The organism is Brevibacillus fluminis, from assembly GCF_003710825.1.
GTDB lineage: Bacteria > Bacillota > Bacilli > Brevibacillales > Brevibacillaceae > Brevibacillus_D > Brevibacillus_D fluminis.
In genome coordinates, this window is record NZ_RHHQ01000007.1 from 346,029 (window position 1) to 403,699 (window position 57,671).

The following is a 57,671-nucleotide window of genomic DNA, read 5'->3' on the forward strand; positions in this document are numbered from 1 at the left end:
TTCTGTTCATTTGCGGCGGAGCGTTTGACGGCATCGAGCAAATCATCAAGCGCCGTATCGGTAAAAAGGTAATTGGCTTCGGTGCAGACCTGGCTGCCGACGGTGTAAAAGGCGATTTGAAAGCAGGGGAATACTTGAAGCACGTGCTTCCAGAAGACCTGCTCAAATTCGGCTTGATTCCAGAGTTCGTCGGCCGTCTGCCGGTGATGTCCACTCTGGAGCCGCTTGATGAAGAGACCTTGATCCGCATTTTGACCGAGCCAAAAAATGCGCTGATCAAACAGTATCAAAAGCTGCTGCTGCTTGATGGTGTTGAGCTTGAATTCGAAAATGAGGCGCTGCATCAGATTTCGAAGGAAGCAATCAAGCGCAACACAGGTGCGCGCGGCTTGCGTGCGATCATTGAACAAATCATGCTCGATATGATGTATGAGCTGCCATCCCGTGAGGATGTAGGCAAATGCGTTATTACCGAAGCAGTTGTCAAAGACAAAGTGAAGCCGATGCTTACCAATAAAGAAGGCCGCGCCGTACACGGCGAAATTGCCTAACATGTCGATCGACCACCCCAAACATGGGGTGGTTTTTCGTTTACTCTCTCGCAGCATAGGCAATACTACTTTATATAGTTGAGAGGATGCGTAAGCTGGGAGGGAAAGGCTCATGGATTATACAACGTTGATTATTGCATGTATCGAAGTTGTCGTAGGGATCATTATCGGAACCTATTTTTGGAATCTGTTGCGTGCGCAGCGTACGACGAAGCAATCGACGGATAAAGAAACGCGCAAGGACATGGATCAGCTGCGCAAATTGCGCATGATCGCCCTGACAGAACCGTTGTCGGAAAAAACACGGCCAAGCGAGCTCGCGGAGATCGTCGGTCAGGAAGACGGGCTAAAGGCGCTGCGTGCAGCGCTATGCGGACCGAATCCGCAGCACGTCATCATTTATGGACCGCCGGGCGTCGGAAAAACAGCAGCCGCGCGCGTCGTACTAGAAGCGGCGAAGAAAAATGCGCTTTCGCCGTTTAAGAGCGACGCCAAGTTCGTGGAGGTAGATGCGACGATTGCTCGTTTTGATGAACGAGGTATCGCGGATCCACTCATTGGTTCCGTGCATGATCCGATTTACCAAGGTGCGGGCGCGATGGGGCAAGCGGGCATCCCGCAGCCGAAGCCGGGCGCCGTTACCAAAGCGCACGGGGGCATCCTGTTCCTCGATGAAATCGGCGAATTGCACCCGGTGCAAATGAACAAGCTCTTAAAAGTGCTGGAAGACCGCAAAGTGATGCTCGAGAGTGCTTATTACAGTGAGGAAAATACCCAGATCCCGGCACATATACATGATGTATTCCGCTATGGACTGCCGGCGGATTTCCGACTGGTCGGCGCGACGACGCGTTCGCCGGAAGAATTGCCTCCAGCACTGCGCTCCCGCTGCTTGGAGATTTTCTTCCGTCCGCTGATGCCGGCAGAGGTCGGCAGCATCATCCGTACGGCTTCGCAAAAGCTGGATATGATTTTGACGGAAGAGGCAGTGGCGGTCGTCGAGCGCTATGCAACCAACGGCCGGGAAGCCATCAACACACTGCAGATTGCCGCAGGGATCGCCATGACGGAAGAGCGGAAATCGATCGAGCCAGCCGACGTGGAATGGGTTGTCCACAGTAGCCAGAAGTCGCCACGCCACGAAAAGAAAGTGCACCAGACACCGCAAATCGGGTTGATCAACGGATTGGCGGTTTACGGCCCGAACATGGGAAGCGTCATGGAGCTGGAGGTCACAGCTACGCTCGCGACGATCCCGGGTAACGGACGCGTGACAATGACGGGTATGGTGGAAGAAGAGGAGCTGGGCAACCGCAATCGGACCATCCGCCGCAAATCGACGGCGAAAGGCTCGATTGAAAACGTGTTGACCGTCTTGCATCGATTAGGAGTGGCTCCTTACGATTATGATTTGCACATCAACTTTCCAGGCGGTATTCCGGTAGACGGACCATCAGCAGGGCTTACGATCGCGATCGCCATCTTCTCGGCGATTCAAAAGAAGCGAATCGACAACCTGCTGGCAGTCAGTGGTGAAATCAGCATCCACGGCAAAGTGAAGCCGGTAGGCGGCATTGTCGCCAAGGTTGAGGCAGCACGACAGGCAGGTGCGACCCGCGTCTTGATTCCGGAGGAAAACTGGCAATCGATCTTCACGGAGATGGAAGGCATTCAAGTGATTCCCGTCAGTATGGTGCAGGAAGGACTGAAGCTGGCGCTCCTAGATGAAGAGGTCGAGCTGGAGACGCCAGCGAGCGAGCGGGCGCCGCTGACGCTGCCGGTTCAGACGGATGAGCTGGGGACGACCTTGCCGATTTAAACAAAAAGGAAAGAAAGTGCGTTTCCGGCTTGGGCAAATTAGACATTGTTCCCGCTTTGCGCTAAAATGATACGAAAACGCCTCATTTACTACAGAAAAAAGAAAACGACGGTGATTTCATAAAGGTCATGGAGGTGCTTACTTATGAGTGAACGTACCGGCACACGGGACATTCCGCTTTTGCCTTTGCGCGGGCTGCTCGTGTATCCAAGCATGGTACTTCACTTGGATGTGGGTAGGGAGAAATCTATTAAGGCCCTTGAACGAGCCATGGTGGATGACAACAAAATTCTCTTAGCCACCCAGGAGGAAGTTCAGATTGAAGAGCCGGATGCCGAGCAAATTTACAGCATCGGTACCGTTGCTCGCGTCAAGCAGATGCTGAAGCTCCCAAATGGTACGATTCGCGTCCTGGTTGAGGGATTGCAACGGGCCAAAATTGAGGAGTTTAAGAGCAAGGACGAGTATTTTATCGTCAGCATCAGCTATTTGGAAGAAGAAGTAACGGACGAAAACGAACTGGAAGCGCTAATGCGGGCCGTTCTTGCCCATTTTGAGCAATATATCAAGCTTTCCAAAAAGGTTTCACCGGAGACCCTGACATCGGTTACTGACATTGAGGAACCGGGGCGCCTGGCAGACGTAATCGCTTCGCACTTGCCGATCAAAATAGATGACAAGCAGGAGATTTTGGAGACGACCAACATTAAGGAACGTCTTGAGCTGTTGCTTGGAATCTTGAACAATGAACGCGAAGTGCTCGAGCTGGAACGCAAGATCAACCAGCGCGTGAAAAAGCAGATGGAAAAAACGCAGAAAGAGTACTACCTGCGCGAGCAAATGAAGGCAATCCAAAAAGAGCTTGGCGATAAGGAAGGCCGCGCTGGCGAGGTGGAAGAGCTGCGTTCCCAATTGGATAAGTCGGATGTGCCTGAGAACATCCGCACCAAAATCGAGAAAGAGCTCGAGCGATTGGAAAAAATGCCGTCCACCTCTGCTGAGGGCAGTGTCATTCGTACATATATCGATACGCTTCTTGCTCTTCCATGGACCAAGAAGACAACGGATAATCTGGACATCAAGCATGCGGAAGATGTGCTGAATGAAGACCACTACGGCTTGGAAAAGCCGAAAGAGCGCGTGCTGGAATACTTGGCCGTGCAAAAGCTGGTCAACAAAATGCGCGGCCCGATTTTGTGCTTGGTTGGACCGCCGGGTGTGGGGAAAACCTCACTGGCACGTTCCATCGCCAGAGCGCTAGAGCGCGAATTCGTGCGCATCTCGCTGGGAGGCGTGCGGGATGAAGCCGAAATTCGCGGTCACCGCCGTACGTATGTTGGTGCCATGCCGGGCCGGATCATTCAAGGAATGAAGCAGGCGGGCACGATCAATCCGGTCTTTTTGCTGGATGAAATCGACAAGCTGGCATCCGATTTCCGCGGCGATCCGTCATCGGCGCTTTTGGAAGTGCTGGACCCGAACCAAAATGACAAGTTCAGCGACCACTATGTGGAAGAGACGTACGATTTGACCAACGTGATGTTCATAACGACAGCCAACTCACTGCACACCATACCGCGTCCGTTGCTTGACCGGATGGAGACGATTCGCATTTCCGGCTACACGGAACTGGAGAAGCTGAACATCCTGAAGGGCTATTTGCTACCGAAGCAGATGGAAGACCATGGATTGGGCAAAGATAAGCTGTCGATGAACGAAGAGGCGCAAATGAAGGTTATCCGCCAATATACGCGGGAATCGGGCGTGCGCAACCTGAATCGCGAGGTGGCCAACATTTGTCGCAAAGCCGCGAAATTAATCGTGAGCGGTGACAAGAAAAAAGTCGTGGTCACGCCGAAAACGGTAGAGGCACTCTTGGGCAAACCGCGTTACCGTTACGGACTGGCGGAGAAGGAAGATCAGATCGGATCGGTGACTGGTCTGGCTTGGACCGAAACGGGCGGCGACACGCTGAACGTGGAAGTCAGCATCCTTCCTGGCAAAGGAAAGCTTACGCTGACCGGCCAGCTGGGCGATGTCATGAAGGAATCGGCACAAGCGGCATTCAGCTACATTCGCTCGCGCGCCGAAGAGCTCGATATCGATCCGGATTTTTATGAGAAAAACGACATCCACATCCATGTGCCGGAGGGAGCCATTCCAAAGGATGGACCATCCGCAGGGATTACGATGGCGACCGCGTTGGTTTCCGCTCTGACAGGTAAGCCGGTGCGTAAAGAAGTGGGCATGACCGGAGAAATTACGCTACGCGGGCGCGTGCTGCCGATCGGTGGCTTGAAGGAAAAATCGCTTTCTGCGCACCGTGCCGGATTGACCACTGTGATTTTACCGAAAGACAATGAAAAGGATATTGAGGACATCCCGGAAAGCGTGCGCAAAGAAATGAAGTTCTTGCCAGTTGCGCATTTGGACGAGGTTTTGAAACACGCTCTTTCGAGATGAATGGGGATACGAAATGAAAATTACATCAGCTGAATTTATTACAAGTGCTGTTGCAGCCAACCAATATCCCACAGACGGCCTACCGGAGATTGCTCTGGTAGGTCGCTCCAATGTGGGCAAATCTTCGCTCTTGAACAAAATGATGAACCGCAAAGCATTGGCGCGGACGAGCTCTAAGCCGGGAAAAACTCAAACGTTGAACTATTTTTTGGTCAATAAAAGCATTTATTTGGTTGACTTTCCTGGTTACGGCTATGCTAAGGTAGCCAAATCGATCAAAGAAACTTGGGGCAAAATGATCCAGACTTATTTGGCAAAGCGAGAAGAGCTGCGCTTCATGGTGCAGCTCGTGGACATTCGCCACGCGCCGAGCAAGGATGACGTGGCGATGTACGCCTGGTCCAAGGAAATCGGTATTCCGGTTGTGGTCGTGGCAACGAAAGCGGACAAAATCGCCCGCGGCCGTTGGCAGCAGCATACCAAAATCATCCGTGAGACCATGAACGTTCGTGGTGGTGACCCGATTCTCGTATTCTCGTCGGAGACGGGACAGGGGCGAGATGAGCTGTGGCAAGAGATCATCAACCGAATCAAGGAGCAGGACGCTATGGTAGCGGCCGCAGCCAAGGAAGCGAAAGAAGAAAAGAAGAAAGCGGAAAGCGTCGAGTAGGGCCGATTGAACAAAGGAGAGGAGCAGATGAGCCAAGCGGATTTCTTTGCGATCAGAGGCGTCATTGAGGGATTTTACGGCAAACCGTGGACGCATGAGGAACGGGTCGATATGCTCGCCTTTCTTGGCCGTCATCGGTTCAACGCCTATTTTTACGCCCCCAAGGATGATTTGTATTTGCGAGAGGATTGGCAAAAGCCACATACGGAGGCTTCTCTTGCCAAGATATCCGCGCTGATCGCCCATGCGAGGCAGGCAGGGCTCGCCTTTTATTATTGCTTAAGCCCGGGCTTGTCGATGCAGTATGCGAGCAACGCGCACTTTGACAAGCTCCTCGGCAAATATCATCAGCTGTTTTCCATCGGAGTACGGCGGTTCGCCCTCCTGTTTGATGATATTCCCGCCGTCCTGATGCATGCGGAAGACAAGCAAACGTTCAGCTCTTTGGCCCAGGCCCATGCTGCTGTGACGAATAAGCTCCAAACCGAGCTCGCTTCCTGGTCGGAAGAAAACCAGCTTATTGTCTGCCCTACGCTGTATCATGGCACGGGAGATGAGCGGTATGTCCGCGAGCTTGGTGAGCTTGTGCCAGCACAGCTCCCGCTCTTTTGGACAGGAAGGTTCGTCTGTTCGCCGATGCTGACAGAAGCGGACGCACGACATTTCCTCGAGTCAACGGGACATTTGCCGTTTTATTGGGACAATTACCCAGTGAATGATTTGGCAATGGCGCATGAGATGCACATTGGCCCGATCCGTCATCGCGATCCTAGTTTGCATCGCTATGCGGCAGGCTATATGGCCAATGCGATGGAGTATGCGGAAGCGTCCAAAATCGCGCTCGCTACCATCGGAGAGTATTTGGAGGATCCGTATGGCTATGATCCGGAATCCGCCTGGCGCAGAGCAATTCAAGAACGGGTGGGCGACGAGGGTGCTGAGCGCTTTCTCGCGTTCGCTGACAATGTGCAAAGCTCGTGCTTGACCGACGTGGAGTCGCCGCGATTGCTCGAAACGTTTCAGCAATTCCGTTTCAATTTTTTATACGGTGCAAATCCCGGGCAGGCAGTTGGGGAGCTGACCCGGTTATTTACCGAGATGGAAGAGTCGGCCGACTGGTTGCTCACGCAGTTAAAGAATGACAAGCTGAAGCAAGAGGTTCGACCGTGGCTGGTGAAATACTGGCACTGGGCAAGGGCCGGTAAGCTAACCGCCCAGCTGATCGCAGCTGGGATGGAAAATAAGATGCTGCAGGCGGCGTCGCTTTATTTGCAGCTTCATCGCTGGCTGAAACGGACCGAGCGCCTGCCGCATCGCGTCTGCGGCAGTGTCATGAATCTGCTGATCGATGCGGTTTTACAGGAAGTCGCGAAGCGAAGATAGAAGTGCGTGGTGCAAAGGAAAAGGGACCGCCTTCCAGTCTGTGACTGGGAAGCAGTCCCTTTTTTCAGCCAACGTTATTTTTCGGCAGTGGGCATGGATTTTTTGCGCGCAAACAAAAATTGAAACCATGTTTTGAACGGAAGCTCGGTGATAAGCATGCCGGACAGGATGAGAATGCAGCCGAACATTTGGCGGGCTGTCAAAACCTCATCGATAAACACAAAGGAGGTAATCGCCGCAAAAACAGGCTCGAGGGCGAAAATCAGAGCCATGCGCGTCGGCGTCGTCAGCTTCTGGAACGCGGTTTGCGCCAAGAAAGCGATTGCGGTAGCGGGAATCGCGGTGATCAACAGCCCCCAGGTAACGTTTGGATCGAGCATGGCATTGGCATCAAACGCCTTGTGCCAATCCTCGAAAAGAAACGCGCACAGCCAGCTGATGACTGTGACAGTCGACAATTGGACGATAGCAAGCGGCAAGGCGGGATGCTGCGGTGCGTATTTTCCGGTGAAGACCAGTTGAAGCGCTCCAGAGATTGCGGAGCCAAAGACCAGCACGTCGCCAAAGTTCAAGCCGATCGTCTTGCTGATGGTCAACATGTACAGTCCGACCACTGCAGCTACTATACCTGAGATCGCTTGCCACCCCAGCTTTTGCTTGAGCAGAAATATGGAAAAGAGCGGTACAAGCACGACTGCCAATCCTGTGATAAAACCTGCTTTTGACGGCGTCGTATACTGGAGTCCGATCGTTTGGAAGGCGTAGATGAGAAAGAGCAAAAACCCAATCCAGACGCCATGGCGGATCAGCTTTGGCGTGAACGCGCTGCGCAAATGCGGATAAAACAACAGAATCACTGCCAAAAAAGCAGTCGCAATTGTAAAGCGAACGCCGTTAAACGTATTCGGAGGCAGAACGGAAATTGCATTTTGCACGACGAGAAAGGTTGCGCCCCACACGACCGTGATCAAAAGCAGGGTGAATTCTGCCCAAAGCTGCTTTTTCAAAATATCCCCACTTTTCACTATGTTGTAAGTATGATGCACACTCTCCCGATCATACGGGATGCCGTCGCCGCTGGCAAGGAATATTACCCGTTCCGCCGAAAACGGATTCCGCTGGAAATGACAGCGTACAAAAGTCCGAGTCCGACCACGATCAAGAATGGCAGGGAACCGGTTGCTGCCGTGGCCAGTTTGAGAGGCAGGAGCGTAATTAGAAGTGAGCCGATTAGGACGATGACTAGAAAGCCCGTCAACGTACTGGTGAACGGTTGTCTGATCCCGCGCCGCTCCAAAATCATTCGGTTGGCAAACGAGCCCATGGCTGCCCCGATAAAAGCACCGAAAGCAGCGGAATCGTTCATCATCTGCGGCAGCAGGCAGGAAAACAGGAGGGCCATGATGCCTCCAAGCAATCCGATAAATACTTGTTGTGATCTAGTCAAACTATCATTCCACCCTTCCAAATTGATTTTATCGGATGTTCTTCTTCCAACCAAGGTTTTTCCTATGCTATTCTCTAGTATAAATAGAGAGTTTGTAGAAAAATGGAAGATCAGGGGGTTGGGGATCGTGATGAATTCATCCGCTTTGCAATCGCGTCGCGCTAGGCTTGCAGGGAAAACGACAGAAGAAGTTGCGGCTCGCATTGGCAGCTTGCTTGCGGGAAGCAATGGCCTGGAAGAAAAGAAAGAGGAGATTCGGGCACTGCTCGATCAAGCGTTGGGGAAACGCGAATATTTTGTCGTCATCGATGAGACCGGTTTGGGTCAAATCCATACGAATCGTTTGCGCGAAGGCGTCGTGTTCGGCGATGTGGTCGGACAGCGTGCGGCAGGCACCAGCAAGCTTTTGGCGCAGCTGTACCGCCGTGATACGGGCGAATGGCTGATCGATACGTCATGTCCGATTGGAGTATACGGCAAAAAACGATACGTGCTGCGGATGGGGACATTGCTGCATCGGCCGTTTCTGCAGCCGGCGATCCTCGGTCTGAGCGCCCTCCCATCATTCGTCAGCGTACCGATCGGTCTATTATGCGGGGCAGGTCTGATCGAGGTAGCCATTGTCGCAGGCTCTTCTCTGGCAGTCGGCATGATCGGCGGCCATTTCCTTTATTCGCATATGCAAAAACAGCTGGAAACATGGTTGGGGATGACGCGGACGGTCTCTTCCGGCGATCTGACGAAACGGATCGAGACGCAAGCTCGCGACGAATTCCATCAGATGGGGCTGGAATTAAATAAAATGGTGCTGGGCATGAAGAGCATGATCAGCGAAATATCCTCCTCGTCGAAAACGACGCGATCGATCAGCCTGCAGCAGTCCAAACAGGCGGACGAACTGGCGGAAACGTTTGAGGAGCTGACGGGCATCATGAGCGAGTTCCATGCAGGAGCAGGGCAGCAGGCAACAGGCACCAAACAAGCGATGGAGCGGTTGGAGGAAGTGTTGCAGCGGCTCATGGAAATACGAGAGGCGGCCGTCGTCGCCCGAGAGCTCGGCAAGCGTGCAGCAATCGTGACGTCCGATGGAACGAAAGCGGTTTCGTCTGCATCGAACCAGATGGTCCAGATGGAGGCCGCGATGAACGGAACGGCCAACCGCATTCAAGAGCTGGCCAAGGGCGCCGAGCTGATCAGCGAGCAGGCAACGTCCATAACACGCATCGCACGCCAAACCAATACGCTTGCGCTCAATGCGAGTATTGAAGCGGCACGGGCAGGCGAGCATGGTCGCGGCTTTGCGGTCGTAGCTGGCGAAGTGCGCCAGCTTGCGGAAGAAACCACCCGCTTCGCGGAACAGATCGTCGCCACGATCGAGATGATCCATCAAGAAGCCGCGCGCGCAAGGCAAGATTCGCAAGAGGGCCTTCATGTGCTTTTGGCTGCAAATAACGAAGTGACCGAAGCTGGGCAAGCCATTCGCTCGCTGGAAGCGGTTGTCAAAGAAAATGAACAGCAGTCCGTTCAAAATGAGGAACGGGCAGAAGCGGTTTTGGATAATTGTCGCAGCGTTATGCAAACAATAAAACAAGTGGAAGCGATTGCCCACGAGTTTTCCGAGAGCGTTGCTGAAGCGGCATCAGCTGTAGAGGGTCAGACCGAAGCGGTCAACCGGCTTGCGCTTGAGTCGAATCAATTGTCGAATCAGGCGGAAAAGCTAGAAACCATTGTCGAGCGATTCCGCTATTGACGGCGTAAGTGCCCGAATCAGCAAGGTCGTAATAAACTTTTCACATTTTAAACCCCTCTATTACGGACATAATGATATAATGAGAGTGCAATTTGAACGATGACGTTTGGGAGGAAGACCATGGATATCCTGTTAGTGGGACTAAACTATAAAACAGCACCTGTCGAAATTCGGGAGAAATTTACGTTCAATGACGACAGCACACCCAGGGCGCTGCACCTTCTCTCTCAGACGAAAAGCATCGTCGAAAGTGTAATTATCGGTACGTGCAACCGCACAGAGATTTATGTGGTGTGCGATCAGCTACATACAGGTCGTTTTTATACGCGTAATTTTCTCGCGGACTGGTTCGGCATCGACAAGGAACAGTTCCAGCCGTATTTATATATCAAAGAAAACGAAGAAGCGATTGAGCATTTGTTCAACGTAGCCTGTGGACTCGATTCCATGGTGATGGGTGAGACGCAGATTTTGGGCCAAGTGCGTTCCGCATTTATGCTGGCGCAGGAACACAAAGTCACCGGCACCGTGTTCAATACGCTTTTCCGCCAGGCTGTCACCCTGGCAAAACGCGCGCATACCGAGACCGGCATCAATGAAAATGCTGTTTCCGTCAGCTATGCGGCGATCGAACTCGGCAAAAAGATTTTTGGTTCCTTCCATGACAAACAGGTGTTGATTTTGGGCGCAGGTAAAATGAGCGAACTGACTGCTAAGCATCTGTCCGCAAACGGCGTTAACAAAGTGTGCGTCGCCAACCGGACGATCGAGCGCGCGCGTCTGCTCGCCGAAAAATTCAAAGGGGACGCAATCACGATGGAGCAATTGCCCGAGCAGTTGCTCACAGCCGACATCGTCATTTCCTCGACCGGTGCTACAGGCTATGTGCTGACCAAAGACAGCCTGGCGCCGATCGTGAAAAAACGCAAGCATCGTCCATTGTTCATGATCGATATCGCCGTACCGCGCGATTTAGACCCAGCTTTGCATGATCTGGACAATGTATACCTTTACGATATCGATGATTTGCAAGGAATCGTTGCGACCAATATGGAAGAGCGCCAGCAAGCCGCTGCTGCGATCCGCGAAATGATTTGCGAGGAAATCGTCGCCTTCACATCCTGGCTGCAAACGCTGGGCGTGGTGCCGCTCATTTCCGCGCTCCGCGAAAAAGCATTCGCCATTCACGGCGATGCCATGGACAAAATCGAGAACAAGCTGCCGAATTTGACCGAACGAGAACTGCACATTATTCGTAAGCATACAAAAGGAATTATCAATCAAATTTTGCATGATCCGGTCGTTCGCTTGAAAGAGCTAGCTGTTCAAAAAAGCGGGGATGACGTTCTGGAGATATTCTCATCCATCTTTGCGTTGGAAGACATTTTGGAACGCAATCAAAAGGAAAGCGAATGGGAGCTCGCCAAAAAACAGCAAACCGTTCGTGAGAAGCTGGTTCCTTCCCGAGTCAACGACTAAACGCTATACCTACAAATAGAAACGAGAACGGGCTTACCGTAATGGGTGCCCGTTCTTTATGCGAAAGAGGGGAGAAGAGATGGCAGATGTAAGATGGGTTTATGATGTTACCATCTTTCTCTACGCGGCGAGCGTCCTCTTCTATTTTCATGACTTCTTGCAAAGTAACCGAAAAGTCAACCGACTGGCTTTTGGGTTGCTTGCCGTCGTTTGGTGCTTGCAAACCGTCTTTTTCGTCTCGCAAATGACCGCGAAGTTGTACTTCCCGGTTCTTACTTTGTTTGAGACGCTATTTTTTTATTCATGGGTGCTGGTAACGTTATCCATGGTCATGAATTATTTATTCAGGATTGACTTAATTGTCTTTTTTACCAATGTAATCGGGTTCGTCGTACTTTCGCTTTCCATGTTCGCACAGGAGACGGAGATGATCGAGCAGACCAAGGCTTTGACATCGGAGCTGCTGTTCATCCACATCACCTTGGCGTTGATCAGCTACGCGGCTTTTTCCCTTTCGCTTGTGTTCTCCATCATGTATTTGGTGCAGCACTACATGCTCAAACGGAAGCGCTGGTCTCCGCTGTTCCGGCGCCTGCCGAGCCTCGACAAGCTGGAGCTGTTTTCCGATCGACTCAACATGATCGGCCTGCCCCTCTTGCTGTTGGGCGTGATTCTCGGAGCCATCTGGGGCCACCTCGTCTTGAGCGCACATTTTTGGCTCGATCCAAAAGTAGGAATGTCGACATTGGTTTTGATCGGCTACTCCATCGTCATGTATCAGCGCATTACGGACAAATGGCGAGGAAGCAGGCTGGCGGTTAGCAATCTGGTTGCGTTTTCATTGCTGCTGCTGAACTTCCTGTTTACAGACATATCTGGTTTTCATCGTTGGATGTAGAGGAGTTAGGTGTATGGATTCGTATTTTCCGATCGTAATCGACATACATGAAAAAAAGTGCCTGGTGGTCGGCGGCGGTGAGGTGGCGACGCGCAAAGTCGAGTCGCTTCTGCAGGCAGGTGCGGATGTGACCGTCATCTCGCCAGAAGCGGGTGACGGCATTCGCGAATGGGCACAGGACGGACGCTTGCACTGGCGCAACGAAGCGTTTTCGGAAATCGATGTGACCGAATTTGCTTTCGTCATTGCTGCGACCAACCAGAGCGAGGTCAACCATGCCGTCTATCATGCAGTCCGTCAATCGGGCGGCTGGGTCAACATCGTGGATCGACCGGATCTGTGCAATTTCATTCTTCCGTCGGTTGTAAAAAGAGGCAAGCTGACGATCTCGGTCTCCACGTCGGGTGCAAGCCCGGGGCTAGCACGCAAAATCAAGCAAACGATCGAACAAGAGATTGGTCCGGAATATGAGGAATACGTCGATTTCCTGGCACGGATCCGGCAGCAGGTGCTGGCGGAAGTGGGCAATCACGGACAGCGCAAAAAGATTTTCCGCGAGCTTTTGCAAGACCGTTTCATAGAAGCGTCGGAAGCGGAGCGTTATGCGATGGCCGCTGAATTGGTAAAGAATGTAGCAGAAGAGTATGTAGGGAGGCAATTATGAAAAACTGGAAAGTAGGATCTCGTAAAAGCATGTTGGCCCTGACTCAGACCAATTGGGTCATCGAACAATTGAAGAAGCTGGATGCCGAGTCAACATTCGAAGTCCATGAAATTGTGACCAAAGGGGACGTCATTCTGGATGTGACGCTTTCCAAGGTGGGCGGCAAAGGCTTGTTTGTAAAAGAAATCGAGCAATCGCTCTTTGATAAAGAAACGGATATGGCGGTACACAGCATGAAGGATATGCCATCCGAGCTGCCGGAAGGGCTTGTGATCGGTGCGGTTCCAAAGCGGGTAGATCCGCGTGATGTGTTGATTTCGCTGACAGGAAAAACGCTCGATGAGCTGCCGGAAGGGGCGGTTGTCGGAACGAGCAGCCTGCGCCGCGCTGCACAGCTGTTGAATTATCGCCCTGATTTGCAAATTCGTTCGATTCGCGGAAACATCGACACGCGCCTGCGCAAGCTGAAGGAAGAAGGCTTCGATGCGATTATCCTTGCAGCAGCAGGCCTGGAGCGGGTTAACTGGAATGGTACAATCACGCAATTTTTGCCGGTGGAAATCAGTTTGCCAGCGGTTGGTCAAGGGGCATTGGCGATCGAATGCCGCGCGGACGACACGGAAATGCTGGCTCTACTGAAAAAATTCGATCATCAGCCAACGAAGCTTGCGGTTACTGCGGAGCGCGCATTCTTGCACAAAATGCAAGGGGGCTGCCAGGTACCGATCGGGGCATATGCGACGATTGAAGAAGGAGCCGAAGGCGCGATGCCGCAAATCACCTTGACCGGCATGGTTGGAGCCCCGGATGGCTCCACCTTGATTAAACATACGATTACCGGAACCGATCCTGAGGTACTTGGGGTACAGGTCGCGAATCACCTGCTGGATTTGGGTGCAGGTGAGATTTTGGCCAGCGTATTGGAGGAGAATGCACGATGAGCAAAGGTAAAGTATATCTGGTTGGCGCAGGCCCGGGGGATCCCAAACTGATTACCGTCCGCGGATTGGAAACGATCAAAATTGCGGACTGCATCGTTTATGACCGGCTTGCCAGCCCGAGACTGCTTACCCATGCCAAGCCTGGTGTGGAACTGATTTATTGCGGGAAGCTACCTGACCGCCACACATTGACACAAGAGGAAATCAATCAGGTTCTGGTGGATAAAGCATTGGAAGGCAAAATCGTCACACGGCTCAAGGGCGGGGACCCGTCGATTTTCGGCCGTGTGGGCGAAGAAGCGGAAGAGCTGGTGAAACATGAGATTCCGTTTGAGATCGTTCCGGGGATTACATCAGGGATCGCAGCGCCAGCGTACGCAGGCATCCCGGTGACGCACCGTGATTTCAATTCCTCATTGGCCATTGTAACGGGTCATGAGCGCCCGGATAAGACGGTTTCCAGTGTGAACTGGGAAAAGCTAGCGACCGCTGTCGGGACCCTCATCTTTTATATGGGCGTGGGGAACCTTCCCTTTATCCGTGAGCAACTGATCAAACACGGCCGTTCGCCGCAAACACCGGTGGCTTTGGTGCGCTGGGGCACGACGATCGACCAGGAAACGCTGGTTGGCACACTGGAAGACATCGTGGAGAAACGCGAAGCAGCAGGGCTTTCCAACCCATCTATCATCATCGTCGGGGAAGTGGTGGAGCTCCGTGAAAAGCTGCAATGGTTCGAGAAAAAGCCGCTGTTTGGCAAACGCATTCTGGTCACACGTGCACGCAGTCAGGCAAGCGAACTGTCCGAGCAAATTGCCGAGCTGGGTGGAGAGCCGTTTGAATTTCCGCTGGTTAAGATGGTTTCGCCAGAAGACAGCAAGCCGCTTGACGATGCGATCCAACAGCTGGGCAGCTTTGACTGGGTCATGTTCACGAGCGCGAACGGGGTCGCATTTTTCTTTAAACGACTGCGTGAGCTCAGCGTAGATATTCGGACAATGCGTGCCAAGATTGCCGCAGTCGGTCCGAAAACAGCGGCTGAGCTGGAGGAAAAAGGGTTAACCGTGGAAGTATTGCCCGGGGAATTTCGCGCGGAAGGCTTGCTCGATACGCTGCAAGGCCAGCTGAAGGCTGGGGAACGTGTCCTTTTGCCGCGTGCAGACATCGCGCGGGAGACGTTGCCGAAAACGCTTCGTGAGCTTGGCCTCGACGTGACGGAAGCAGACACCTATGATACGCTTATAGATGCGGAAAATATTGCCGAGACGCTTGAATTGCTTCAAGAAGGCGCGATCCATATCATCACATTCACAAGCTCGTCTACGGTGAAAAATTTTGTTCAAGCCATGCAAGGGCATGACCTGACCCAGCTGCTGTCCGGTGTGAAAATCGCTTGCATTGGACCGATTACGGCCGATACGGCCCGCAGCTTGGGACTGGCTGTTGATTGGGTGGCGACAGATTATACGATTCAAGGCCTGCTTGACGTGATCAAGCAAGGGTAAGGAGGAGAAACACGTGGCACTTTCATTCGATCGTCATCGCCGTCTTCGCACAAGTCCGGCGATGCGCAATCTGGTCCGTGAATTTCATGTTCGCAAAGAAGATCTGATTTATCCGCTGTTCATTGTGGAAGGAACGGGTGTGAAAAACGAGATTTCCTCGATGCCGGGCGTTTATCAATTTTCGCTCGACCGTTTGAATGAAGAGTTGGAGGAAATCGTAGCGATCGGGATTCAGTCGGTCCTGATGTTCGGTATCCCGGATGAAAAAGACGCTTGCGGCTCGCAAGGTTATGCAGAGGATGGAATCGTACAAAAAGCGATTCGCCAAATCAAGGAAACGCATCCTCAGCTGGTCGTCGTTGCCGATACATGCTTGTGTGAGTACACCGACCACGGCCACTGTGGGGTGATCCATAATCACGATGTAGACAATGATGAGTCGCTGGAACTGCTGGCGAAAACGGCTGTATCGCAAGCGAGAGCAGGTGCAGACATCATCGCTCCGTCGAACATGATGGACGGTTTCGTGATTGCTATTCGCCAAGCGTTGGACGAAGCAGGCTTCAAGAATATCCCAATCATGTCCTATGCGGTAAAATACGCTTCCGCTTACTACGGCCCGTTCCGTGAGGCGGCAGAATCCACGCCGCAGTTTGGCGATCGCAAAACCTATCAGATGGACCCGGCCAATGCGCGCGAAGGAGTGCGCGAAGCCGCTTCCGATATCGCCGAAGGCGCGGATTTTCTGATCGTTAAGCCGGGCCTTGCTTACATGGACATGGTGCACCGCTTGCGTGAGAAGTTCGAAGTGCCGATGGTTGTGTACAATGTGAGTGCCGAATACTCCATGGTGAAAGCTGCCGCATTGAACGGCTGGATCGATGAAGAACGGATTGTCATGGAAACGATGGTTGGCTTCAAACGCGCAGGTGCGGATTTGATCATTACCTACCACGCAAAAGATGTTGCCAAATGGCTGGGAGGGAACTAACGATGTCAGTTGATTTGTTGGATGCAGTCGATAAAGAGATTTTGGATTTCGTGCAAAAGGAAATTCCACTCGTAGCAGAGCCGTTCAAAGTGCTGGCGGAAAAAGTGGGTATTTCCGAGGAAGAATTTATAGAGCGTCTGAACAAGATGAAAGGCGAGTCGATCCGCCAAATTTCCGCGATCTGTGACACCAAGGCATTGGGGTACAAATCCAGCTTGGTTGCTGCCCGCATCGCGCCAGATAAGCTCGATGAAATGGCGAAAGTATTCAACCAACATCCGGGCATTACGCACAACTACAAGCGGAACCATGATTTCAACCTGTGGTTCACCATCGCAGTTCCGCCTAACAGCCGTTTTGGTCTGGAAAAAACCGTTGAGATTCTCGGCGAAATGGCAAATGTGGAGTCGATCCGCATTTTGCCGACGCTGAAGCTATACAAAATCGGCGTTCAGCTCGACGTGAAAAAAGAGAGCGAGGCAAATGCCAAAGCAGCGCCTACCTATACCGAAGAGATGCGCCAAGCGGCGATGAATATGGAATTGACCGACAATGACATCAAGGCGATTCTGGAGCTGCAAAAAGACCTGGAGATCACGTCCCGTCCGTTCGATGTGCTGGCTGCCAATGCCAACATGACGACTGATGAACTGCTTGGTCATGCGCACAAGCTGGTCGAACGCGGTCAAATGCGCCGTTTCTCCGCTGTATTGAACCACCGCAAAGCAGGCTTCCGTGCAAACGGCATGGGCGTATGGAACGTACCGGAAGAGCAAGCGAACGAAATCGGCTTGAAAATGGGTTCATTCCGCGCTGTCAGCCACTGCTACCTGCGCCCGACCTATCCAGACTGGAAATACAACATTTTCACGATGGTTCACGGCCGCGACATGGAAGAGTGCGAATCGATCCTGCAAGCGATCGAAGACGAAACCGGCATTACGGATCGGATCACGCTGTACTCCACAAAAGAATACAAAAAGACGCGCGTTTCGTACTTCACACCGGAAATTTATGAGTGGGAAGAGGAAGTAGCGCAACGTCTCGGGCTGTAAGAGCAGCGCCCGGCGTTTACTGATTTCATAGCTGACAGCGCTTGTTGACGAGATCCACAGACAAGCGCTGTTCGCACATCACAATACTTGAGGTGAATCTAAATGCATCGCGGTTACGAACAATCCATTCAAGCATTTGCAGAAGCCAAGCAATATATCCCAGGCGGGGTCAACAGCCCTGTGCGTGCATTCAAAAGCGTAGGCGGCAATCCAGTCTACATCGCCAAGGGAGAAGGGGCCCGCATCACAGACGTGGACGGAAATACATACTTGGATTACATCGGTTCCTGGGGACCATTGATTTTGGGTCACTCCCATCCGAACGTCTTGAAAGCGATTTTGGATACGGCTGTGCTCGGTACGAGCTTCGGCGCACCGACGGAGCGCGAAACCGAGATGGCAAAGCTCGTATGTGACATCGTTCCTTCCGTGGAGATCGTCCGCATGGTCAACTCCGGTACAGAAGCGACGATGAGCGCACTGCGCCTTGCACGCGGCTACACCAAACGCGATAAAATCATGAAATTCGAAGGCTGTTATCACGGCCATGCAGACAGCTTGCTGATCAAGGCGGGCTCGGGCGTGGCGACTCTCGGTCTGCCGGACAGCCCGGGCGTTCCTAGCTCGACTGCCGTCAACACGATTACAGTTCCGTACAATGATTTGGAGAGCGTTCGCCTCGCATTTGAAACGTTTGGCCATGAGCTGGCAGCGGTTATCGTCGAGCCGATCGCGGGCAATATGGGCGTCGTGCCACCACAGCCTGGCTTCCTGGAAGGGTTGCGTGAAATCACCCGCCAATACGGCACCGTCTTCATCATCGATGAAGTGATGACCGGTTTCCGCGTCGCACGCGGTGGTGCGCAAGATTTGTACAAAATTGATCCGGACCTGACCACGATGGGCAAAGTCATCGGTGGCGGCTTGCCGGTTGGCGCATACGGCGGTAAACGCGAGATCATGGAACAAATGGCACCGGCAGGGCCAATTTACCAGGCGGGTACGCTGTCCGGCAATCCGCTCGCGATGGCAGCAGGTATCGCGACATTGAATGAACTCGGCAAACCGGGCGTTTATGAACAACTCGAAGCACGTTCCGCCCGACTGGCTGAAGGACTGGTAGACAGCGCACGCAAAGTCGGCTTGCCATACACAATGAATCGCGTCGGTTCGATGGTCTGCTTGTTCTTTACCGAAACACCTGTCATCAACTACGAGACGGCGAAAACGTCCGACCTGGAGCGCTTCAAAAAATACTTCCATTATTTGCTTGAAGAAGGCGTAATGCTCCCGCCATCGCAGTTTGAAGGCATGTTTGTTTCCACAGTGCACACCGAGGACGACATTGAGTTTACGATTGAAGCCGCGCACCGTGCGATGAAACGTCTGTAATCGAATAGAGCATTAGAAAATTTGGCTGTGCCAAGCCTTTGGCGCAGTCTTAGTTGCCCTTATACTGGATAAGAATTGTTATAAATTCTTATCTGTATAAAAATAGAAAGGCATCCCGTTCCACTGTGAGAAGTGGAGCGGGATGCCTTTTTTTATCGTATAAGAATTTATAAGTGCTCGCGCTTATAAATTCTGGAGTGGAGGACGGAGTACCTCAGCATCACTTCCAGCATCGGCTTCGGTAAAAACTTCCATAGATCGAAGGACCTGCTTCTCGAAAGGCTTCTGAAAGAAGTTTTTCTTATAAGAGTCATGGTACACCTAGTTTTCTTGTAGGACAGGCTGTCTCGCTTAGTCCAGTTTGGAATCGGTATGGACATAGTCTTCGCCATCTGCCAAAATGACCGCTTGTTTTCCTAGGCCTTCCACCTCAAGCGCTTCTGCTAGCTGTGAGCGCGTTAGAAAACAATGGTTCCACACTTCTAAATGAACAGGCAGGACGGTTGCTTGCGGCGCATGTCGGCACACCTCCACGACATCGGCTGCAGTCATGGTTATCGGATCTCCCACCAAAAACTGGGCTGCGCCCGAATTGACCGCTACGACTGCAGGCGTGTGCGCGGCAAGCGCGTCAGCAACTTCCTCGCACCAAATCGTATCGCCAGCGACATAGAGTGTCGGTTCGTCCTGTGCGGCGAGCACAAATCCCGAAACCGGTCCCATTTTGGCGCCGATTTCACCAGTGCCATGTTGGCCGCCTGTACGGGTCAAGCGAATCGATTCCCACGTAAGCTCGCGATCGACGGGAATGACCTGTGTGAAGCCGTGGCCCCGCAGCACATTCTGGTCCTCCGGCTGGCAAAACAATGGCAGCCCTTTTGGCAATTGAGCGATAGCCGCCTGGTCCAAATGATCACCGTGCAGATGTGTGACAATGATACCGTCGAGCTTTTCAAGGAGCGGAGCGATCGCAAACGGCAATGAGACGCGCGGATTGTTGACTGCATTAGCGGTATTCACCACAGGTGGCATCGCGCCTTGCTCGCTGAGCATCGGATCGAGCAGCAATGTGCGCCCCTTGTATTCGATCAGGAGGGTAGCATGGCGAATCAATTGAATTTTCATGGCATATCTTCCTTTCATTTGTTATCGTGGGTAATAGCTGGTTTACTGATAAAACAAGGTGCTTCTTCTATATAAAGTGTAGCAAATGTGGCCGTTTCGGCGCGAAACGAGATGGCCGCTTGCATTTTCACCGTGAAAGGAATTGAACACGCATGCTTGATGCAACTGATTTGGAAATCATCCGCTTGCTGCAATCGAACGCGCGCCTGCAATGGAAGGAGATCGGCGAACAGGTCCACATGACAGGGCAAGCTGTAGCTCAGCGCATCCAAAAATTAACCGAACAAGGGATCATCGAGGGCTTCACGCTTAAGCTTAATGAGGAAAAGCTGGGAGGGCCGCTGCTCGCCTTCATCACCATGTTCATGGTGGCAGGCGCCCATCAGGAATTTCAGCAGTATCTGAAGGAGAACGCGGCAATTGTCGAAGCGCACCGCATCAGTGGCGATGGCTGCTATTGGCTTCGTGCGAGAGTAGGAACACAACAGGAGTTGAACGTCTTGTTGGATGAGCTTTTGCAATACGGAAACTATCGATTGCAGCTGTCGATTTCAAAAATTGACTAACAATTTGTCCAAAATTTGCTATACTTAACAAATAAGCAATCATTGATTTCATAAAGAGAGGGGACTCATTCATTGAAACGTTCAAGTCGTCTTTTCGTATCATTGGCATCCGGCTTTTTGGCGACCGCCATGCTGGCAAGCTCCGCATTCGCAGCACCGCTCACGCCTGTTAACCATACAGACTGGATGAGCAAAAAACAATGGATCACGCCCGATAAGGCTGGAAATTTGTTTCTGGAACGTCAATTGACCGTTGCGGAGGCTGCTACATTGTTCGCGAGAGTAAAAGGTGCGCATGTGAAACCGGTTACAGGTAGCACACACTGGGCAGCGCCATACCTTGCTTGGGCAGAGTCCCAGAAAGCATTGGCTGCAGCGGATGCGAAAAACCCGAACCAGGCGATTTCCTCGGCGAAACTGGTTTCTCTTGGAAAAGCATTCGGCTATGACCTGAAGCTGGCTGAGTCTGCTTCCGTAAAACGCGGCGATTTCTTCAATGCATTGGGTGACGCGTTGACTACGCATTACACCATTGCCCATACGAACGATGTGCACGGCCATATCGATGAAAATACAAGCGGCAAAGAGTTTGGCTATGCCAAAATCGCAACGCTGCTGAAAGAATGGCGCGCTGAGAACGAGAACTTCATGCAGTTTGACGCAGGTGACACGTTCCAGGGGACTGTTTTTGTGAACCAGTTTAAAGGCGAATCCGTCGTGCCGATCTTGAATGCACTCGGCTACAATGTAATGGCTTCCGGTAACCATGAATTCGATTTCGGCTATGAGCAGCTGCTCAAACTGCGTGACATGCTGAAATATCCAGTGATGTCTGCGAACGTCTTCAAAGCGGACGGGACCAATCTGTTGGTGCCAACATTTGAAGCGACGGTTGGCGGCAAAAAATTCGCATTCGTTGGTTTGGTTGCGGAAGATACGCCGATTTTGACTCACCCAGACAACGTAAAAGGCCTCACATTCAAAAATCCGGTTGAAGTGGCGAAAGAAGTCGTGCCGAAGCTGAAAAAAGAAGCGGACCACGTTATCGTTGTTTCCCACGTGGGCATCGATGTAGACCGGGAAATCGCCAAAAACGTGCCAGGCATCGACCTGATCGTAGGCGGCCATTCCCACACTGCACTGAAAGCGCCTGAGCTGGTAAACGGTACATATATCGTGCAAGACTGGGAGTATGGCAAATCGCTCGGACGAGCTGACCTCTACTATTATGGTAACGAACTGGTTGCGTTCAGCGGCGGTCTGAAAGAATACGATCCAAACGTCAAAGCGGATCCTGAGATCGATGCGCTCGTAAAAGATGTTGTGAAGAAAGTAGACGATGCGATGAACGTCGTGATCGCTAAAGCAGCGGTTGACCTAGACGGCGAGCGCACGCTGGTTCGTACGCGAGAAACCAACATCGGTAACTACATCGCAGACAAAATGTTGGAGCGCACCAAATCGATCGCAGGCCACGAAGCAGACGTTGCCTTGACCAATGCGGGCGGCATCCGCGTCCAATTGAAAGCCGGCGACATCACGAAAAAAGATTTGTATTCTTTGCTGCCATTCCCGAACACATTGGTCGTCGTTGAAGTAACAGGTGCTGAACTGAAGCAAGCGCTGGAAAGCGGAGTGAGTCAAGTGGAGCAAGGCGCTGGACGCTTCCCGCAAATTAGTGGTATGTCTTTCACGTATGACAAAACCCAACCTGCCGGCCAACGCGTCGTGGAAGTGCTCGTGGGCGGCAAGCCAATCGACGAGAAGAAAACCTATAAAGTCGCGACGAACGACTTCATCGCAGTCGGAGGAGACGGCTACGAAACAATGAACAAACCGTCGTTCAATACCGGTCTGACTTTGTACAGCGTAATAGAAGAAGCGATCCTCAAAGAGAAAACAATCAGCCCGAAAGTAGAGAATCGCATTGTCGAAGTGAAGAAATAAGTAAGCTGTCGCAAGAGTAGCACATTGGAAATAAACCACACACGATCAGTGTGGTTTATTTCTTTTTTTCACCTGAGAATTACCCCATCCCTCGGTTTAAAGTTCCAATTGACAGTTGGTTAATTCTACATCATAATTAGAATGAACGTTCGATCTAAAAGAACTACTTCTTGGTTGGAACATCAGATGAAACTATATCATTTATAGAATGAACGTTCAATCTAATGGAATTTGCATGATTTAGACAATTTAAACTGGAGGTTTTTCGTATGAGAAAAACAGTATTTATCACAGGAACAAGTTCAGGATTGGGTAAAGTAACGGCGATTCGTTTTGCTCAAATGGGCTGGAACGTAGCGGCCACCATGCGTACGCCTGAGAAAGAAACGGAACTTACGGCATATGACAACATTAAAATATTCAAACTGGACGTCACAAAAGTGGAGCAAGTTCAAACTGCAGTGGATCAAGCCATAGCGGCATTCGGGAAGATTGACATCGTCGTTAATAATGCTGGTATGGGCACTTACGGTCCATTGGAATTAGCTGAAGAGGACGCGATCGATTGGCAATTCGCCGTTAATACTCGGGGACCAATCAATGTCATTCGTAAATTTGTACCACATTTCAGAGCCAATGGCGGTGGCATGTTTATCAATATCAGCTCCTTCATGGGGATCACGACAGCGGTTCCGCTTGGATCACTTTACAACATGTCCAAGTTTGCTTTGGAAGGGTTGACGGAAGGTCTGTATTACGAATTGAAGCCGTTCAATATCGAGCTTAGATTGATCGAGCAGGGCGGCTCTACAGGAAATAAGTTTAAGGAAAGTATTACGTGGAACAGAGATGAAAACATTACAGATTACGATGATCTGATGACGAAAGTGCAAAATGTAATGAATACCGCGGAAAACAGCGGCGTTTTGGATGACCCACAGGTTATCGTTGATGCCATTACCGCTCTGGCAACGGGAGAAAGCAAGAAATTCCGTACCGTCATCGGAGCAGCAGGCAACGAACTGATGGCTCTTAGAAACTCCATGCCAATCGAAGAATATTTGGAGACAATGGTTAAGAACTATATGTAACGGCCTCTGAAGTTGACAAATACATTATTCGATGCCTAAAATTAGAATGAACATTCGTTTTATAAGCGGATTATCATTTTTTATTGGAGGCAAGCAACGGTGTTCGATAACTATCATAAAGTCCAGAAAGCGGTTCTGGAGACCACATTGTCCCTCATTATCGAGAAGGAGCTCCAGGCGACTTCCATGTCTTTGATTGCCAAAGAATCAGGTGTTTCAACAGGAAACATCTATCACTATTTCGATAGCAAAGAATCGATTATTAATGAACTTTACAAAGCGATCGTAACGTTTAATGGAGAAAAAGTTCTGGAAGGCTTTTACTCCGATGAACCCATACGAGTCCGCATAGAACGCGCTTGGGAGAATTTGATTCGACTGTCTCTTGAATATCCTCAAGGATTTCGATTTATTGAACAATATTCTTTCTCTCCGTACATTTACGACGACGTCAAAAAAGAGGCGTATGAAGGTGGCTGGTGCGGTCCTTTGGAAAAGCTGTATGCGCAGGCGATTCAGGAGAAGCTGTTCATTGAAATGGATCCGTCGCTTATGGCTCAAATGCATTACGGTTCTTTCGTATACGTAGTAAAAGCATATATGCATGGCAAGGTTACTCTTTCGGACGAAGAAATCAAACGTCTGATCGAAGCCACATGGAATAGCGTCAGTGCTCGCAATTAAAAATCCGTTAAACGGATTATGACATCTCACACAATAAATCAGAGGCAGTCTAGGACTTTATTTTCCAGTCCAAGACTGCCACTAGTTTTATATGGGAGTTAGTATAAGTTGAATACGTTCCGCTTGTGAACGAAAGAATCGTTATTTTTCCGTAAATTTACATCTGTTCAATCTTTCCTCCATAAAGAGTCTGTACACTTGACCTAAGTTATCATAACAGGAGGAATATCCCAGATGAAGAAAGCATGGCGCACAACAGCAAGCCTGACAGTGGCTGCGACTCTTTTGGCTTCCGCTGTAGTCTACACAGCACAAGCTGCTGACCAAGAGGAGCAGGCTGCAAAAGGAACACCGAGACTCGCTGGCAAGTACGAGTTGAAAAATCCCGCAGAATTGGGGAACGGCATCAAGCAGGGAGGGTTTTCCGCACTCATCCATCTTCCTAAGGATCCGAAAAACGTGTTCTATACGACCACTGACAGGGGGCCGAATGGTGAAATCAAGGTTGGCGATGAAAAGCGTCGGACGTTCCCGCTGCAAAACTTTACGCCGAGCATCTACAAGATCTCCGTTGAGAAAAACGAGATTACGATCTTGGAGACCATTCCGCTTTCTCTGCCAACCGGCAAAGACCCGATTACCGGCACCAAACTCATCTCCGGTGTTTCCAATCTGGAGGGAGAGGATGAGGTCCCGTACGATGGAGAAGCGAAAAAGAAGCTAGCCTATGATCCATATGGCCTGGATGTCGAGGGAATAGCGTACAATCCAAAGGACGATACGTTTTGGCTTTGCGATGAATATCGTCCGAGCCTCATTCAAGTCAAGCGGGACGGCACCATCATCCAACGACTGATTCCGCGGGGCGAAAAGGAGTGGTTCGCCAATTCGCCTCTCGTTCCAATCAAGGATGTGCTACCAGCCATCTATAGCACACGTAACCAAAATCGCGGCTTTGAAGGCGTGAGCATCACGCCTGACGGAAAATGGATGTTTGCCGCCGTCCAAAGTCCGCTTGCCAATCCCGACGCCAAAGCAGCGAAAGCTTCACGAGTTTTGCGGATCATCAAAATCGACTTGAAAACGGGAAAACCGGTAGCCGAGTTTGCTTACCTCACTACGGACGCGGCACAGCTGAAAGGCGTCCAGCAGTATGACATCGTCATTTCCGATTTGCATGCGATTAACGAGAATACCTTGCTGGTCGATGAGCGCGATAAAAATGCCGGTAAAGATGCACAGGTGAAAAAATTGTTCACCTTGAATTTGAAAGGTGCGACCAATGTGCTGGGCAAGTACGATGAGGAAGTGAACGGCAAGACGTTGGAGCAAATGTCCGAATCGGATTTGAAACAGGCGAAGGTGAAAGTGCCAAGCAAACGGCAAGTGCTTGATTTGCTCGAATACGATTACCCGTTTGAAAAAGTAGAAGGCGTGACGATGGTGGACTCCTATACCGTTGCACTGGTGAACGATAACGATTTTGACATCGACAACACGGGTACGACTACACAGCTTTGGCAATTCAGGCTCCCAACGAAGCTGAAATAAACCGCGAGTAGCACCCCTTTCTCTTTTGCTGTTGCAAGAGGGAGGGGTGTTTGCTTTTCATAGGTCTAAATGAAGGCGTGTGTCCATATAGTATAGGGAAATGTCTTGTACTTGAAAGGAGGAACACGCGTGTCGCCACAGAATGATTTGCTGTCGTATACGTTCAAGGAGACGATCTTCCTCACTGCTGAGAAGGCAGGCATAAAATCGTTGACCGAGCTGGAACTGGAGCCGAATGTCGAAATCATCGAAAATGAAGCAGATGTATCCATTACAGGGTATTTGCTGCTTACTGCCAAATATGATCCAATCAATGAAGCTGAGGAAGAGCGTGATTCAGGAGAGGGTGCAAAATCGCTTGTTGAGGCGATGAAGTTCACCCCATTTCGCTTGGAACAAGGTGAGTCCACGGACTACCTGTATACACGAGAGCAAGAAATCACTCACCGTATACCAGTCAACATTTCGATCCCCCGATCCGATATCGGCGAAAAAACGGACATTGGGGCGATTGTCAATTCCATCGATTATGAGCTTTTGGGAACAAATCAAATGATGGTGCAGGCTGAGCTGCAAATAACCGGTCTCTCCTTGCAAGAGCAGGCATGGGATGCGGTTGGGACGGACGAATCAGCAAGCTATCCGCCACCATTTGGATACGTTAATCAGTATGAGGACCAGGTGGAAGCGTCCGGGGAAAACTGGGAGTTCATGCATACAGCGGAGGAAGAACAAGACGATGCACAGCCATTTCGGCCATACGATCCTTATCACCAATCGTACCCGCCATACTCGCAGTACGAACCGACGTCGCTCGATGAGATCGAACGGAAACTGGACGCATTGGAACAGGAGATCGCCTTCCAGAACCAAAATGAGCAGCAATCGTCTTTTCAGCCTTTTGGCAACCATGATGATCAAAGCGCTGTAACGCCGCCTTTTCCGCCCTATGTCCCATACCAAACAAATTATACGTACCCGCAGTCACCACAATCACCTGACCAGTCTCCATACGCTTCCCAGTTTTACCAGCCGCCTTCACCGGATGTTTTGGCGCAAAACTGGCAGCAACATGAGGAGTCGGCCGAACAATCACCCACCCAGTCTCCATACGCTTCCCAGTTTTACCAGCCGCCTTCATCGGATGTTTTGGCGCAAAACTGGCAGCAGCACCAGGAGTCGGCCGAACAATGGGCAGAGCAGTTTGGGGAGCAGTTTGGGGAGCAATCTGCAGAGCATTCCGTTCCGCTTCAGTTCGGGGATATCTCATTTACGACGCAAGAGGAGACGGAGCGTCACATTGAGTTTGGCGAAAGCAAGACCTTCGATTCTCCCCATCTGCAATCGGTAGCGGAAGGAATGCCACTCGAATCGACGCAGCCGTTTACGATCAACCTGGATTCAGGATCCGCTTCTACAAAAAAATCGGCAGCATTCCAGTCAGCAGCGATTCAACATGAATCGGCGATCACGGAAGTTGAGTTGACAGAATCAGCCATCAAAGAAGTCGAGCTGAGGGAATCAGCGCAAAATGGGCAACCGAACGATGTAAGCTACCAGTCAGATCTCAAATTGCAGGCGGAGGCGTTTCCGCTGCATGATTCCGCACTGCATACCGATGTTCGCAATGATGTTCACGTGGAGGAAGATCTTGAGCTTTCGATTCATCCTGAAGGGAACGCCGTAGATCCAGAGGAGGCCCAGCAGGTTGCAGCCGAGCTGGAAAGTGCGTTGCTGGGAGTGGAAAGCGTGCTGGCGGAAGCGCAGGAACCAACCGCTGATAATAAAGAAGTCAAAATCGCCATCAGCACCAAAGCAGCGCCTGAAAAAGATGAATCCGTCAATCTGACCAACCTCTTCACGGCGCGCAGAGACGTTGGGGGAAAAGGGAGCGATTCGGAGTCGGCGTCATCCAGCGCCCGAGGTGCGCAAGCTGCTCAGGAATCGAGACGTTCGTCACTGGAGTTGTTCAGCGGTTTGAGCTCGTTTGCCCAGGGGCAAACGGAAAATTTCAGCAAAATGCGGATGTGCATCATCCAACGGAATGAAACGCTCGAAGGGATCGCGGCACGTTACTCGGTGTCCATGGGCAAACTGATGGAGGTAAATCGGCTCCCCTCCGACCGGGTTGCAGCAGGTCAGATTTTGTATATCCCCTAGAGAGGAAGGAGTGAGGGGACAGTGGCGCGTGAAAAGCTTGACTTGAAACAGGTGTATCAGCGGTATAAGGTCAGGGTCATCCATATGACACCGAAAAAAGACTATTACCTGCTAGAGACGAATCGCGGACCAAAGGAACTGCGGGTGTGGCCGCGCGTCGACGTGATGCGATGGTCGTTCGCGTGGCGTGAACAACTGGCGCGGCATGGCGTACGCGATGTAGAGCGGTTCATCCGGACGCGCGATGCCAAACCGTATGTCGTCCTGGCCAAAAAAGGCTTTACGCTGACCGACCATGTGCCGCAAGCGGAGACGCTTTTGCCAGATTCCTCCCAGTCAGCTCATTGCGGCAGCGTCGTGGCGGCCATGCATAAGGCGCAGCAGGCAGATTCCTTTTTCACCTCAGAGGAAGTCCTGAAAAAGGAACAGATGTTGGCCGCAGAAGAAGTGAAGCGTGCCCGCGAGGTTTTTGCCCAATTTGTAGAAGGAAAAGACGACTGGTCGGAGGCGGATGCGTGGGTCGCTAGCCAATTTCCCCCTCTGCTCGAACGGATGGAACGGAGTGCAGAGCTGCTGCAAGCCGTGCCCCCAGACGAGGAGTGGCTGAGTGTCTCCCATCGTGAATTGACGAGTCATAACTGGGGCATGCATGATGGACGCCTGATCTTGCGCGGATTTTATCGCCCGGTCTTATCGGTTCAGCATCGGGACACCGCAGGCTTTTTGCGGGAAGTGATCATGCAGGATGCCGAGTCTGCGAAGGTCCAGTCGTTTTTGGATGGCTATGAAGAGACGAAGCCGCTTACCTATAGTGAGTATCAGATGCTGCTCGCATTTATGGCCTTTCCGGAAGAGACATGGAAAAGTGTGGAATCGTATGTGACGCAAGTTCCCAGCGAACGCGAGAAGGCGGGAACCAGCGACATTGAAGCGGCCATCAGGCGACAAGAACAGGTGGATGCGCTGCTCCTGGAAGTGGCCGAACGCGCGGAGCGCACAAGGAGCGAGAGGCTGTCATGAGCCGGTTTGAGGATATCTACCCGTTGTTTCATGAATACGATATGTTCGCCCAAACAATCGAGTTGCTCAAAGCACCAAACGTATACAAGGTGATGACGCCATACGGTTCCTTTGTCTGCAAGCGAACACCCGTGAAGACGGGAAAGATTCAGTTTTTGGGTGGTGTCCTGCGGAATTTGCAGCACCGGGGCTGGGAAGGGGCCGTTCCGTTCACGTACACGAAATACGACGAGCCTTATGTAGAGGCGGGCAACCAACTTTATTATCTTTCACAGTGGCAGTCTCCTGCCCAAGGGGAGGAGCTGCCCGACCAAGACTGGTCGGAGGCAATGGTCCAACGGTTGGCAGAAATGCATCATCTGACGCAAAATTACCGGTTTGATGATACGAAGCAAATTGAGCCGCTGGTTAACTCGCTTTTGGCCAGATGGCAGCTATGGCTGGATCAGCTGGAGCTGTTCGCGACAGCTGCCCAGCAACGGACGTATCCATCGCCAGTTGATGTTGTGTTTCTTGCCAATCATTTCTTTATCGCCGAACGAGCGCAGACCGCGATTCGACTGCTGGGGGAATGGCAAGAGAAAAACCGGGCGCATTCTCATTTCCGCTTGTCCATCATACACGGATTCCCTCATCCGGCCCATTTGGTCACAGACGACGCGGGGCAGGCGAGGCTGATTAATTTCGACCGTGCGCAGTTTGACACCCCAGTCCGCGATATGGCCCTGTTTTATCGTACCTATTTCCATTTTGGCGGAGAGGATGAAGGGGCTGACCATTTGCTCGCATCCTACCAAAACATATTTCCGCTGCGTCCCGACGAGATTCGCTTGCTAGAAGCGTTCCTCCATTATCCGGAGCGAATCATGCGGGATTTGGACCACTATTACAACAAAAAGCAGGACTGGAGCGAGCTACAAGCTGTCAAGCGCGTTGAAAAGGACATTGACAGATTGTACCGTCTCAGTCGATGGACCGAACGTGCATTCACTCGTTAAACGGCGTCTCAATGCTGAGAGACGCTGTTTTGCTTTTTCTTGTTTTTTAAACTTTTAAATCCAATCGAGGGAGATGGCGACATACGTAATAGCAAAAAGTCCGAGAATGATTACATCGAATGTCGAAGGGAGAATCAGGCAGCGGACAAATTGAAAAATGATCAAAGGGAGCAGCACCTGTTTGCAGGCATACTTGATTCGAAGATAGATGGGGTTGTACTTCCATCGCGGATTCATGGCAATCACCTCATCATATCGTATGCAGAAAAATTCGTTTCAGTGCGATTCGTTGATTTTTTTCAACGAGGTCTTGGTAAAGGGTTTTGACGTTTGCTGGAAAATAAATAATAGGTCCTATGTGTTTTCCCAGTCAGAATATAGTACAATTTTCATGGATAGCGACACGCTTTTCTCTTGCATAAGGCTTACGAAGCCTATTTCGAAGGAGACTCATCGATGATCGGGGCATACATCTTGTATCTATTGAGTTTGGTACTGGCTATTTTACTTTTGCTCTCCTCTCATCATCTTACCACCTACAAAAGATGGTTTGATCCCGCCTTTTTGCTGGGACTTGCCCTGTTCACATGGGGCATCGGTCATTTGTTTATCCATCATGATAATTTCTATTTCCAAATCATTGCCCAGCCGTTCACATTTTTCTTTTACGTGTTTCTTCTACTAATGTTTCAGACTTTTCCATTATTACCCAATCTCTATTTTGAACGCTGGAAAAAGTTTCTTGATTTGTTTGTTTTGCTCCTGCTTTACGGCACTGTCGAGCTTACTACGTGGTATTACCCGTCGTTAGAAGAACAGCTGCGCATTCTCCTGCAGGTGCATACCGGCATTTTTGTGTTGGGAATCGGCTGTGTCGTGCTGTTCTCGAATCGACACGGCAAACTGTGGGAACGGGCGAATTGGCTGATCATCGGCACACTCATGTTTCTCGGTGTACAGACAATCTATATGGACAAGTATGTTACGGTCGCGTGCGTGTTTACGCTGGTCAGCTTTGCGATGATTATCGCAGGCTACAAGAGTGCCCATACGGAAAAAATTCAGGTCGCTGTTATGGATGAATATTTCTACTACCATGAGCGGATGCAATTTTTGCTTCGTGAAGAAAACATGAATCGCTTGCTTATTGGGATTAGTCTGATTTGCCTTGTGGTGATGAAAAATCTTCCGCCAGTCTATCTCATCGGAATGGCTTTGGTCGCGACCACTCTGTGTGTGCGTCTGTTCATTTCCCGCCGGCTCAATCAGGTGGAAATCAAGGAAATCTTTGAGATCTCGCGCAATCTGGAGAAACGCTTTGAGGTCCACGTTAAGGAAATTACCGCAAAAAATGAAGAGCTGACATGGTTTCTCGATATTAAGCAGCGGTATGAAACGCTATTGGTTGAAACGAATGCCCAAAGTATGAAAGAAGTCAATTATGAGAATGTTCATCAGTTTATCGGGGAAATTGTCCGAAAATGGTTCAGGACGATGAATGCTCTCCGCTACTTGCGCATTGCCTTGCAGACGGCTGAAGGCGAGGTCACCTACGAGATCTCATATGGGCAACGCCAACCAGACAAAGATCTTTTCAAGATTGAGATCGAAACATCAATTGCTCATACCACGGGCGTCGTGATTGCAGAAGCGATATCCGAGAGCGAACAGATCGAGGAAGAGGAGCTGCAGCAGTCCTTTCTTCGCCTCTTGGTGATTCATGTGCGTGGTTTGCTCGACCGCTGCCTGCAAAACCAGCAATCGCTGGAGCTGCGCTTGGTTGAGCAGGAAATGGAGTTCGCAGCCAAGATACAGTTTTCCCTGATTCCGAAAGAACGTTTGATTATGGACGATGTACAGGCGAAAGTGGTCTATCTTCCCGCTGCATATGTTGGTGGGGACTATGTCGACTTCATTCAATTGGACTCCCGCTACAGCTGCTTTCTGATAGCGGATATCTCGGGGCACGGGATACCGGCCAGCTTGTTGACGACGGGCTTACGCAACTCCTTTCGAGCGGTGCTGCAAACGTGCCGGATGCCGAACGAGATTTTGGGGCGGCTCAACTATCTCATGTATGATGATTTGAGCAAAACTCGCTCCTTTATCACGATGATCGTAGCAGTCTACGATGCGCAGCAGAAAACGCTGTGGACAAGTAGAGCAGGACATCCGGAGCCGTATTATTTTTCTGTGTCCAAAACGCAGATTCTCCCTTGCTCAAATGGTATGGGGCTCGGCTTCAACAAGTTCGCGGTCTATCCGCAGGATGAGTGGAAGGTCGAAGAAGACTTCACGCTTTTGATGTACACCGACGGCCTGATAAATCTCGGGGAAGATGACCGTGTGATGTATAGCGGCCGCTGGCAGTCGACGCTTGCGGATACGTATGCGGATGCGGAGCGGGACGGTCATGATCGGATAGAAGCCATCGAGCAAAAAATTTGGACGGTTGCCCGCAAGATGCAGCAGGATGATGACATATCCATCCTCATCCTGGATTTCAAGGCAGCAGCAGATAGAAAACGGGACTAACCGTTTGAGACAAGTTCCATTTTCAAGAAAAACGTTGAGCTCGGGGGTGGAAATCGTGAACCGTGCAGGAGGGGAAAAAGCCGAGACCTGGGATGCGTTTCGCCAGCTATTGGCTGAGCAGACACAAGGAAAGCTGATTCTTTTAACAGTAGAAGAAACAGAGCGGATGATCGGCGAGAATGATGCGGTGCTCACGTATCACGTAAACTCGCCAGACGATCTGGCACCAATGCGCCATGCCATCCGTATATACATAGAGGGCGTCTGCTTGCCGTCCAAGCGACTGTTCCATTATTTGGTCGCAGTGAATGAAGCAGCCACCAACGCGTTGCTATATGGGAAAAACGTCAGCGTCCAGATTTTGCAGATGAAAGAGGAACCGTTCTGCCGGATTGCGGTGAGCGATTGCGGAGAGGGCATTCCGTTCGGTGAACTCCCGAAAGCCGTGCTGCTCCGCGGTTATTCCAAGCGCAATACGCTCGGGGTCGGATTTCCCGTGATGCTTCATTACACAGATCGGCTGTGGTTGTCCACCTCGCAAAACGGTACCGTGCTGATGCTTGATTTGGCTTTGGATTTGCCTGCGACACGAAAAGTAAAAATGTAATAGCGGCAATATTAAGGTTTAACTGTTCCAAATAGAGGGAACCAAACGGTGTAAGCGTAAGCGCACAGTGATGGAACCCTATGGAATCACGGTTTGTTACGGATGATGAAAAGGGTGAAAGGAGATACATATGCATGGCGTATCGTGTGAATGAAACAGCACAGCATGTGACGATTTATTTAGAAGGCGAACTGGATATGTCCGTAGGTGAAAAAGTAGGTCAATTTATACTCCATTATGGAGAAAAATATCCGAGCGTAACGCTAGATTTCACTGATGTGACGTTCGTTGATTCATCGGGGATCGGCAGCTTGTTTTATACGACAAAAGATTTGCTCGCGCAGGACAAGCAAATCGAGATTATCAATGTGCAGGAGGATATTTATGATGTTCTCTGTGTGATCGGTTTTGTCGAAGCATTAGGCGTTTCAATCAAACAAGTGGAACCGAAGGTCTAAGGTTTGACGCATTCGGACACAATTGTATATAATGGTAGGGCAATGATCAATATGTAGACTAAGAAATACGATGAACGGGAAGAGTAAACATCCGTCGCCTTGGCAGAGAGGGAGAATCCATAAGCTGCGAGATTCTCTAAGGTAGACAATGTTGAAGGTCGCCCGTGAGTTAATCAGGTGAACCTGCTTTGCAGTAAAGTAGTCTGATTCGGCATTTGACCCGTTACGTCAAGCTAAGTGAACGTCATCGCAATCGTTGTGTCATGCGGGGCGTTAACAAAGGTGGTACCGCGAAAACAACTCCTTTCGTCCTTTGGATCGAGAGGGGTTTTTTTATTTTAGTTTTCAGGAGGAAATGCACATGTCGAATGAAACGACGCCAAACATTGACAACCAATTGCCGAAAAACTACGATCCAAAAGCGGCGGAAGCCAAATGGTACCGCTACTGGATCGACAACCAGTTTTTCCGTGCGGAGCGTGACGAGCAGAAAAAGCCTTTCACGATCGTAATCCCACCTCCGAATGTTACAGGGAAACTGCACCTTGGTCATGCGCTCGATACGACGCTCCAGGACATTATCACACGGGCAAAGCGGATGCAGGGCTACAGCACGCTCTTTTTGCCGGGGATGGACCATGCAGGGATCGCGACTCAAGCGCGCGTAGAAGCGACGCTGCGTGAAGAAGGAATTTCCCGCCACGATCTCGGCCGTGAAAAATTCATCGAAAAAGTATGGGAATGGAAACACATCTATGCGAGCCATATCCGTGAACAGTGGGAGAAGCTGGGCTTGGCCCTCGATTACTCCCGTGAGCGGTTCACCATGGATGAAGGACTCTCCCGCGCGGTTCGTGAGGTATTTGTTCGCCTGTACGAAAAAGGCTTGATCTACCGCGGCAACCGCATCATCAACTGGGACCCTGCCGCTCGCACAGCGCTGTCCGACATTGAAGTTATTTACAAGGAAGTAAAAGGTGCGATGCATCACCTGCGTTATCCGCTTGCAGATGGTAGCGGCTCCATTGAAGTGGCGACGACCCGTCCGGAGACGATGCTGGGCGATACGGCTGTAGCGGTGCATCCGGAAGACGAGCGCTACAAGCATCTGATCGGAAAAATGGTCATTTTGCCGATTACCGGCCGGGAAATTCCAATCGTTGCCGATGACTATGTCGACCCAGAATTCGGCTCGGGTGCTGTTAAAATTACGCCTGCCCATGACCCGAACGACTTTGAACTGGGTCTGCGCCATAACTTGCAGCAAATCGTCGTCATGGATACGGCAGGCAAAATGAATGAGCAAGCAGGCCCTTACGCCGGTCTGGATCGTTTTGAATGCCGCAAGCAAATCATTAAAGATTTGAGCGAGCAAGGCATCATGTTCAAAATTGAGGAGCATATTCACCAAGTAGGCCACAGCGAGCGCTCCGATGCTGTCGTTGAGCCGTATTTGTCGACGCAGTGGTTCGTCAAAATGCAGCCGCTGGCAGACACAGCACTGGCCAATGCAGCGAGCGAAGAGAGCGTGCGTTTTGTGCCGGAGCGTTTCAAAAACACGTACCTGCGCTGGATCGAAAACATTCGCGACTGGTGCATTTCCCGCCAGCTCTGGTGGGGCCACCGCATCCCGGCTTGGTACTGCCAAGATTGCGGCCATGAGATCGTTTCTCGCACTGATGTGACCGAGTGCCCTTCTTGCCATAGCCACGACCTGCAGCAAGATGAGGATGTATTGGATACATGGTTCTCCTCGGGTCTCTGGCCGTTCTCCACGCTCGGCTGGCCGGATGAGAGCGAGGATATGAAATATTTCTATCCGACCAACGTGCTGGTTACCGGCTACGACATCATTTTCTTCTGGGTCGCACGGATGATTTTCAGCGGTTTGGAATTTACCGGCCAAAATCCGTTTGACACCGTATTGATCCACGGAATCATCCGCGACTCCGAGGGACGCAAAATGTCCAAGTCGCTTGGCAATGGTGTTGATCCGATGGAGGTTATTGAAAAATATGGCGCAGACGCGCTGCGCTACACGCTGGCGACAGGAAACTCGCCGGGGAATGACCAACGCTTCTATTGGGAAAAGGTCGAGGCGAACCGCAACTTCGCCAACAAGATCTGGAATGCGTCCCGTTTTGCCTTGATGAACCTCGAGGGCTTTACCTATGATGATATCGATTTGACCGGGGAGCTGTCCGCTCCAGACAAGTGGATTCTTTCCCGCTTGCAAAACACGATCGCAGATGTGACCCGTCTGATGGACGCATACGAGTTCGGTGAATCCGGCCGCGTGCTGTACAACTTCATCTGGGATGACCTGTGCGACTGGTACATCGAAATGGCGAAATTGTCCTTGTACGGAAGCGATGCAGCTGCCAAGAAGATAACGCAATCCGTTTTGGTGACCGTTCTGGATCAAACGCTGCGCCTCTTGCATCCGTTCATGCCGTTCATGACCGAAGAAATTTGGCAAGCGCTGCCGCACCAAGGCGAGAGCATTACGGTAGCGGCGTGGCCGAAAGCGGACGAGAGCCGCATCAATGCCGAAGCAGAAGCGGAGATGGCCTTGCTGATGGATGTAATTCGCAGCGTGCGTAACATCCGTGCGGAAGTGAACGTGCCGATGTCCAAAAAAGTCGAGCTGTTGATCAAGCCAAGCGATGAGCTGGCCTTGTCCCGACTGAAGCGCGGCGAAGAGTTCCTCGTGCGCTTCTGCAATCCGGAATCGCTCGTCATCGATCAAGTGGTTTCCGCTCCGGACAAAGCGATGTCGGCTGTCGTGACTGGCGCTGAATTGTTCCTGCCGCTCGCAGCTTTGATCGATGTGGAAGCGGAGAAAAAACGTCTGGAAAAAGAAGTAGCGACGCTCAATGCGGAAGTGGAGCGCATCGAGAAGAAGCTGAACAATCCAGGGTTCATGGCAAAAGCGCCGGAAAAAGTCATCGAGGAAGAACGCGCCAAAATGGCGGATTACGCCGACAAGCGTGAAAAAGTATTGGCGCGCCTGGCAGAGTGGCAGTAGCATGTGCCAAGCACGAGCGGCATATCTTGAAGAATGGAGTCGTTCCACATGAGTGAATCAGGCTTTACAACGTATCAAGAGGCTCTCGAATGGGTGCACGGCCTGCTGCGTTTTGGGCAAAAACCTGGCTTGGAGCGCGTCTTATGGATGCTCTCCAGGCTGGATCACCCGGAACGCCGAATCCCTTTCATCCATGTGGCCGGAACCAATGGAAAAGGATCGACTTGCGCCTATTTGAATGGCATTTTGCAAGCGGCAGGATACAGTACCGGGATGTTCACGTCGCCTTATCTGGTCAATTTCCGCGAACGGATTCGTTATAATGGTGAAATGATCAGCGAAGAGGAGTTTCGCATTGTTGCCAGTGAGATCAAACCGCTGGCAGAGGAATGTGCGGAGACGACATCTCATGGAACCCCTACCGAGTTTGAAGTCATTACGGTAATCGCGATACAATATTTTGCTCGCGTGGCTCGTCCGGCTGTGGTGATTTGGGAGACCGGACTGGGCGGACGACTGGATTCGACCAATGTCGTCCACCCGCTCCTTTCCATCATCACGAATATTGGGATGGACCACATGGATGTCCTTGGGCATACGATCGAGGAGATCGCCCGGGAAAAAGCGGGCATCATCAAGCCGGGTGTGCCGGTTGTCACTTGCGAGAAATCGCAGGACGCACTGGCTGTAATTGAACAGGTAGCACGCGACAAGAAAAGTACCTTGTACGTGTTGGACCGCGATTTTTCGGTGGAGCAGCTGGCAGAGCAACTCGGGTCGCAAACGATCCGCTTTGAGAGCCAGCATCGCCGGCACGCAAGCGAATATGTGCTGCCGCTCAACGGCGTTCATCAGCCAAAAAATGCAGCCGCAGCTTTGGCAGCGCTGGATGTGCTGCGTAATTTCTATGCCTATATGGCCGAAGAGGAAGAAATTGCGCGAGGACTGCAACAAACAAGCTGGCCTGGCCGTCTGGAGGTAGTGAGCCAACACCCGCTGATCTTTTTGGACGGGGCTCACAATACAGAAGGAATGCAGGCGCTGACGCAAAGTCTGGAGCAACTGCTGCCCGCTGGCAAATCAATCGAGCTGCTCGTGTCGTCGTTGGCCGACAAGCCGCTTGTTCAGATGGCTGAGGCAGCGCGGCCGCTCGTCGCAATGGCTGATCGACTGACACTGACTCAGTTTGATTTCCCACGTGCAGCGACCGTGGAAAAACTGCAGGATGCATATGTGACGGCAGGGGTCGAGCCGCAGAAGCTGTTTTTGGCGCCAGACTGGCGCAGCTATGTGACCATGTGGAAGGAACAAGCAGAAGCAGACGATTGTTTGGTGATCTGCGGTTCACTCTACTTCATTGCGCAGGTGCGAGCATTTTTATACAACGTGGAAGAGGCAGGTGAATAAGGTGGATCAGACCCAACACGTCCACTTCGTGGGCATCGGCGGCTATGGCATGAGCGCCATCGCCCGTGTCTTGATCGACCTTGGATACAAGGTGACCGGCTCGGATGTAGCCATGAACGAATTGGCGAAGAAGCTGGAGGCTCGCGGTGCGGTAGTATACATAGGGCATGCGGCGGAGCAGATCGAAGGGGCCGACCTCGTCGTCTATTCGACTAGCATTTCGGAGGATAATGCCGAAATTCGTGCGGCAAAAGCAAGCGGTGTGCCGGTTTTGCACCGTTCGCAGATGCTCGCGAAGATTATGAACGAGCGAAAAGGCGTGGCGATTGCCGGAGCGCATGGAAAAACGACAACGACCTCGATGATTGCCCATGTGCTCGAAGAGTGCGGCGTCGACCCGACATTTATTATTGGCGGCGAACTCATGAATGCCGGAACGAACGCAAAGGCCGGAAAAAGCGATTTTGTCATCGCAGAGGCGGATGAGAGCGATGGTTCGTTCCTCGAATATCATCCGGTCTATGAGGTAATCACGAATATCGAACCGGATCATTTGGAGCATTTCGATGGTGATTTCGGCAACCTGAAAGCGGCGTACGCTGCTTTTCTCAGCCATTTGAAGCCTGAGGGCAAAGCGATCGTCTGTGTGGATGACGAGCACGTCCGTGAGCTGATGCCGAAGGTGAAGGGGACGGTCGTGCGCTACAGCATCGACCCGTTGAATCGCGAAATTGCCGATTATCGCGCGACAGACATCATCGTCGGCGATCGCAAAACCTCTTGCCAAATTTGGCATAAGGATGAGCTCCTCGGTGAACTGCACTTGTGTGCGCCAGGAAAGCACAATGTGGCAAATGCGCTTGCAGCTATTATCGTGTCGCTTGATATCGGACTCCCGTTTGACGAAATCTCGGCAGCGCTGACCACATTCCGTGGAGCGAAGCGCCGTTTTCAAATCATCGGCGAGGAGCGCGACGTGCTGGTGGTCGATGATTACGCTCACCATCCGACGGAAATCATGGCGACGCTCAGCGGAGCGCGGGCATCCGGTCGCCGCGTCATCGCGGTCTTCCAACCGCAGCGCTATACACGCACATTTTTCCTTATGGAAGAGTTCAGCCGTGCGTTTGGCGACGCCGACGAGGTGATCATCACGGATATTTATTCGCCGGCTGGGGAGAAGCAGATCGAGGGTGTCAATTCCCAAGTGTTGGTCGAGAAAATTCGTGCCAACAGCCACTCTCGCGCCCAATATATCGCGACGAAGGAAGAGGCGCAGGAGAAATTGCTGGATTCCGTTCGTTCCGGCGATATGGTACTGACCATGGGAGCGGGCGATATTTACAAAACCGCATTCTGGTTGGTAGAAAAATTAGGAAAAAACTCCTAACGAATTTGTGATATTTCTAGGAAAACTCGCTTGATGTTGGGCGGGTTTTCCTTTTGTTTATCCTTATATATGGTAAAATGGTAATGATTCAATCAATTGCAAATGGACAAGCAATTGGAGGAGGGAGCGTTTTTTATGAAACGAAGAAAGGGTACGATCCAACGCATCCTTGTGATTTTGCTCGCGCTGATTTTGATCATTACGGCGATCATGCCGTTTTTGCCGATCAGCTTTACCGGGAGTGCGTTGCTGCCAGTGGCACAGGCAGCGCAGGATACGTCAGCAAACGGGCCCAATGGCGACTGGTCCGCGTCCAAAGCAACGTACTACGCGACAGATCCGAATCATTCCAACATCGGCGCCGAGATGATGGTACGTTTCGGCGACATCGACAACTTCGGTGCAGGATGGGGCGGTAAGGACCCGTTTACGGGGGAAATCATTAATGCGCCTTACCCGACGATAAAGCATGATAGCAGTGATCCGGCGGGAACGGACCAATTGATGGTCATTAAAACGTTTATCAATTACCAGAAGCCTACCAACTGGACAAACAGTGACATCGTGGCGGATGGGTACACCCGGACGTATTACAACAATAACCAGTCATTGCCGGGTGTCGTGCCGATTGAAATGGTGTATAACCTGCGCGACATCAAGGTTAAGTCCGCCATTTTGCAATTATACGTAAACGATTTTCAGGCGAAAAAGCCTAAAGATAACGGCTGGGCCAGTTTCGTGACCTACACAGCATATTTCGATGGGGTAGCAGCCCCGTTTATTTCCAACCAGATCAATTCGATGAACCAAAGCGGCCCCCTCGGCCAATTGCTTACCTTTAACATTCCTGTCGAGTATTTGCCCCTTTTGCAGGATGGGACGCTGACGATCAAGCTCGATGATGACAGCACGACCAAGACGCCCTATGGGGACGGGGTGGCGATCGACTTTGCCAAACTGCTGATCAACCCGGGCGACTACTCCAATGTCGGTACGATTAGCGGTACGGTAAAAAACACATCCGGCAAACCGATAGCAGGTGCAATGGTTTCTGCGATGGGGATGGCCGTTGCCACCACAGATGCGTCAGGAAACTATCAATTGAACAAAGTGCCGTTTGGCTTGGTCGTTTTGGAGGCGTCCGCTTCCGGCTATCAAACCGGACGAATTGAAATCCCCAATTTTAAGAGCGGGTATAATCAGCCAGCCAATTTCGAGCTGACTGCACAGAGCAACAACGCGAATTTGGAAAACCTGGTGGTATCCTCGGGCAACCCGCTGCCGCTCAGTCCTTCTTTTAGAAACGACGTCACGTCTTATACGATTGATCTCGACAGCAATCTCGATCGGGTGCAGGTGACGCCTACCACAGAAGATAAAGGGGCAACGCTTACGGTAAACGGGGGTTCGCTGCCAAGCGGTACGGCCAAGGAGATTCAGCTTTCGATCGGGCAGACGGTCATCAATATTGTCGTCACCGCACCAAACGGCACAACCAAAACATATACGGTTACGATCAAAACTCCGCAGCTCAGCATATCGCGTTCACTTGCGAAAAATACGGTGAAGGCGAATGAAGAGGCAACGATTATCTATGTGGTCGAGCCGAAACCGCTACGCGCTGATCAAGTTACAGGCGGGGGTTCTACCTATCAGATGAGCAACGTCATCTATCGCGAAGACCTTCCAGCGAATGTGACGGTGAGCAGCATTGATTCAAACTGGAAGACGACGGATAAGAATACAGCCAGTCATATTGAGGTAAAACTTCCGGATATTCTCTATATCAAAAATGGCGATCAATACACTGCTCCAAAACAAACCTATACCCTGAAGCTCAAAGCATCGCAGGAAGGCTCCTATGTATTGGACAAGGGTAAGTTGGAGTATCCGTATTTGGATGGTTCTCGCAAAACAGGCAACTTCGATGCATTGGTGCTCTATGTTGAACCGGTAGTCGCCAGCATCACCCTGGACCAAAAAGAACTGAAGATGCAGGTCGGCGATGTATACGACCGACTGAAAGCCACCGTGCTGCCGGCAAATGCTGACCAGCGTGTCACGTGGAGCAGTAGTAATACGAGCATCGTTACCGTGGAAAATGGCGTACTGACCGCGAAAGGCCCGGGAACGGCCACGATTACAGTCACTTCCGCTGATGGCCGAATCAGTGCCCAATGCAAGGTCACGGTGACTCAACCGGTGAAAAGCGTTACCATCGAGCCAGCCAGTGTGGAATTGGATGTCGGCGAAACGATGAAGCTGATTGCTAACATCCAGCCTGCCGATGCGACCAATAAAAATGTGACCTGGTCATCAAGCGATCCAACGATTGTGACTGTTGATAACAACGGAACGATCCAGGGCAAACAGCGTGGAAGCGTGACGATCACGGTCAAGACCGAGGATGGCGCGCTGACGGCTATAAGTGACGTCACTGTCGTGCAGGCAAGTAACGGCAATGCAGCGTCCTCCTCCATCTATGCGTGGGGACAAAATGACCAAGGGCAAATCGGGGACGAAAAGCAAAAGGTCGATCGCTATACCAAACCGATTCCAGTACCCGCCTTTGCTGATGTGGAAGCGACCGGGATCGCAGCTGGTGCCGAGCACTCGATGGCGGTGGCCAAAGACGGGTACGCCTACGCATGGGGGCGCAACGATGAAGGCCAGCTCGGAATCGGAAACATGGGCAATGCGTGGAAAACGGAGCATTTCCCGCAGCGACAGCCAAAAAAAGACAACACGAATTATACGGCAGTCTGGGCAGGGGGAAATCACTCCTTTGCGAAAAATGCCCTGGGGAATGTATATGTGTGGGGAAGTAACCAGTCGAGTGAGCTTGGTGCGAAATCAAACAGCGGTCGGGAAAAATCGCCATTGCTGATTGACTCGTTGCATGGATTGACCAAAATCGTGAGCGGTGCGTCACATACGGCTGCTATGATAAGCGCCAATCGGATCGATACGGCGGGGGACAACACGTTTGGGCAGCGCGGTAATCCCGGATTCAGTGGGATCGAGCAATTTAAGCAAATTTACCCGGATTATACTGGCTATACAGGATTCGAGAATTTCAAAGACATTGCTTCAGGGGACAATTTCGTGCTTGCCCTACAAAACAACGGAACAATATGGGGCTGGGGCGATAACGCGAGCGGTCAGCTCACGTTTGCCGAAACAAAGCAAGCAACGCCAAGAAAAATTACGGCATTGACCAATGTAACGACGATGGCAGCAGGTAAGGGCCACAGCTTGGCAGTAACCTCGGATGGAAAAGTGTACGCATGGGGAAACAACCAGTACGGACAGCTTGGCAACTTGGCGAACGGAACGAAAGTGCTGACACCGGTTGAGATCCCGGTGCTCGCTGGCAAAAACGTCGTGCAGCTTGCAGCAGGCGATGGCTTTTCCGTTGCGCTCACCGCAAGCGGTGATGTGTATACATGGGGCCGCAACGATCAAGGACAATTAGGCTTGGGCAACACGACCCAAACCAATGTTCCGAAAAAGGTGCCAGGATTGGGCGAAGTGAAAGAGATTGCGGCAGGGAATTCACACGTGTTAGCACGCGGAGGCATCTTGAGCCCGGTCACAGGGGTGACGCTGGATAAAACCAAGGTCAGCGTGCAGGTAAACGAGTCCTTGCAGCTCACAGCAACTGTTCAGCCGCCCGATGCTGCCAACAAAAATGTCAGCTGGGCTTCTGCCGATCCGAAGATCGTCACAGTCGACACGAACGGCAAAATTACCGGGATCAAGGTCGGAACGACGACGGTAACTGTGACGACGGAAGAGGGCAATTTTACGGCGACGTGCGAAATAGAAGTCAAGCCAGCACCTATCCCTATTATCAAAGTGACAGGCGTGACACTTGATAAAACTTCCATGACACTGAAAGTCAATGAGACTGGCCAGCTCAACGCAACGGTACGGCCTGCCGATGCAACGGATAAAACCGTCCGTTGGAGCACAGCGAACAGCAGTATCGCGACGGTCAATGCTAATGGAACCGTTACAGCCAATGCACGGGGCAAAACGACAATCACGGTAACCACGAATGATGGCAACTATCAAGCAATTTGCGAGGTAACGGTCATCCAAGCCATTCCGGTGACAGGTGTAACGTTGGACCCGACATCGATGACGTTGGGCATTGGTCAGAACAAAAAACTAACGGAGACCGTCTCGCCAGTTGACGCGACGGACAAAGCCGTCACGTGGAGTACGACAGACAGGCGGATCGCAACCGTCGATGCGGATGGAACGGTTACCGCTGTAGCTCCGGGCATAACAACCATTACGGTAACGACGAATGACGGCCAATTCCAAGCAACATGCTTGGTGTCGGTGGTGGAAGGGGAAACGGGCTTCCAGGTCTATTTGTCTCAATCCGGAGGGGTTCCGGTTCACTACCAGAATGTCGCATTCCCCAATCCGGTTTATGTGGAGCTTCAGTTCCCGACCGACATGGGTAACCATGTGTACTGGATCGATGGACAGCAAGCCACCTACACCGGAAGATTTAAAGTTGAGAAGGATGGCACGACCGAAATCGGTTACTATGCCAAATCGTCTGACGTCGGCAAGGACAAGACCACCAAGCTGATCACCATTGACAAAGATCCTTTCAATCCTTCAAACGTGATCAAAATTACGCAGGTTAACGGCGGCAGCGGCAACCTGACGTTTAGCATCGACCTTGAAGGCACTAAAATGGAAGGATCGGATGGCGTTAGCTACAAGATTGAAAAAGGTGCACAGCTTTCAAAAGTGGGCGAAGGCACGATGGATGGAGATGGTGTCTCCTATTCGGAAGAGGTGTTTGACTCCTTCTTTGGAAGTGATTCGAAAGGATTTTACCTGATCACCGTAACGGCCACCAAGACGATTAAGATCAAAGCTGAGGATGATAATGATAAAGTCGTCGACACCAAAACGCTGTCGCACAGCTACCACGAAGGCTTCTTGATCAGCCCAGGCTTTGAGCTGAAAGCCGCTCAGTACGCGGATGGCAATAAATTGCCGTCCAATCGTAACCCATTTATCTCCAGTAAGCCGATCACCGTTACATTGGTCAAAACAGCTGATTCACCTAATTCATTCTTTCCGGCAGAGGTCACCAAGCTTTCGGATGCGGATAAGCTGAAATTCGGCACGTTATTTGATAAAAATGCCGACGGTGTGATTCAGCCGAAAGCGGATTGGGACTGGGGCGTAGAGCGAATCGAGTATGCAATCGTGCAGAAGGGGACAAATATCGAGACTTATACCGGTTGGAAGCCACTCACGACCACTCAGTTCGTCATCACGACCCCGAATGTCGATTGTGACATTTACATTAAAACAACAGATAACGCGACTCGCTGGGGGAAAAACCCTGTCACCAAATACACCAAGATCCAAGGCACATTCCGCGTGAATCCAACAAATAAAAAACTGTAAGGCAAGAACTCCTTCCGTCTGGTGTGGCGGAAGGAGTTTTCTTATTCGCACAATTTGCAACCACCGGAACGGAATCAAACTAAAATTTCATGCCACGCTTTTTGTAACAACTTGACCCCCAGCTCAATGTCCCTCTCACTGGTCCCGCCGAAGCCCAAATACAATTGAGGATACCGGGGTGTTCGTGGGGTTTCCATCCACATCTGGCTGAAATCATACACCCGCACTCCTTGCTGGGAAGCGAGCTCAAGCAACGTCCGCGAACAACGGTCTGTCCGGATGGTCACCAATAGATGCAGCCCTGCGCTATGCCCTGTGATCTCTATCCGTTCCCCGAAATGCAATTGCAATTGCTCGACAAAACGCTGATGTTTTTTTCGGTAGGCATTGCGCATGCGCCGAATATGCCGGTACCAATGCCCTTGCTCAAAAAAGGCTTGCATCGCCCACTGGTCGATTCGCGACGGACTGTTCAACAGATACGGCATTCTCTGCATTTTTTCTGCGAGTTCCACGGGTAACACCATATAATTCAACCGCAAGGCAGGGGTAAACGCCTTTGAAAATGTGCCGATGTAGATCACCCTCCCATCGCGGTCAATGCCTTGCAAAGAAGAGATAGGCTTGCCGAAATAGCGGAATTCACCGTCATAGTCATCCTCCAGGACATATGCACGCCTTGCGCGCGCCCATGCGAGCAAACGCTCCCGTTCCGCGTACGGCATTACGGGACCGAGTGGGAATTGGTGAGAGGGTGTGACATAAACCGCATTTGCATCGCTTTTCTCCAGTTCATCGAGTGAGAGCCCTTTATCCGTGACGGGAATCGGGATTACTTGGAAGCCATTGTGCTTGAATTGCTCGCGAACGGGTGCAAAGCCGGGTTCCTCAAAGCCGATGGTCTGCCTTCCCGATAACAGCTTAGACAAAACGTCGATGCTGTACGAAATGCCGGAACCGACGACGATTTGTTCAGGGGAGCAGTTGACACCTCGAGAATTTTTCAAGTATTCCGCTAAAACAAGTCGAAGCGAATATTCCCCTTGGGCATCGCCGTACCGGCAAACGCCTGCATGGCTGTCCAACGCCTCGTGGAGCATTTTCCGCCATATCCGTAAGGGAAACAGCGACTCGTCGACCGCAGAAGGATCGAAATCGACTGCTACCTTTTGGGGCACGGGCTCAGCTCTTGTTGGATGCATCGCTGAAAAAGCGCGAACGTGATCTGGATGAGCAGGCGAAGCTGGTTTGTCCGTATGTGGATCAATGACGTAAAGACCGGAGCGCGGCTTGCTGTGTACATAGCCTTCAGCCAAAAGCATTTGGTAAGCCGTTTCAATCGGAGTTTTGCTAATGTTCATTTGGAGCTGGACCGATCGGACGGAAGGCAGACGCGTCCCTGGCGATATGCCACCATTGCGGATCTGATCGCGCATTTGCCGATAGAGCTGAATGTACATCGGCTGTTCGGATTGCGTGGAAAGGAGTATATCGAACATGGAGGCCCCCATTTGCAAACTGTCTTTTCATTTCGTTCAAAACTGACCATTTGTGAGAGGTCAATTTTATCATAAGATGATAGTGAGCTTCTCGCAAGATAATCAATCAAAGGATAAAGGGAGTGTTTTCATGCAGGCAAAATTGAACTTGAAACATAAAAAAGGAACGGGGATTTCACCTCAAGCTTTTAACGATGGAATGACCAAAAATCAGGAGGAATTCAAAAGCTGGTACGAGCGCTTTACATGGGAGGGAAAGGAAGAAGCCGCTTTTTTCGCTGACCACGGTTTGGAAAAGGGGATTTACTGTCAGATTCTTTGCACAGATTGGTGCCCGGATGTGATCTGGAATCTGCCAGTCCTGCTACGTGTGCTTGAGCGAGCCAGCATCCCGACGGAGATTTTGCCGATGGAGGAACATTTGGAGACGATGGACCTCTTCCTGATCAATGGCGGTCGCAATCAGCCGATCGCCATCTTTCTGAACGCAGATGGAGATGTCCTGGGCAGGTGGGGGGCACGTCCTCAGTACATTCAAGCCGTCATGGATGAGTTCCGTAGACAAAATCCGGATCGGGAGGCACCGGGCTATCAAGAGAAAGTTTCCATGGCTCGCAAAGAAATTGCGAAAATCTATAACGCGGGGACGGAATACCAGAACGTGGTCGTGCAGGAAGTGCATCGGTTAATTGCGTCATTTGCAGACCGTTCCGAGAATCACGCGATAACCCGTCGTCCATAAAAAAACGAAAGGCGAGGTTTTTTGATGGCAAACGAAACTTCTCGCGAGACGGGCTTACGAGGCGTTCTGTCGCTTCCCCAGATCGTTTCCCTTTATATCGGCTCGGTGATCGGTTCGGGTATTTTGCTTGTTCCCGGGTTAGTGGCGGAAAAAGCAGGCCCTGCATCTTTGATCGCATGGCTTGTGATGTCGATTCTGGTCATTCCGATGGCCATCACCATGGGGCTTTTGGCAGCGAAGCATCCCAGCTCCGGTGGCGTTTCCCACTTTGTACGGCTTGCCTTCGGGGATCATTACGGCAATATGGTCGGCTGGCTGTTTCTCCTGTCTGTGCCGATCGGAGGGCCGGTACTCGCCGTGACGGGGGCGAGATATGTCGCGGCAGTGCTGCAATGGGGAGAGCAACAGGTATACCTCGTCGCCACCATGATCCTGCTTGTGCCACTTTTGATGAACATTATCGGCTTGAAATTGGCCGGACGGGTGCAAACAATCGTCATCACCTTGATTCTCTCGGTACTGCTGCTCGCTATCGGCGCGGCCATTCCGCATTACGCTCCCGCGAATTTCACCCCGTTTATGCCAAACGGGTGGCTGAGTGTCTTGCAGTCGGCAGGATTGCTCTTTTGGTGCTTTATCGGGTGGGAAGCGGTCACGCATCTGTCTGCTGAATTCGTGAATCCGCAAAAAAACGCCATCCGTGGTGTCATGTGGAGTGCCGGGATCGTCGCTCTCCTGTATTTCGCCGTCGCTTTCATGACGGTGGCGACGCATAGCTACGGTAGGGATTTGTCGGCTGCATCGCTCAGCGTGATGGTCCAGAAGTCGTTGGGGCCGATAGGAGGATGGATCGTCGCATGTGCCGCGCTTTTCATCTGCTTTGCCGCCCACAATGCATACTCCAGCGCAGCGTCGAGAATCGCATTTGCGCTTTCTATGGAGGGGGCTGCTCCAAAATGGTTCGGCATCCTGCATCGGACCTATCGGACGCCGATCGGCGGACTTGCATTCATCGGAGCGGGAAATATCCTCGGACTGCTGGTCTTATACAATCATGTCATTTCGCTCTCCGACTTGATTGTATTGCCAAACGCGACGTTCGTCGCGACTTATATCGGTGGGTGTCTCGCAGGCGTTCGCTTGCTGCGTGACAGTCGGGTCGGCAAGGTCGCAGCATGGATTTCGCTGATTGTAACGCTCGGTTTGTATCCGTTTTTAGGATGGTCGGCTCTATACCCGCTCGCCATCGTGGTGATCTTGACAGTGTCACGCAGACGAAAGCTGGGCAAGGCCGAGCTGACCGGATAGACACGCCTCTTCCTTTTCTTGAAGAATGAAAAAAGAAACCGGCCTTACAGATGGTCGGTTTCTTTGCGTATCGATTGGATGATCAAAAATGCCAGGCTCATTCTGGGCTACAAAAAAGCCGCTGCCTCAATTCGTTTCAAACGCCATCGATTGAATATGATACGACAGCCGGTGAATGATCGGGATTCCAGGTGGTGTATTTTCAAAAATGTCGTCGGCATAGATCGTGCTGAGGCGGGACGATTTGGGATCATTATTTTTTGGATCGACAAATTCTGGCTCCGTTTCTCCTGCATCCTTATTTGGCTCATTCACTTTTCCCCGCACGGCATTCAACTCGATTTTGTTCGCATGAATCCCGCCGACAAACCGCACGTTCGAACCGACGCCGTACAACGTGACGCCTGCCGGGTCCTGACTGACGATGAAGACGTGCATCTCTTTTGGCTTCGGCGTTGCAGATTGATAGTCATACAGATTGAGATTGTAAGCTTCTACCGTCCCCTTCGCCAAAATCACCAATGTTTTTCCGGTGTTCGGCGCTTCCTTTGTGGCACCGTCCTCGGTAAAGTAGACGTTCTTGGAAACGTACACGGTTCCGTTCATTTGGAAGTTTTTCTGTACGTAAAGATCGCCGTTCACGTAAATGTTGCCATCAAACGTCAAGTCCTCCAGTACAGCATTGCCGTTCACATAAATGAATGCGTTGGAATTGCGTGTGCCAGTGGAATCAACCAAGGAGACGGAGCCTCTCAGTGTTGCAGCCGCAGTGGAATCGGTTGCGTCACCGGTCCCGCCAACGAGCAGGTTACCGTCGATGACTTGCAAGTCCGCGTTTTCCTGCATGGTCAGATTTCCGTTGATTTGGAATGTTTCGGGTGACGTGAGATGATGCTTCTCTCCGATGATGACGCTTTGATTTACCTCGCTTTTGCTAACCACTCCACTTTGATCTTCCCCTTGATAGGTGAGCGGCTCGATTGCGACGGAAGCGCCGGGCTTTTTGAAATCAATGGGTGCTCCTTTACGCTTCACGACCTCATCAATCGGCTGAATGTTCCCGAAATGTGGATTTGCCTGGAACTTAAGCGTGGGGGCAAGCACCAGCGCTTGATCCCATTGGCTTTGGACGGCCTTTTTCACCGAAGAAAAGCCGTTATCATCGAAGGCATTGCCGTCCTTTTGGAACCGGCTCGGCAGATCCTTATATGGAACAAAGGGTACCTCAGCCACTCCAATGATCGATGGATAGGTCGACTCCTTATGCTTGGGCACCATATTCGCAACCTCGTCGTTCGTCTCCAAATAGTATGTGGCGGTTTTTGAAAGCGAATAAGCATGTGAGAAAACATCGCCTTCGATGTAAGCTGCTCCATTCAAGGTGAGCACAGAGGCCGGATCGTCTGGCGTAGACAGCACATAATAAAATTCTTCAGGCAGTGAAGTGACATAGATGGTTGCCTTCAAGGTGCTACGATCCACATGTCCGTTTGCAGAAGGGGCTTCCCCTACCGACTCGACTACAAGCTTCGCCACAAACGCCTCAATTTTCTTTTTTGCGGTCTCCGCTTTGGTCGGTTCCCGTTTGATCGTGATTTTATAGGGGGACTCGTCCATCGGTGTAAACGAATTTGCTTCCAGACTTGAAAAAGCACGGTCATAAGCGGCTTGGACGCCGTCCACATCAAGCGTATTACTGTCCCCAGTGAGCATGGCTGTTTTTCGCTGGATCTCGGCGTTGCCTTGTGTCACCGCTTTGTTGATGCGGGCAAGCGCTTCTTCCATACCCATCCGCGCGTTATATTCGGCTTCGCTGCGACTTTCCGTTTTTCGTGCCTGAACCAAGCTGCTTAACGTGACTTGCAGCAGATTGGTGCCGATCACGGTCAATAAAACGATAACGATGAGAGCGACGATCGCAGCGTATCCATTTTCTTCTTTTAGCTTCATGGCTGACGTCCCTCTCTTAGTCAATGTGAATCCGGCTTGTGATTTGATAATGGACGGCATCGTTGCCCGTTTGGCCCATGGTCAGATTGAGCACAAGCGCTGAATCGCCGGTTTCGTTCGTTTCCACCGTTACCGAAGAAGGGGCGAGCAGGGGAAAAGCCGGATCATTCAATTGTACCGTCTCGCTCGGTGCACGCCAGTCCTCGGTTCCTTCCGCATAACTTGTAAAATAGCACGTCTCCGTAAACAGCAGATTCGACCGGTTCGTTGGTACGGAAAACGTTTCGCGGATTAGTTTATAGGGCGGCCCGTTGCTACCCTTCTTAACAGGAACGATCGTGTAGAGATAATAGATTCGTGGGCTGGTCGTATTTTCTAGTTGCTTCTTACTTGTCCATAACGCACTCTGATAAAGATCATTGGTAGAATTTGCTGTCGTATTCATCACGCCGCCAACCGTATCTCCCGGCTTGGAATTGATGAAGGCGAGGACATCATCTGATTTGTCCGTATTGGTCATCGAGGTGATGATCGCATTGGTCAGAGCGTCTGCATGATTGCGGATCGTGACATCTGCGGTCACTTCCTTCTTCAAGGAAAGTGCGGAAAAAAACACGCCGTTGACCATCGTGATCACTAGCCCGAAAAGCACCAGACCAGCCAGCAGCTCAATCAGTGTCAGACCGCTGTCATCTTGGAATCGGTCACGAAAGGAGCGAGCGCGCTTCATCGTCTCAAGTCCTCCTTCGTGATAAAGCATTCGACTGTGGTAGACGTGCGCGGATTCGACGCCGCGTCGGGTGCGTCTCCCCAATAGACGGTAACGGTCGCTTTGACCAGCAGATCTTCGAACGACTCACTCTTTGAAAGTGAATTGACGTTGGTCAAAACGACTTTTGTATGGTACGTGGTTCCGTTGATATGGTCCAGATCGGCTTCGGTTTTGGGCGCGAGCGTAACAGGACTGACGTCAACAAGAGGCGGTAGCAGCTGTGCCGGGGTCGCTTGATGCAAATCTTCCAGTTTCGCAGGAAGATCAGGAATGGTTGCAGTCGCTGAATCGGTGAGCTTGCTCGGATCCGTATTTAACAAATGCTCTAGATCCTCGGTTACCTGATCAGCAGTCACGCCAATCAGTTTCAACCGAACTTTTTGGAAGCTCGCATCTTTCCAGCGCAGCGCCTCCTGCCTTGCCAAGGTGCTTGTGATCAGCTTGCGATCCGACACCTGCGCAGTGCTCTGCGCCTGATAGAAATATTTAATGAATGTCAGCGAAATAATGGAAATAATCATAATCGCCGCAATCACCTCGATAAGCGATGATCCCCGCTCTGATCGAAATTGATATATATAGGACATAAGTATCACCATGCTCTCCGCAAAACTTGCTAGAATGACACAATTTATTGACGAAATCCATTTGTTTCTTCCAAAAAATATAGGCCTATTGTATTATAAATGGGAGGAAATTGGGAGTAAAAATGCGAATTGACGAGCAAAAAAAGCCAAATTTCGCTAGAATGATTCTATCAATTTCCACGCGCTCCATGCTAGTTATTTTTGTCGATTTTTGTCAAATTAAGATGTAGTTTATCATGAAAGGGTGGTGGATTCCATCATGCTGCCCGTTCTACTGTCAGCCGTCGTGAGCGGTTGCCTCAGCTTGCTTGCTGGACGCATGACGTACGCGTTTTATCCCGCTGCAAATGAACGGGCCCATGTTCTCATGCTGTATCTAGCTTTTTTCAGTCCGCCGCTGTTTTTTCTGATTAAGCTGCAATTTGGATTATCAGCGTTCCTACTCAGCCTGGCTCTATGGACGGCGGTCGTGCTAGTCGCCATTGCGCTGTATTGGAAGAATGGCAACAGGGACGAACAAGCGGATGAGGAAGAAGAGGAGCTGCTTGCTTTTTCGTGGGAGCTATCGGAAAAAGAGCAGGTGAAGCTCGCAACTGAGGAGTCAGTCATTGAGAATGAGGGGCTTGCAAGCGACATTCTGATCATAGAGGAGGCACAGCCGCTACCGACCGTTGACACTGAGCTTGCGAGCAAGGAGATTGCGGTCATGGCCGCCGGGGAAGAGGATGACGCTTCTGCTGAGCTTTTCCCTATTGAGAACAGTCCCGTATACATAGATGCGCCGATCCATTCAACGTTGCAGGAACCCGACGTTCCTGCTGTATTGGCTCAGCCGGATGAGCAGGAGGGGGAAGCGGGTTACGATATCGAGCATTTTTATTCAAAACAAGAAGAAACAGAAGGGACAGACGAGAACGCATTATTTCTAGATCAGGAAGAATCGCCGGATCGAGAATTAATCTCGGATTTGTCTGCATTGCTGGCAGAAGAACACGTCCCGAAGGTACCTTCTCGCGTCCCGCAATCACACCAAGCGCAGGCGTTGTGGTCACTCCCAACCTCTCCCGTTTTGCAGATGGAGTCGCTAGAGGTGGCGGCACAGGAAAGCGCCGCTGCATTTGAACAAGTGCCGGTTGAACAAGAAAAATCTCGATTGTACGAACTTGAGGAACTTTTGCAGCCTCTAAAAGAATAGTGGAAAAGCCGGGTGAAAACGAATGGAACGAAGTGTAGCTAGAATGCCGGAAAGATCATTTCTTTTCGCCCTGTACCTTATCATCGTCCTTCTCTCTATCGGCCTGACGTCATTGCTTGCCAACCCGCTCTCCGCGCTTCTGGCGCCAAAACAGCTGTCTCCAGCGGTTAAAGTAGGCGGACTTTCCTTGGGTGCGCTCGATGCAGATCAGGTCAAGGTGAGATTGCATGCGCTGCTTGAAGCGGCTAAGCAAAAACCTGTTCGAGTGGAATATGGAGAAAAGCGCTGGACGATTTCTGCACAACAGCTAGGCATCAACTATGACGAACAAGGAATGTATGAGGACATCCTGTACGCTTCCGTCAATTCGCAGGGGATCAAAAAGATCTGGAACAGCTGGACGAATGAACCGGTTTCCACACAAATTCCCTTTCAATTCACGTGGAACCAGGAAGCCGCAATCGAGACCTTGCAGCAAATTGCAAAAGAGGTCGACCAACAGCCGCAAAACGCAGCGTTTTCGATCCAAGGTGGGCAAATTCGCTACACCCCTCACCAAATCGGGCGGGAGTTGTCCGTTGACGAAACGGTCAAACGAATGGAAGTCGCGATGGGGACGGCGCAGCCTGAATGGACGGTTGTACTTGCGGTAAAAGAAACGCCGCCGTCTATTACAGGAGACAAGCTGGAGCAAATTACCACGCAGCTGGCACAAGCGTCGACCGCGCTGCCAGCCGACTATAAAACCGTGCAAAAAAATCTCGAGACGCTTGTCAAGAGATTGAACGGCACGCTTTTGGCAAGTGGTAGCATGTTTTCCTTTACGAAAAAACTGGGACCGTTTGTGACGGGAGAAGATTATATGACGCTGCCAACGGCTCATCCGTTGACGGAAACGGGCGGGGTGCAGTTTGGAATCGGACAAGCCGCTTCAACGCTGTATGAAGCAGCACTTCGGTCCGGGCTTGAAATTCGGGAGCGGCATTCGCATCTGCAGCCGCAATCGTATACCACGCCGGGCCTCGATGCAGCAGTATGGGATGGACAGCTTGACCTGAAGCTGGTCAACACCTTTTCACATCCGGTTTATATCGACGCCAAAATCGAACAAAACCGTTTGTTTATCCGCCTGTACGGCAGCAAAGAGGACGTGCGGCAAACGGAAGTGCGGGTGGAGAACGTTGAAACGTTTCCAGCGAACACCGTTGTGCTGGTCGATGGACAGATGCATTCCTACGAACAGATGGATGCGCGTCCCGGTGTCAGCGGCGTCTTGGCGCAGGTGTTTCGTTTTACCAAGACAGACAAGGTGCCTACTGGTACCAAACAAGAACTGGTATCGAAGGATTACTACCGGCCGATACCAAAAGTGGTATATATCGGCCCTCCCCAAACACAAACGGAGAACGGACAAACGGGAGAGGGTACGATCGGGACAGAGCGCCCGGCAGACATTCCGCTGCAGCAAACGCCAGCAGAGGGTAACGTACAAGGTCAAGCGCCATCGGCATTTGAAAATGACCCGAACGTGATCCCCCCTTCTCCATAACCACGACGCATAGAAGGGAGCAAAAGCCACATGGAACGAAAAAGACTAGGCGATCTGTTGGTTGAAAGCGGCATGATTACCGCTGAACAATTGCAAAAAGCGTTGCAAGAACAACAAGTGAGCAGACAAAAGCTGGGGGATGTGCTGCTCTCGCAAGGTTACATCTCGGAAACCCAGCTTATCGAGGTTTTGGAATTCCAGCTCGGTATCCCGCATGTCAGCTTGTTCAAATTCAAGTTCGACCAATCGTTGACCGGCATCATCAACGAGTCGATGGCCAAGCGTTACCAGGTCATCCCGCTGAAAAAAGAAGGCAGCAAGCTGATGGTTGCGATGGCCGATCCGCTTGATTATTTCGCACTCGACGATTTGCGAATGTCGACCGGCTTTCAAATCGAGCAGGCGATTGCGACGCGGGATGATATCCAGCGAGCGATCATGCGTTATTACAGCTTGCAGGAGTCCGTCAATGAGCTGATGGAGGATTTGCCGCAAGACCCGACGCAGATGGAAAACGAGCTGGCTGATGAAGATTCACCGATCGTCCGCCTGGTCAACCAGTTGATCCAGCAAGCGGTCCAGACGCGAGCCAGCGACATCCATTTTGACCCGCAGGAGGACAGTCTGCGCGTGCGGCTGCGGATCGACGGTCTGCTGCGTACGGAGCGAACATTGCCTCGCCATATGACCAACATCGTGACCGCGCGTCTGAAGATCATGGCGAATCTGAATATCGCCGAACGGCGGATTCCGCAGGATGGCCGCTTAAAGATGGAAATCAACATGAAGGAGATCGACATCCGCGTCTCCACGCTTCCCACCCTGTATGGAGAAAAAGTCGTGATGCGGCTTTTGGACCTGTCTACCGCGATCAGCGATGTGGAGAGGCTGGGCTTCAACAAGCGGAACATCGGATTGTTCCTGAAAATGCTGGATGTGCCGAGCGGTCTAATCTTGATCACGGGTCCGACGGGAACGGGAAAATCCTCCACGCTCTATGCCGCTCTCAATCGGTTGAACGGCGAGGATGTAAATATCATTACGGTGGAAGACCCGGTTGAGTATCAGCTCGAAGGAGTCAATCAGGTGCAGGTCAATCCGGCGGCAGGTATGACATTTGCCAAAGGGCTGCGTGCAATTTTGCGCCAAGACCCTAACATCGTCATGGTGGGGGAGGTCCGCGACCTGGAGACCGCCGAAATCGCCATTCGAGCCTCCTTGACCGGACATCTGGTTCTAAGCACGCTGCATACGAATGATGCGGTCAGCACGATCACGCGTTTAGTCGATATGGGTATCCCGCCGTTTTTGCTCTCCTCGTCGCTGACAGGGGTTGTGTCGCAGCGGCTGGTGCGCCGCATCTGTTCGGATTGCCGGACAGAAGTCGAGCCGACAGCGCATGAACGCGCCTTATTGGAACGGCGCGGCCTGCAGTGGCAAAAGCTTTACAAGGGACAAGGCTGCGGCAACTGCAGTATGACGGGTTACAGGGGACGCTTGGCGATTCACGAAGTGCTCGTGGTGGATGACGCGCTGCGTCGGATGATTTTGGAAAATCGTCCGGCTCGGGAGTATCGCCAGCATGCGGTTAAAAATGGGATGATCCTTTTGCTTGATGATGGACTGCTCAAAGTTTTGCAGGGACATACCACCATCGATGAAGTACTGCGCGTTGCCGTAAACGAATAGGAGGGAATGGCCTCATGGATGAACAGACATTTGATAGTATCCATTTGCTGAAGCTGGCGTTTTCCTCCAAGGCGTCCGACTTGCATCTTACGGTGGGGGCACCACCGATTTTTCGCGTCGATGGCGACTTGAAACGGTACGGGCAAAACCTACTCACCCCGGCGGACACCGAGAGAATCGCACAAACATTACTAAAAGCGGAACAATACGAGCATTTCCTCAAAAAAGGCGAGTTGGACTTTTCCTACGGCGTGCCCGGCGTTAGCCGCTTCCGGATCAATGCCTACATGCAGCGCTCCTGCATCGGGCTTGTCGCAAGGGTGATCCCGACCACGGTGCCAACGCTTGATCAGCTGAACATGCCCGACATTTTGCAGCGATTCGCCGAGAAGCCACAGGGATTGCTCTTGGTGACGGGGCCGACCGGTAGCGGGAAATCCACGACACTGGCCGCGGTGATCGATTACATCAACCAAACGATGTCGCGCCACATCATTACGCTGGAGGACCCGATTGAATATTTGCACCGTCATGGGCGGTCGATCATCAATCAGCGGGAAGTCGGTTTTGATACGCACAATTTCGCCAATGGCTTGCGGGCAGCGCTGCGGCAGGACCCGGATGTAATCTTGGTCGGGGAAATGCGAGATTTGGAGACGATCCATACGGCGATTACCGCGGCGGAGACGGGACATTTGGTGCTCGCTACGCTGCATACGTCTGACGCAAGCCAAACGATCGATCGAATCATCGACGTGTTTCCGGCACACCAGCAACCGCAAATACGCATACAGCTGGCGGCCGTGTTGCTCGGTGTCGTATCACAGAGACTGTTCCCGCGAACGGAAGGCAAAGGGCGTGTAGCCGCGACGGAAATCATGGTGAACACCCCGGCGATATCCAACCTGATACGCCAGGAGAAGGTGCACCAAATCAGAAGCATGATGCAGACAGGCAAAGCGCTCGGTATGAACACGTTGGAAATGTCGATCCAGGAGCTCTTACAAAAAGGGCTGATCTCGCCGGAAAAAGCCAAGCTCTATCTTGCTGACGAGGAGTGGGCGCATGGCTGAGTTTCAATACCTAGCGGTCGACGAGCTCGGGAAACGGCAGAAGGGCGTGATCGCCTCCCAAACAAAAGGGGCAGCGATCGCCGAGCTGAAAAAGCGGGGCCTGATGGTGCGGGCAATCGAAGAAAAGCCGAAATCGTTTCTGCATATGGAAATCCAGATCGGCAAACCGGTGAAAACGGAAGATTTCGTTGTCTACTGCCGACAATTCGCAACGCTGATTCGCGCAGGTGTCTCGCTAGTAGATGCCACGAATATCTTGAGCAACCAGGTCGACGGCAAAGTGCTCC

Annotated in this window: 44 protein-coding genes and 1 other annotated feature (2 of these 45 cut by a window edge); of the genes, 36 read left to right on the forward strand and 8 right to left on the reverse strand. The window is 51.4% G+C overall.

Going from position 1 to position 57,671, the window contains the following annotated elements:
- The 5 genes from clpX to EDM56_RS08455 form a co-directional block, all read left to right on the forward strand.
- On the forward strand, positions 1 to 551 hold the end of the coding sequence (gene clpX, locus EDM56_RS08435) for an ATP-dependent protease ATP-binding subunit ClpX (RefSeq protein ID WP_122917449.1). 718 nt of this gene lie to the left of the window's left edge; 551 of the gene's 1,269 nt are visible here — the last part of the coding sequence; its start codon lies beyond the left edge, outside the window; the stop codon is at positions 549 to 551.
- Positions 552 to 663: 112 nt separating this feature from the next.
- Positions 664 to 2,370 (forward strand): ATP-dependent protease LonB, encoded by a 1,707-nt coding sequence (lonB, locus tag EDM56_RS08440; RefSeq protein WP_122917450.1) that lies wholly within the window; start codon positions 664 to 666, stop codon positions 2,368 to 2,370.
- A 144-nt stretch (positions 2,371 to 2,514) separates the two neighbouring features.
- Positions 2,515 to 4,833: an endopeptidase La gene (lon, locus tag EDM56_RS08445; RefSeq protein WP_122917451.1), complete on the forward strand. Its 2,319-nt coding sequence runs from the start codon at positions 2,515 to 2,517 to the stop codon at positions 4,831 to 4,833.
- A gap of 13 nt (positions 4,834 to 4,846) precedes the next feature.
- A complete protein-coding gene (gene yihA, locus EDM56_RS08450) occupies positions 4,847 to 5,503 on the forward strand; it encodes a ribosome biogenesis GTP-binding protein YihA/YsxC (protein WP_122917452.1) in 657 nt (218 codons plus the stop codon).
- A gap of 27 nt (positions 5,504 to 5,530) precedes the next feature.
- Entirely contained in the window at positions 5,531 to 6,886 is a 1,356-nt protein-coding gene (locus tag EDM56_RS08455; RefSeq protein ID WP_122917453.1) for a protein O-GlcNAcase, read from the forward strand.
- A 74-nt stretch (positions 6,887 to 6,960) separates the two neighbouring features.
- Here the strand turns inward: EDM56_RS08455 and EDM56_RS08460 are convergent, their stop codons facing one another.
- The gene (locus EDM56_RS08460; RefSeq protein ID WP_122917660.1) at positions 6,961 to 7,893 is read right to left on the reverse strand and encodes a DMT family transporter; all 933 of its coding nucleotides are present in this window, start codon (positions 7,891 to 7,893) and stop codon (positions 6,961 to 6,963) included.
- Between the two features lie 83 nt (positions 7,894 to 7,976).
- A complete protein-coding gene (locus tag EDM56_RS31435; protein ID WP_183192349.1) occupies positions 7,977 to 8,333 on the reverse strand; it encodes a hypothetical protein in 357 nt (118 codons plus the stop codon).
- A gap of 130 nt (positions 8,334 to 8,463) precedes the next feature.
- Here EDM56_RS31435 and EDM56_RS08465 point away from each other — a divergent pair, with 130 nt between their 5' ends.
- The 9 genes from EDM56_RS08465 to hemL all read left to right on the forward strand — a co-directional run bounded on the left by EDM56_RS08465 (position 8,464) and on the right by hemL (position 19,008).
- Positions 8,464 to 10,083: a methyl-accepting chemotaxis protein gene (locus tag EDM56_RS08465; protein WP_246009327.1), complete on the forward strand. Its 1,620-nt coding sequence runs from the start codon at positions 8,464 to 8,466 to the stop codon at positions 10,081 to 10,083.
- 120 nt (positions 10,084 to 10,203) lie between these two features.
- Positions 10,204 to 11,562, forward strand: coding sequence for a glutamyl-tRNA reductase (hemA, locus tag EDM56_RS08470; RefSeq protein ID WP_122917455.1), 1,359 nt, complete (start codon positions 10,204 to 10,206; stop codon positions 11,560 to 11,562).
- Positions 11,563 to 11,641: 79 nt separating this feature from the next.
- Positions 11,642 to 12,460, forward strand: coding sequence for a cytochrome C assembly family protein (locus EDM56_RS08475; RefSeq protein WP_122917456.1), 819 nt, complete (start codon positions 11,642 to 11,644; stop codon positions 12,458 to 12,460).
- A gap of 13 nt (positions 12,461 to 12,473) precedes the next feature.
- On the forward strand, positions 12,474 to 13,124 hold the full coding sequence (locus EDM56_RS08480; protein ID WP_122917457.1) for a precorrin-2 dehydrogenase/sirohydrochlorin ferrochelatase family protein: 651 nt from the start codon (positions 12,474 to 12,476) through the stop codon (positions 13,122 to 13,124).
- Positions 13,121 to 14,065, forward strand: a complete 945-nt coding sequence (gene hemC / locus EDM56_RS08485; RefSeq protein ID WP_122917458.1) for a hydroxymethylbilane synthase — start codon at positions 13,121 to 13,123, stop codon at positions 14,063 to 14,065. Before EDM56_RS08480 ends, hemC begins: the two co-directional genes overlap by 4 nt.
- Positions 14,062 to 15,570: a uroporphyrinogen-III C-methyltransferase gene (cobA, locus tag EDM56_RS08490; RefSeq protein ID WP_122917459.1), complete on the forward strand. Its 1,509-nt coding sequence runs from the start codon at positions 14,062 to 14,064 to the stop codon at positions 15,568 to 15,570. The genes hemC and cobA overlap by 4 nt, the downstream gene beginning before the upstream one ends.
- A gap of 13 nt (positions 15,571 to 15,583) precedes the next feature.
- Complete coding sequence (hemB, locus tag EDM56_RS08495) at positions 15,584 to 16,561, forward strand: porphobilinogen synthase (protein ID WP_122917460.1); 978 nt, start codon at positions 15,584 to 15,586, stop codon at positions 16,559 to 16,561.
- 2 nt (positions 16,562 to 16,563) lie between these two features.
- A complete protein-coding gene (gene ahbA, locus EDM56_RS08500; protein WP_122917461.1) occupies positions 16,564 to 17,616 on the forward strand; it encodes a siroheme decarboxylase subunit alpha in 1,053 nt (350 codons plus the stop codon).
- Positions 17,617 to 17,718: 102 nt separating this feature from the next.
- Entirely contained in the window at positions 17,719 to 19,008 is a 1,290-nt protein-coding gene (gene hemL, locus EDM56_RS08505) for a glutamate-1-semialdehyde 2,1-aminomutase (RefSeq protein ID WP_122917462.1), read from the forward strand.
- Between the two features lie 351 nt (positions 19,009 to 19,359).
- Here the strand turns inward: hemL and EDM56_RS08510 are convergent, their stop codons facing one another.
- On the reverse strand, positions 19,360 to 20,133 hold the full coding sequence (locus EDM56_RS08510; RefSeq protein ID WP_122917463.1) for an MBL fold metallo-hydrolase: 774 nt from the start codon (positions 20,131 to 20,133) through the stop codon (positions 19,360 to 19,362).
- A 152-nt stretch (positions 20,134 to 20,285) separates the two neighbouring features.
- Between EDM56_RS08510 and EDM56_RS08515 the strand changes: the two genes are divergently transcribed.
- The 8 genes from EDM56_RS08515 to EDM56_RS08550 all read left to right on the forward strand — a co-directional run bounded on the left by EDM56_RS08515 (position 20,286) and on the right by EDM56_RS08550 (position 30,150).
- The gene (locus EDM56_RS08515) at positions 20,286 to 20,699 is read left to right on the forward strand and encodes an Lrp/AsnC family transcriptional regulator (protein WP_122917464.1); all 414 of its coding nucleotides are present in this window, start codon (positions 20,286 to 20,288) and stop codon (positions 20,697 to 20,699) included.
- 72 nt (positions 20,700 to 20,771) lie between these two features.
- Complete coding sequence (locus EDM56_RS08520; protein ID WP_122917465.1) at positions 20,772 to 22,646, forward strand: bifunctional metallophosphatase/5'-nucleotidase; 1,875 nt, start codon at positions 20,772 to 20,774, stop codon at positions 22,644 to 22,646.
- Positions 22,647 to 22,915: 269 nt separating this feature from the next.
- On the forward strand, positions 22,916 to 23,737 hold the full coding sequence (locus EDM56_RS08525; protein WP_122917466.1) for an SDR family oxidoreductase: 822 nt from the start codon (positions 22,916 to 22,918) through the stop codon (positions 23,735 to 23,737).
- Between the two features lie 99 nt (positions 23,738 to 23,836).
- Positions 23,837 to 24,421 carry a TetR/AcrR family transcriptional regulator gene (locus tag EDM56_RS08530; protein ID WP_122917467.1) on the forward strand — a complete coding sequence of 195 codons (585 nt, stop codon included), beginning with the start codon at positions 23,837 to 23,839 and terminating at the stop codon, positions 24,419 to 24,421.
- Positions 24,422 to 24,655: 234 nt separating this feature from the next.
- The gene (locus EDM56_RS08535; protein WP_122917468.1) at positions 24,656 to 25,972 is read left to right on the forward strand and encodes an esterase-like activity of phytase family protein; all 1,317 of its coding nucleotides are present in this window, start codon (positions 24,656 to 24,658) and stop codon (positions 25,970 to 25,972) included.
- 129 nt (positions 25,973 to 26,101) lie between these two features.
- Complete coding sequence (locus tag EDM56_RS08540; RefSeq protein WP_122917469.1) at positions 26,102 to 28,132, forward strand: LysM peptidoglycan-binding domain-containing protein; 2,031 nt, start codon at positions 26,102 to 26,104, stop codon at positions 28,130 to 28,132.
- 21 nt (positions 28,133 to 28,153) lie between these two features.
- Positions 28,154 to 29,152 (forward strand): protein kinase family protein, encoded by a 999-nt coding sequence (locus tag EDM56_RS08545; RefSeq protein WP_246009310.1) that lies wholly within the window; start codon positions 28,154 to 28,156, stop codon positions 29,150 to 29,152.
- Entirely contained in the window at positions 29,149 to 30,150 is a 1,002-nt protein-coding gene (locus tag EDM56_RS08550) for a protein kinase family protein (protein WP_122917470.1), read from the forward strand. Before EDM56_RS08545 ends, EDM56_RS08550 begins: the two co-directional genes overlap by 4 nt.
- Positions 30,151 to 30,204: 54 nt before the next feature.
- On the opposite strand, the gene EDM56_RS08555 is transcribed toward EDM56_RS08550, so the two are convergent.
- Complete coding sequence (locus EDM56_RS08555) at positions 30,205 to 30,387, reverse strand: hypothetical protein (protein WP_122917471.1); 183 nt, start codon at positions 30,385 to 30,387, stop codon at positions 30,205 to 30,207.
- 219 nt (positions 30,388 to 30,606) lie between these two features.
- On the opposite strand from EDM56_RS08555, the gene EDM56_RS08560 reads away from it, so the two are divergent.
- The 7 genes from EDM56_RS08560 to EDM56_RS08590 all read left to right on the forward strand — a co-directional run bounded on the left by EDM56_RS08560 (position 30,607) and on the right by EDM56_RS08590 (position 45,020).
- Positions 30,607 to 32,685, forward strand: a complete 2,079-nt coding sequence (locus EDM56_RS08560; protein WP_122917472.1) for a PP2C family protein-serine/threonine phosphatase — start codon at positions 30,607 to 30,609, stop codon at positions 32,683 to 32,685.
- 55 nt (positions 32,686 to 32,740) lie between these two features.
- Positions 32,741 to 33,292, forward strand: coding sequence for an ATP-binding protein (locus EDM56_RS08565; RefSeq protein ID WP_183192352.1), 552 nt, complete (start codon positions 32,741 to 32,743; stop codon positions 33,290 to 33,292).
- A gap of 134 nt (positions 33,293 to 33,426) precedes the next feature.
- A complete protein-coding gene (locus EDM56_RS08570) occupies positions 33,427 to 33,750 on the forward strand; it encodes an STAS domain-containing protein (protein ID WP_122917474.1) in 324 nt (107 codons plus the stop codon).
- 61 nt (positions 33,751 to 33,811) lie between these two features.
- Positions 33,812 to 34,067: a binding site (T-box leader), on the forward strand.
- A 44-nt stretch (positions 34,068 to 34,111) separates the two neighbouring features.
- The gene (locus EDM56_RS08575) at positions 34,112 to 36,778 is read left to right on the forward strand and encodes a valine--tRNA ligase (RefSeq protein ID WP_122917475.1); all 2,667 of its coding nucleotides are present in this window, start codon (positions 34,112 to 34,114) and stop codon (positions 36,776 to 36,778) included.
- Positions 36,779 to 36,826: 48 nt separating this feature from the next.
- Positions 36,827 to 38,185 carry a bifunctional folylpolyglutamate synthase/dihydrofolate synthase gene (locus EDM56_RS08580; protein WP_246009311.1) on the forward strand — a complete coding sequence of 453 codons (1,359 nt, stop codon included), beginning with the start codon at positions 36,827 to 36,829 and terminating at the stop codon, positions 38,183 to 38,185.
- Position 38,186: 1 nt separating this feature from the next.
- Positions 38,187 to 39,575 (forward strand): UDP-N-acetylmuramate--L-alanine ligase, encoded by a 1,389-nt coding sequence (gene murC, locus EDM56_RS08585; protein WP_122917477.1) that lies wholly within the window; start codon positions 38,187 to 38,189, stop codon positions 39,573 to 39,575.
- 135 nt (positions 39,576 to 39,710) lie between these two features.
- Positions 39,711 to 45,020, forward strand: coding sequence for an Ig-like domain-containing protein (locus EDM56_RS08590; protein WP_183192353.1), 5,310 nt, complete (start codon positions 39,711 to 39,713; stop codon positions 45,018 to 45,020).
- Positions 45,021 to 45,094: 74 nt separating this feature from the next.
- Here the strand turns inward: EDM56_RS08590 and pdxR are convergent, their stop codons facing one another.
- Positions 45,095 to 46,519, reverse strand: a complete 1,425-nt coding sequence (pdxR, locus tag EDM56_RS08595; protein ID WP_122917479.1) for a MocR-like pyridoxine biosynthesis transcription factor PdxR — start codon at positions 46,517 to 46,519, stop codon at positions 45,095 to 45,097.
- A 130-nt stretch (positions 46,520 to 46,649) separates the two neighbouring features.
- Between pdxR and EDM56_RS08600 the strand changes: the two genes are divergently transcribed.
- Both EDM56_RS08600 and EDM56_RS08605 read left to right on the forward strand, forming a co-directional pair.
- Complete coding sequence (locus EDM56_RS08600; protein ID WP_122917480.1) at positions 46,650 to 47,261, forward strand: thioredoxin family protein; 612 nt, start codon at positions 46,650 to 46,652, stop codon at positions 47,259 to 47,261.
- 24 nt (positions 47,262 to 47,285) lie between these two features.
- Positions 47,286 to 48,569, forward strand: a complete 1,284-nt coding sequence (locus tag EDM56_RS08605) for an APC family permease (protein WP_122917481.1) — start codon at positions 47,286 to 47,288, stop codon at positions 48,567 to 48,569.
- A 126-nt stretch (positions 48,570 to 48,695) separates the two neighbouring features.
- On the opposite strand, the gene EDM56_RS08610 is transcribed toward EDM56_RS08605, so the two are convergent.
- The 3 genes from EDM56_RS08610 to EDM56_RS08620 are packed head-to-tail and all read right to left on the reverse strand — an operon-like array spanning position 48,696 to position 51,812.
- Positions 48,696 to 50,519 (reverse strand): hypothetical protein, encoded by a 1,824-nt coding sequence (locus EDM56_RS08610; protein ID WP_122917482.1) that lies wholly within the window; start codon positions 50,517 to 50,519, stop codon positions 48,696 to 48,698.
- 16 nt (positions 50,520 to 50,535) lie between these two features.
- Positions 50,536 to 51,249 (reverse strand): type II secretion system protein, encoded by a 714-nt coding sequence (locus tag EDM56_RS08615; protein ID WP_183192354.1) that lies wholly within the window; start codon positions 51,247 to 51,249, stop codon positions 50,536 to 50,538.
- Complete coding sequence (locus EDM56_RS08620; RefSeq protein ID WP_148040371.1) at positions 51,246 to 51,812, reverse strand: hypothetical protein; 567 nt, start codon at positions 51,810 to 51,812, stop codon at positions 51,246 to 51,248. Before EDM56_RS08620 ends, EDM56_RS08615 begins: the two co-directional genes overlap by 4 nt.
- A gap of 325 nt (positions 51,813 to 52,137) precedes the next feature.
- Between EDM56_RS08620 and EDM56_RS08625 the strand changes: the two genes are divergently transcribed.
- The 5 genes in view from EDM56_RS08625 to EDM56_RS08645 are tightly spaced (at most 30 nt apart) and all read left to right on the forward strand, a layout consistent with a single transcriptional unit that may run on beyond the window.
- A complete protein-coding gene (locus tag EDM56_RS08625) occupies positions 52,138 to 53,073 on the forward strand; it encodes a hypothetical protein (RefSeq protein WP_122917485.1) in 936 nt (311 codons plus the stop codon).
- Between the two features lie 22 nt (positions 53,074 to 53,095).
- A complete protein-coding gene (locus EDM56_RS08630) occupies positions 53,096 to 54,622 on the forward strand; it encodes a VanW family protein (RefSeq protein WP_122917486.1) in 1,527 nt (508 codons plus the stop codon).
- Positions 54,623 to 54,652: 30 nt separating this feature from the next.
- Entirely contained in the window at positions 54,653 to 56,311 is a 1,659-nt protein-coding gene (locus tag EDM56_RS08635) for a GspE/PulE family protein (protein WP_122917487.1), read from the forward strand.
- A 14-nt stretch (positions 56,312 to 56,325) separates the two neighbouring features.
- Positions 56,326 to 57,384, forward strand: a complete 1,059-nt coding sequence (locus EDM56_RS08640) for a type IV pilus twitching motility protein PilT (protein WP_122917488.1) — start codon at positions 56,326 to 56,328, stop codon at positions 57,382 to 57,384.
- A protein-coding gene (locus tag EDM56_RS08645; protein WP_122917489.1) for a type II secretion system F family protein crosses the window boundary here: on the forward strand, positions 57,377 to 57,671 show its 5' end (the start). 914 nt of this gene lie beyond the right edge of the window; only the first 295 of its 1,209 coding nucleotides appear in the window; its start codon is at positions 57,377 to 57,379; its stop codon lies beyond the right edge, outside the window. The genes EDM56_RS08640 and EDM56_RS08645 overlap by 8 nt, the downstream gene beginning before the upstream one ends.

What these genes read in the sequence shown, in the direction of transcription:
- lonB (WP_122917450.1), top strand. Translation starts at nt 664, where the DNA reads ATGGATTATACAACGTTGATTATTGCATGTATCGAAGTTGTCGTAGGG.
- lon (WP_122917451.1), top strand. Translation starts at nt 2,515, where the DNA reads ATGAGTGAACGTACCGGCACACGGGACATTCCGCTTTTGCCTTTGCGC.
- yihA (WP_122917452.1), top strand. Translation starts at nt 4,847, where the DNA reads ATGAAAATTACATCAGCTGAATTTATTACAAGTGCTGTTGCAGCCAAC.
- EDM56_RS08455 (WP_122917453.1), top strand. Translation starts at nt 5,531, where the DNA reads ATGAGCCAAGCGGATTTCTTTGCGATCAGAGGCGTCATTGAGGGATTT.
- EDM56_RS08465 (WP_246009327.1), top strand. Translation starts at nt 8,464, where the DNA reads ATGAATTCATCCGCTTTGCAATCGCGTCGCGCTAGGCTTGCAGGGAAA.
- hemA (WP_122917455.1), top strand. Translation starts at nt 10,204, where the DNA reads ATGGATATCCTGTTAGTGGGACTAAACTATAAAACAGCACCTGTCGAA.
- EDM56_RS08475 (WP_122917456.1), top strand. Translation starts at nt 11,642, where the DNA reads ATGGCAGATGTAAGATGGGTTTATGATGTTACCATCTTTCTCTACGCG.
- EDM56_RS08480 (WP_122917457.1), top strand. Translation starts at nt 12,474, where the DNA reads ATGGATTCGTATTTTCCGATCGTAATCGACATACATGAAAAAAAGTGC.
- hemC (WP_122917458.1), top strand. Translation starts at nt 13,121, where the DNA reads ATGAAAAACTGGAAAGTAGGATCTCGTAAAAGCATGTTGGCCCTGACT.
- cobA (WP_122917459.1), top strand. Translation starts at nt 14,062, where the DNA reads ATGAGCAAAGGTAAAGTATATCTGGTTGGCGCAGGCCCGGGGGATCCC.
- ahbA (WP_122917461.1), top strand. Translation starts at nt 16,564, where the DNA reads ATGTCAGTTGATTTGTTGGATGCAGTCGATAAAGAGATTTTGGATTTC.
- hemL (WP_122917462.1), top strand. Translation starts at nt 17,719, where the DNA reads ATGCATCGCGGTTACGAACAATCCATTCAAGCATTTGCAGAAGCCAAG.
- EDM56_RS08510 (WP_122917463.1), bottom strand. Translation starts at nt 20,133, where the DNA reads ATGAAAATTCAATTGATTCGCCATGCTACCCTCCTGATCGAATACAAG.
- EDM56_RS08515 (WP_122917464.1), top strand. Translation starts at nt 20,286, where the DNA reads ATGCTTGATGCAACTGATTTGGAAATCATCCGCTTGCTGCAATCGAAC.
- EDM56_RS08525 (WP_122917466.1), top strand. Translation starts at nt 22,916, where the DNA reads ATGAGAAAAACAGTATTTATCACAGGAACAAGTTCAGGATTGGGTAAA.
- EDM56_RS08535 (WP_122917468.1), top strand. Translation starts at nt 24,656, where the DNA reads ATGAAGAAAGCATGGCGCACAACAGCAAGCCTGACAGTGGCTGCGACT.
- EDM56_RS08550 (WP_122917470.1), top strand. Translation starts at nt 29,149, where the DNA reads ATGAGCCGGTTTGAGGATATCTACCCGTTGTTTCATGAATACGATATG.
- EDM56_RS08555 (WP_122917471.1), bottom strand. Translation starts at nt 30,387, where the DNA reads ATGAATCCGCGATGGAAGTACAACCCCATCTATCTTCGAATCAAGTAT.
- EDM56_RS08560 (WP_122917472.1), top strand. Translation starts at nt 30,607, where the DNA reads ATGATCGGGGCATACATCTTGTATCTATTGAGTTTGGTACTGGCTATT.
- EDM56_RS08570 (WP_122917474.1), top strand. Translation starts at nt 33,427, where the DNA reads ATGGCGTATCGTGTGAATGAAACAGCACAGCATGTGACGATTTATTTA.
- EDM56_RS08575 (WP_122917475.1), top strand. Translation starts at nt 34,112, where the DNA reads ATGTCGAATGAAACGACGCCAAACATTGACAACCAATTGCCGAAAAAC.
- EDM56_RS08580 (WP_246009311.1), top strand. Translation starts at nt 36,827, where the DNA reads ATGAGTGAATCAGGCTTTACAACGTATCAAGAGGCTCTCGAATGGGTG.
- EDM56_RS08590 (WP_183192353.1), top strand. Translation starts at nt 39,711, where the DNA reads ATGAAACGAAGAAAGGGTACGATCCAACGCATCCTTGTGATTTTGCTC.
- pdxR (WP_122917479.1), bottom strand. Translation starts at nt 46,519, where the DNA reads ATGTTCGATATACTCCTTTCCACGCAATCCGAACAGCCGATGTACATT.
- EDM56_RS08600 (WP_122917480.1), top strand. Translation starts at nt 46,650, where the DNA reads ATGCAGGCAAAATTGAACTTGAAACATAAAAAAGGAACGGGGATTTCA.
- EDM56_RS08605 (WP_122917481.1), top strand. Translation starts at nt 47,286, where the DNA reads ATGGCAAACGAAACTTCTCGCGAGACGGGCTTACGAGGCGTTCTGTCG.
- EDM56_RS08610 (WP_122917482.1), bottom strand. Translation starts at nt 50,519, where the DNA reads ATGAAGCTAAAAGAAGAAAATGGATACGCTGCGATCGTCGCTCTCATC.
- EDM56_RS08615 (WP_183192354.1), bottom strand. Translation starts at nt 51,249, where the DNA reads ATGAAGCGCGCTCGCTCCTTTCGTGACCGATTCCAAGATGACAGCGGT.
- EDM56_RS08620 (WP_148040371.1), bottom strand. Translation starts at nt 51,812, where the DNA reads ATGATTATTTCCATTATTTCGCTGACATTCATTAAATATTTCTATCAG.
- EDM56_RS08625 (WP_122917485.1), top strand. Translation starts at nt 52,138, where the DNA reads ATGCTGCCCGTTCTACTGTCAGCCGTCGTGAGCGGTTGCCTCAGCTTG.
- EDM56_RS08630 (WP_122917486.1), top strand. Translation starts at nt 53,096, where the DNA reads ATGGAACGAAGTGTAGCTAGAATGCCGGAAAGATCATTTCTTTTCGCC.
- EDM56_RS08635 (WP_122917487.1), top strand. Translation starts at nt 54,653, where the DNA reads ATGGAACGAAAAAGACTAGGCGATCTGTTGGTTGAAAGCGGCATGATT.
- EDM56_RS08640 (WP_122917488.1), top strand. Translation starts at nt 56,326, where the DNA reads ATGGATGAACAGACATTTGATAGTATCCATTTGCTGAAGCTGGCGTTT.